Consider the following 57,671-nt stretch of genomic DNA (forward strand, 5'->3'; position numbering starts at 1 on the left):
CCTGGATAAAACCGGAAGTAGTTGCTTCATCATAGTCGGTAGTGAAGGATGTTGTCAGCCACAGGCCGAAGGACCATGCAGGAGGCAGTGCCGGTTTTCCGGTCAGCTCCGTATATTTCCGGATTGCTGCTTTTGGACTTCCTCCCCCTATAAAGTAGTAATCCAGACGTTCGCCCTCTACCGAAAACTGAACCCGTTCCACTTTCTCACTGCCTATTTCATAGGAAACATCTCCTTCATTATCTACCAGCACACCATATCCTTTATTGGTAATATAAAAGGGTATATTTTTATATGCAATCTCGCTGGCTGTTCCACCGTCTTCATTCCACATCTCAACTATCTGCCCATTTTTTACAAAAGGCGTAAAACGTTCTCCCAAACCGTAGATATATTCATCCACATCGATAGCCAGCTGCTCCAACATATAACATTTTCCCGTCTTTCTATTTGTCATATGTGCAAGATTTCGAAAACTGCTCTCTGTCAGGAAACACTCTCCTTCGTAAAATGCCATTTTCCATCCATTTGGAGATTTGTCAATCACGGCTTTCAGGGTTCCGCTCTGATACACCAGAACATTTTCCTGATCCTGAATGGTTACATCAGGATTTGTCTCTGTAACTTCTGCAAAAGGCCCGCTGCAGCCCGCTCCCATATGATGCACTGCAGAGACTTTAATAATGCCCTCCATCGGGCTGGTTAATGTAATGGTAAGCATGGGCAGGTTCAGACAATCGCCTCTGCCTAAGATGTGACTCCCCGGTACATAGATCTGAAGAGTATTTCCATCAATTATATGTCTTGCATATTCTGTCGCATATGCCGGAGTCATTTCTTCTCTCAGCATCCAATAACCATTTGTAAATTTCATACCTACACCTTTTATCCACCGCAGGCAGAGCAGAATTTCCGCCTTTTAGTGGCTTCCCTTCTTCTATTTTTATTCAAACACTTGTACCGTAACCGGCATATGTTTTTCTAAAACACGCTCCATAAAATCAGAAATGATAAATACTGCAGCTCCGGGTGTAAAAAATATACTCATCGGCAGTGCCCAAAATAAAACCAGCACACAGGCTATTACTAAAAATACAGCCAGGGTAGTCAGAAAATACCTTACCGACATATACATTCCAAGTTTTATTATCCACCCCGCGCTCATATCAAACCGTGACAGTGCAGGAAATACATAGCATGCAGCTGCAAATACAAAGACCGATGCCAGGAAATAAAAGCAGATAAAGAATAGACCGGTATAGCTGCTGGTTTTCTGCATTAGAATTCCCATATTTAATTGGACAACAAAGGTTACTGCCGCTGTTACTGTCCATATCACGGTTGCAGGGACAAAATTCAGACGGAAAGCATGAAAGAATTCACGCAAGGCATAGCCTTTATCTTTCTTTACTGATTTTACCACACTGTAGTAAAGAGCGGTTGTAGATGCTCCTATTGTAATTAACGGAATGCAGCAGATAATCCAAAGTACTCCTAACAGCAGTAAATCAAAAATCTTTCCCATGATCCCTGTATAGCCGCCTCCAAAATCAAATAGCCGTTTCTTACCCACGTCTTTTTTCATACTTTACCTCCTCTTCAAATTCTGATTATGCCTGCTGCACCGTATGACTGCATGTAAGAAAATATTTATTACACTTAAATACTAACAGATTTCTTCCAGTGATCCCTCCCGGACAAATACAGGTATCTCATCAATCGGTGCATTTACATTGATTTCCTGCCCACCCTGATACTCTTTATTGTCATGAATATTCCGCCACTTACCATCAGGCAGATATACCTTGCGCTGCCTTTCATTTTCATATAGTACCGGTGCTACCAGAAGATCCGGGCCAAACATATACTCGTCCTCTGTGTCCCAGCATTTATTGTCCTGTGGGAAATCGTAAAATAATGGGCGCATCACCGGTGTTCCTTTTTCATGAGCTTCCTTCATGATCCTTGTAATATAGGGCTTCATCTTTTCTCTCAGCTCCATATACTTTGTACAGACTGACAGGACCTCTTCCCCATAAGACCAGACTTCATTTTCTGCTCCGCTGATGTGTTTACCACCTCCGGTTGTTCCAAGCGCCTCCTTAAAGGGTTCACGGAAACCATGCAGACGAAATACAGGACAAAATGCTCCAAATTCAAACCATCGGATCAGACACTCTTTGAATTTATCATCCTGAATGTTTCCTCCATGGAATCCTCCGATATCTGTCGTCCACCAGGGAATTCCTGATAATCCCATATTCAGCCCGGCTGCCAGCTGGTTACGCATAGAGCGAAAAGACGAATCAATATCCCCGGACCACACCAGGGCTCCGTATTTCTGAGACCCTGCCCAGGCACAGCGCAGCAGGTTTACGATATTTTCCTGTCCCTCTGCTTCCATTCCCTCATATGCCATTTTGGCATATTCTCTGGGATAGATGTTTCCCACTTCCATATCTGCCCCTTTAAAATAGCGGTAGTGGCTGTACTCATATCCGGTAAATTCAGGTTCTGCCTCATCCAGCCAGAAAATTTTAATTCCCAGATCATAATAGTTCTGACGGATTTTATTCCACACATAGGCTCTGGCTTCCGGATTTGTCGGATCAATGACACATGCATCTCCCAGCTGGCCAATCCGCTTCCCATATTCCGAGCGTGTCAGATATCCCAACTCTTCCATCTCTTTATAATTTTCACTCTGTGCATCAACCGTAGGCCAGATAGAGACCATCAGCTCGATACCCATTTCTTTTAACTCGTCCACCATTTTCTTGGGATCCGGCCAATAATCCAGATCAAACTTCCAGTCCCCCTGATTGGGCCAATGGAAGAAATCTACTACAATGACCGATATTGGCAGCCCCCGCCTTTTATACTCCCTGGCTACCTCCATAATTTCATCCTGGGTCTGATACCGCAGTTTGCACTGCCAGAATCCCATTCCATATTCCGGCATCATCGGAACTTTGCCCGTGGCATTAGCATAAGCTTCTTCTATTTCTGACGGGGAATCTCCGGCAGTGATCCAGTAATCCATCTGCCTGGTTGAATGAGCGGTCCACTCCGTCACATTTTTACCAAACGTAACATAGCCGATTGCCGGATTATTCCAAAGCATTCCATATCCTTTATTAGAAAGTACGAAGGGGATGCTTGCCTGGGAATTGCGGTGAGCCAGTTCCAGCGTACAGCCCTTCACATCCAGATATGGCTGCTGATATTGCCCACATCCATATAGCTTCTCCCCTTCATTTGGCTCAAACCGTACCATCAGACGATAGTTATCGGTATTGGGATGGGGTTCAAAGGTTCTCGGTACAATTTCAAGGGCACTGTTGAACTCCTTCCGCCCCTGGACTTCTTCCCGTATCCGCTCATATTCTTCCAGTAAAAGTTCCCCCTTATTATTTTTAAAGCGCAGTTTGCCGGTGGGTGTAATTTCACAGCGGAGTTTGCCATTTACCAGAACAGTATCTCCATTCTCCTTATATACCTTACTCTCACATACTGCCGGATCCAGTAATGCCCCGTTATCCTCTCTAAGAAACTCATGACGCTGTGTGGCACGGACACGAAAACTGTTTTCCCCCCAAGGTTCAATACATAGTAACTCCTTATCAAAACGTCTCAGTATTTTATTTCCCAAACATTTAATCATATTTATACCCATTGCATATTGCAGGCTTGCCTGCAATACTGCCACATTAAAACAGGCTGAAAGAATCACACCGTGGCATCCTTTCTATCTCATAATTTTCTTTCAACCGTATACCTCTCGTATATCGCAGTCCCGCATTCTTTCACCTATTCTTTTACTGCCCCGGCAGTCAGACCGCCAACAATATATTTCTGTAAAAAAACAAATATAATGACAACCGGAAGAACAAGGATGGCACCATATGCCATAATACAATTCCATTTTGTTCCATACTTACTCTGGAATTTATAAATATTTGCAGTCAACGGCCTCATTTCAGGTTTTACATTAAAGGTCATTGAGTACGCCAGATCATTCCATCCATTTAAGAAAGAAATAACTACAACCGTTATGATACCGGTCTTGATAGCCGGCAGCATGATCTTGAAAAAAGATTTATACACACCGCATCCGTCAATACGTGCAGCATCATCCAGTGAGGTGGGAATGGATTTAAAATATGGCCTTAGAGTAACAATAATAAAAGGTACGGTACCCGATGCAATCGCAAGTGCCGGTCCAATATAAGTCCCCAGTAATCCAATCTTATTAAAGATAAGGTACATTGGTGTCAGCATCAGGGATGCCGGAAGCATCTGGGTAACTAAAAAGGTCAGCAGGAATCCTTTCTGACCCGGAACCTTATACCGGCCCATTCCATAAGCTGCAGGTACACCGAATACCAGGGAAATACACATGGCACAGACCGCAATGCAGGCACTGTTTTTCAGCGATACCAGAAAATCCTTATCCTGCAAATTCTGAAGCCATGGATCAAAAGTAAACTGATGGGGATAATAGGTCACCAGTTTTCCAAAAGACTCCATGTCTGTCTTAAAGGACATACTGATCAGCCAGTAAATGGGAAACAGAAAAACAATTGCTATCAGCACAGAGATGATGCAGTATATTGCATTAACCCTTACTGATTTATAACGAAAAATTTGAAATCCCCTTGCCTTCATCTTTTCATTCATACTAATCGTCCTCCTTTGCAGTGAGTCTCAGGTAGAACAATCCAATGATAAATAAACAGCAGAACAGTATCATAGCCGATGCGGCCCCTTTGGAGAATTCATACTGCGTAAACGACAGCGTATAGGAATAGGTTCCCAGTACATCAGTGGAATTTAATGGACCTCCCGCCGTCATAACAAACATTAAGTCAAATGCCTTAAAAGTATAGATGAAGCCCAGCATCAGTACAGACAAGATAGCCGGTTTCATAAGCGGCAGCGTTATATGCAGAAAACGCTGGAGTTTGTTTGCACCATCCATGGAAGCACTTTCATAAATATCGTCCGATATCCCTGTAAGTCCGGAGGTTAAAAGAAGCATGTTAAATGGAATTCCAACCCAGCAGTTAACGGCTATAACCGCGATCAAAGCGGTACTGGTGCTTACCAGCCACTCTACCGGAGTATGTATCACTCCCAGTTTCATTAATAAATTATTGATTACACCCTCTGTTACGCCAAACATATTTTTACCAAGCAGTGCGGTAACGGACATTGGCATCATATAGCCAATTAAAACAAGTCCACGAATCGGTCCTGCAAAGGTAAACTTTTTAGAAAAGAACATTGCAAACAGAAAACCTATGGTAAACTGTACCACCAGACACGCGATGGTAAAAATAAAGGTATTCCGAATTACCAGCTGGAAAGTCGAATCCTGAAATAACTGCATATAATTCTGTAATCCTACAAATACGGATGCCCCTGACTTAAAGTTTTTAATATTCGTATTTTTAAAGCTGAGTATAAAGTTATAAATCAGGGGATATCCCAAAATCAGAATCATATAGAGAAATCCAGGAAGTATAAAAGTATATCCTTCAAATCGTTTCTTCTTTGCCATACTCATTTTCATAAATAATCCACATCCTTTCTATATCAGGACGGGCGCTTTCACGCCCGTCCTGTATCATTGCCCTCCCGAATTTCTTATTCCTGTACTGCAATGGGAGTCTCCTGTAGGATCGGATTAATTACTGCTGCTGCTTCTTTCATAGCTTCTTCGCCGGTTTTATTACCAAGCAGTGCTGACTGTTCTGCCGTATACAAAGCTTCAGATATTGTAGGCCATGACTCGTGAGGTCCTCTTGCTACCGCATAGTTCATTTCATCACTGAAAACTGCAAATCTTTCGTCATCTGACCATGTGGTATTCAGTGAGACGGAATCTTCACGAACCGGGAATTTGCCTGCACCTTCGCACCAGGCTGCATTGTTCTTTGCGCTGGTCATCCATTTTAAGAATGTAACGCAGGCTTCTTTTGCTTCACTTCCGGCGCAAACGCCAAAGTTCTCACCCCCGATGACAGATGCAAACTTCTTATCTTTTGGAAGCAGTGCGATCTTGTACTCAAATGCACCTTTGATCCCTTCATCAAACTGTGCCAGCTGCCATGTACCGGATTCCAGCATCGCTGCTTTTCCTGCACAAAACGCATTATAAGAATCAGACTGAGACCAGTTTACAACTTCCTTACTCATATAGCCTTTGTTTACTAACCCCGCCAGGTAGTCTAAAGCCCGGGCAGCTTCCGGTGAATCTGTGGATGCTACGTCAGCTCCTGCAGAGTACAGCCATGGAATAAACTGGAACGTTCCCTCCTCGGTACCAATTGCTGACATAGCAAAACCATATACACCGTCTGCTGCATTCGTAGTTTTGGCACATACCTCTTCAAACTCATCCCAGGTCTCCGGTGCTTTATCAAAACCGGCTGCTTTCAGCATGTCCGCATTATAAGCGATTGCCAGACAGTTGGAGTTATTGGGTATCCCATAAATATTACCGTCCGCATCCTTACAGCTGCTGAGGGGTCCGGGATAAAACTGTTCTAAATCCTTCCAGTCCTTCATTTGATCTGTAATATCTTCAAATACGCCCAAAGAAATGTAAGAAGCCATATCCGGTGAATCTACCATTCCGATATCCGGAAGTTCTCCTGATACAGCACCTATGGTGTACTGTTTCATCAGCTCTTCGCGGGAAATATACGTACATACAATATTAATATCACTCTGCATGGAGTTGTATTCTTCCACCATTTTTTCCAGTATCGGTGCTTCATGTTCAAAATAGTGCCATAAAGTAACTTCTTTTCCTCCGTTCGATGCCGGTTTACTATCCCCTGCTGCTGTATCCGGTGCCGTTGTCTCTCCTCCGGCTTCTGTGGTCTGGGCAGCCGCAGCCGGATCTGTGCCTTTTTCCGTAGCGGAACTTCCGGATGAAGAACTGCCGCACCCGCTTACAAGGCCTGTTATCATCATTCCCGCCAAAGCTGCCGCAGCCAATCTCTGATACCTCTTTTTCATAGTTTGTTTCCTCCTTTTTCGTATTTAAGATGTATTCATTATAATAATATTAGTTTAAATGATAAACTTAATATTTTAAGATAACGGATACAATTTTAAGATACAATTTTAAGATTGGAGGAAAATTTTAAGAATTAGTTCTATTTTTATTTCGCATTTACTTTCAAAAACTCAGCAGCACTGATGCCCTCAACCTCACGAAATACTTTGCTGAAATACTTCGGATCAGAAAAACCCACATGGTAAGGCACTTCTTCTTTTGGTATTCCCTTATTTACCAAAAGTCCCTTTGCCACTTCAATCCGGTAGTGCTTTAGAAATTTCGAAAATGTTACTCCGATTTCTTTATTAAAGAGATAGCAAAAATATTCCTGGGTCATACCCAGGTCTTCCGCCAGATCTTTTTGGCTGATTTTCGCAGAGTAACTCTTTTCAATTATATTTAACGCTTTTATAACCAGGGGATGGGCTCCCGGATATTTTTTCTGCAGATCTTTAATCCCGTCTTCCAGATACAGCTTCTCCTTTTTGGAAAGGCGTACCAGTAGTTCTTCTACATCCTCATAAGTTACCGGTTTAATCAGATAATCCTGTACTTCAAGTGAAATTGCCTGCCTGGCTACGTCAAATTCTTCATAGGCACTTATAATTACAAACTGTGTGGAAATTTCCATCGCATGAACAGCCCTTATCAGGGATAATCCATCCATATAGGGCATTTTGAGATCGGTAAATACGATTTCAGGCTTCAAAATATGTATCAGCTCCAGTGCCTGTTTTCCATCAGAGGCTTCCGCCACAATCTCATATTCATCCGATATGGTGGTAATGAGATTCCGTAATCCTCTTCTTGCCCTTTGCTCATCTTCTACAATCATAATCTTCATAAGCTACCTCCTGTATACTGTATGGTCTTGGAATTAAAAATGTAAATCTGCATCCTTTCCCGTAAGATGTCTCAAGGGAAACCTGAAGCTTGCTTCCATAGTACATTTTCATCCGGGTCACTACATTGGATATTCCAATCCCCACCTCTTTTTCTTTTGAGATCACCGGATTAGACAGCACTTCCTGAATGATTTGTTCCCTTTCCCGGGTCATCCCCATACCATTATCTTCTATTGACAAACAAAGGTATTCTCCCATTCCGGTGCCTGTGATATGGATCATCCCCCCTTCCTCTCTGCCTTCAAACCCATGCAGTATGGAATTTTCCACAAAAGGCTGAAGCATCAGCTTCCTGCAGGGCCACTGATCATACTCATGATTAAATTCAATGCTATAATCAAATACATTTTCAAGCCGTTCCTTCTGCAGATACAGATATTGCTCAATCCATGTAATTTCCTGATACATATAGACATTCTGGTGCTTTTGGTCAAAAGTATAGCGTAAAATATTAGACAGTTTTTTCAGCAGGGTGGAGACCTTATAATTTCCACTTTCGATTGCCTCATAGTTAATAGCATTCAAGGTATTACAGATAAAATGTGCGTTGATCTGGGACTCCAGGGCTTCCCGCTCCGCCCTCTGCTTCATTTTCAGGGATTCCACAACTTCCAGATGCTGTCCTTCTACCTGACGGTTCATTTTCCGGATGGCATGCATCATCTCATTATATTCATTTGCCAGCTGCCAGATTTCATGTGTCCCCTTAATTTCAATACGCTCCTGCATATTTCCCTTCTTTACATTTTTAATGGAGCGGTTAATAGTATCCACCGGCTTTAGAATTCTTTGTGTCACCCAGAACAGAATCAATAAAATACCTATAATAACAAGGGCGTAAAGGGCAATCGCTCTGGTATACATTTCGTTTACCTTTGCCTGAAGCGCATTCTTATTAATTGCAATGTTCAAATTCCAGTCAAAGACACCGATCGGCTTGCTTAAGTCTGTCAAATGTTCCTCTTTTATATAATCGTCCATTTTCTTCCCATTGTTCTGACTGTTGGTATGATAGAATATTTCCCCTGACTTATCAGAAATAAATCCCTGTGCCACATCATCCTTGCTCCCGCTCAACTGCCCAATCAGGTTGTCCAATACATCCCTTTTAAAAGTTACAATCATTATGTATTCGATGTCCTGATAAAAGTGCTTTCCCCGTACCGGATATGCAATATGCATAAACTGCTTAGACGCATCACCCGGATGTTCGCTGGGCTTGGTAATTACCTGATACCTGGGCAATGCCATACTTTTTGAAATCTCATTTACCTCTATGAAAGTATCAACCAGAATATTGTTATTCTTGTCATTCCAGATATTCACTACATTAATGGTATTTTCATTACGTTCATACTGGTAAACCAGTCCATCTTTTGACGCAATTGCAATTGCCGCAATATACTGGGAATATCGCGCATAATTAGCCAGTAGATTCTTCAGGTCTTTGGTATTGCGGGCGATATTCTCGGGATTGGTGCTATATTCATTGATCAGATCTGCATTTGTATCATCCACTGCTATTTCAGAACCTATCTTAATAAAATCATCCATTTGATTTTTAATATTCTGATTTACGGATGACAATAACATTTTTTCAGTGTCATACGTGCTGTCAATCAGATATTTTAAATATTCATTTTTCAGATAATACTGCATAACAACTACTACCAGCAAAACGGCAAAACAGATTGCGGCGGCAAAAGAGCACCACATATGAGAACGGCAGTATATCCGGACCCGCTTACAGACTTTACGTATATTCATGGTGAACATCTCCTCCTGTCATTTCCATTCAAAGTTTAAAGCTTGGGAAATATGGCTGTATGGTAGTATTATATCATCATAAAAATTGGGATACAATAATATAGTTTTTTAATTAAACAAATACTTAATTAAACTATTTACGGCTCACTGGGGATTATTTTTAGAAATAGCCAGAAATGGTATAGATATTACTGAATTTAGAATTTTAGATTTTATATATAAATTTTTCCAAAAGTAAATATGATTGCAGGAACAAATTCGTATGATAGCGTATGCTTCTATGATATGCCGGAAAACGGGCAATACCCGCTTCCATTCATACCATAATTTTTGCCGCTTCTTAAAGCCAGCACTGCCCTTCCTCTATCTTCTTTGTAAAGATTCGTTCATAATCTTCCTCATCCTTTGCCTGGTGATATTTAAACAGCATTTCCCCTGCATTCAGGCTTCCCAGAATCTCAATTTTTCCTGTTTCATGGGATAAAATATAACGAATACATTTTCCCAGACCATTTTGCATATTTTTTGCCTGATCTACAATATCGCAGCCCCGTTTTAAAGGTACCTGAAACTGAGACTTCACTCCGGTCACGGGACGGCATTGGAATACGTAATAGGGCACTATGCCAATACGTGTTAAATTTTTCAAAAGAGTTCCCAGGGTCTGGGGATGATCATTCACCCCTTTTATTAAAACAGTCTGATTTCTGACGATGATTCCCGCAGCGATTAAATTTCTTACTGCTGCTTTTGATTTTTCTGTAATTTCATTGGGATGATTGAAATGTGTCACCACATAGATTTGTTTCTTTTCACTATAAGTGCGTAAGATATTTATTAAATCAGGATCTTCTAAGATTCTGTCCGGAAATGTTACTGGTGTTCTGGTTCCAAAGCGGATGCAGTCGATATGTTCGATACGGCTCAGACTGTATAGATACTGCTCGATTACTTCATCATCATTTAAAAAGGCGTCTCCACCGGATATTAAAACATTGCTGATCTGTGAATGATTTTTTATATATTGTATCATCTCATCAAAATGACTGGCAATTTCTTCATCCGACAGTCCCACCAGCCGTTTCCGGAAACAATGCCTGCAATACATGGCACATTGGTTTGTAGAAAGAATCAGTACGGTTTCCCTGTATTTGTGCTGCATTCCCACGATTACGGTATTGCTTGCTTCCCCACTGGTATCAAAACTTCCTCCCAGGTCCGTCTCTCGGATATTGGGGATGCACATCTTTCGAACTGGGTCATCCGGATCATCTGCATGGATAAGTGAAAAGTAATACAATGGTACGGACATCGGATAATGCTCCAATATTTCCTCCATTTTGATTACTTCTTCATTAGACAATTTAAGGACTTCTTTTAATTCCTTTGCAGTGGTGATGTTGTTCTCTAACAGTTTCTTCCAATTGTTCATTTTGTGCACCCCCATGTTAAGATTTTTATGTAAACTATTATAACAGACTTTTTGGGATTTTCCTACAAAAAATCCCATTTTTTATCCATTTTTTTGCATAAAAAGTCTTAACGCAATTTTAATGCGCCAGAATATGCATGAAAATGAGCCATTACAGAAGTTTTTTAATCTCTTTTGCCTTCTCCATCAGTTCCTTTTCATTTACATATTTTGTCAGGCAGCCCACTCCTTCCACACAGGTTCCTCCTGTTACGTTTCCATATATAATGCTGTCTGTTACACTGCAGTCATGATAAAGCCCATAGATAAATCCAGCCATAAATGCGTCTCCGGCACCTGTGGAATCAATTTTATTTACGTTTTGAAGCGGTGGAATGACAATGCTTTCTCCATTTTTCCAGTACAGACAGCCTGCACTGTCCAGTTTTATTATTACCTCCGGAAAAAACCTGCCCAGTTCCACAGCTGCTTCTTCTACATTGTCTTTTCCGGTGATTTTTAATGCCTCTTTCTGGTTTGGTGTAAAAAAATCTGCAAGCTCCAGATACTCTTTGTATTTCTGAGTGGACAGTCCTTCATCCCAGCCTACATCAAAAACCAGAATGGCGCCCTCTGCCTTCAGCCGTTTATAAGCATCCAGAAATCCCGCGTGCATATCGATGACTTTTGCCCCCTGCAGCTGCCGGTAAGTTTCTTCCTGGATTTTCTGTGTAATGTCCACGCGGTCCAGCGCTGACATAAAAGTCCGGTCCCTTTCCGTAATCATAACGGATGTTACTGCTACCGGAATTCCGTTTCCACGATATAAATTTGCATAGGAGACTCCGCAGGCATCCAGCAGTTTGGCTGCATACCCGGAAAATACATCTTCCCCCAGAAAAGTTGCAATCTTAGAATCAACTCCCAGCCTGGACAATGTTATCATGGTCGCCGGTACACCGCCGCCCAGCTGAATATCCAGACTTTTTGCATAAACCTCTTCTCCCTCTTCTGGAAGGTGCCCCACTCCCAGATACAGTAGATCCAGATTTAAATATCCCACACCTGCTGCAAATCCCATATCAGCTCCATCCTTTCATATATGCTTCATTTATTTTCATATACTCATATGCTAACTTTTTGGCAAAGGTATAAGAGTTAACCAGCGGGTGGACCATCAGGCAGTCAATTGCTTTTTCTATACTCTTTTCCCTGATTGCTTCGGAAGCCAGGCGTTCATACATTTTGACTCTGCGTATCATTTCCATGGGTATGCGGTCCGGTTCGATCTCGTGGGGGTAGTAATTACCGTTTTTAATCGTACAGCTGATTTCTACCACATCGGTATCCTCCAGTCCTTTGACTGCTCCGTTATTCGGCACACAGAGTATCATTTCTTTTTCTTCCTCTCCCAATTCCGATTCAATGAATTTCAGCGCAACACCTGCATATCCGCCGCTGTCTTTTGCATAAATATCAAAATGATAAGGAGGTTTTTTACTGTCTATTCCGGTCTCATTTGCCATATATGCTGCTTCCCTTAAACCATACCACTTTTCAAATACCTTCAGGCATTCGTCAAAATTATGTTCAATATCCATCTTTGATAATTCTTCGGTCATATGGATGTTCACATCCCGGATTACTTCTCCTCTGGTGACTTTTGCATTTAAGATGTTCTGTACTGCCTCTTCTCTGTAGTAGAAGTAGTAGAGATATTCATTTAAAATGCATCCCACATGCTCAACCAGGCCTTTATCAAAAAACCGCATTTCTGTGTTTTCATAAATTTCATCTTTTTGAAGCAGTTCCGGCATAATTTCTTTTCCATCCAGTTTTATACTCTTAAAAAATGAGAGATGGTTTAATCCGTAACATTCTCCTGTGATGGAATCCTGGCTTACACCGTACATCTGTGCAAAGGAATGGAGCAGACTGCTGGGTGCATCGCAGATTCCATAAGTAAAATCAAACCCCATATCCCGCAAGGTCTGTGACACTACCCCCGCCGGATTCGTAAAGTTGAAGATTTTTACACGGGGATTTGCGTATTTCTTCGCCAGCTCACAATATTCAACCAATGCCGGAATAGAACGCATTGCAAAAGAAAATCCTGCTGCTCCGGTTGTCTCCTGGCCCAGGATTCCCAGCGCCAGTGCTGTCCGCTCATCCTGTATACGCATTTCATCTTCCCCAACACGTATGGTAGTAATAATATAATCTGCATCTTTAATAGCTTCCACCGGGTCCGATGTCAGGGAAAAATTCACCGTATCGTCAATCCGCTTTGCAACCTGAGCCGCCATTTTTCCGTAGATGTTTAATTTTGTTTCATTGTTGTCCATAAATACAATTTCCGTAAATCCCAGTTTTTTGGCATGCTGTACCAGGCTTTTCGCCAGAAACATAGAACGTACACCGCCTCCGCCTATTACTGTAATTTTTTTTGCTCCTGCTTTGCTCATCTTCGTTTCCTCCATTTTTTAGTTACTGTCTCTTTTGACAGGTATTTCTCTGCACGATGTCAAAAGGCAGTGTGATATCCATATTTTCTTCTTCCCCATAGAGATTCAAGAACATATTCAGTGACTTTGTTACGAACTGCCGGATAGGCTGGTGAATAGTGGTAAGGGGCGGAACTGCCCTTCCCGCCGCAGTAATATCATCAAATCCCAGTACCGATACGTCTTCGGGAACCTGCACTTTGCATTCCTTTAGTGCAGCCATCGCACCAATTGCCATTTCATCGCTGAATGCAAAAATTGCTGTAAATTCCCTTTCATTTTCTACTGCCTGTTTCGCAAGCCGGTATCCCATATCATAGGTAACCCCGCCAAACAACACCATACTTTTTTCATCAAAAGGGACATTCTTCTCTTCCATTGCCCGCTTAGCCCCGGTAAGGCGCTGAAAAACGGAACTGATGGATCTGTTGCGATCCGACAGGAACAGTATCCTTTCATGTCCAAGTTCCATCAAATAACGGGTTCCTTCATATCCTGCCGCAAGATCATTGATATGTACCATTCCCAGACGCCTGTCCAGTGTTGCCCCGCCGCACATAACAGTTCTGATTTTTTTTGAAGCAATATAATTCAGAATATCCCCGCTGATATTTTCATCCAGATAGATAACGCCTTCTATATTCATTTCGTTAAAATACTGTTTGTAATCATCTTTGCCCTCTAAAATCGGGATAAAAACGATGCGGTAATCGTATCTTGGCATCTGATCCACAATCTCCCGCATAACCTCTGAAAAAAACTCAAGGGGAAACTCAGGGATTAAAACTGCGATAACACCACAATTACGATGCCGTCTTCCTTTATGTTCATATCCAAGCTTGTCAGCAGCATCTTCAATCTTCCTTGCCAGTTCTGTGCTTACCACTTTTCCCCCGCTGAAATACCTGGATACCGTAGCCAGGGAAACACCTGCCTTTTTTGCCACATCTCTTGCTGTGAATGTCATTTATATCCTCCTTTTGTTTCCTGCTGTTACTTCTTTTTTTATTGAAGTCCACATCAATCAGTTAAGCTGTTGTATGTTTAATGTTCTTATAAATACTGCATTTTTGATGTTAATCTTATTATATTCCAGTTCATTTAAAAGTCAATCTTGTTTCATTTGTTTCCTTTTTGTTTCCTAATTTTCAAGTAAACAAATTAAGCCTGGGGCGAAGCCGTCAAAAATCCTTTCTTTTCTGATCCCTATCCTATATAATAACGTATTAGATATCCCAATTATCTTCATAATATAGGAAGTCCTATTGCTATGAAAGGAGTCACTCATGACCAGAATAAGTATTACGAATACCCGTTCTTACGAGCAGCCTATTGTAAACAAAGCGGTATATGAACATATGGAACGTTTTAACCTTGGTAAAAAACTGTCCCCGGATACAAAGGTACTGATAAAGCCAAATCTTCTGATGAAGAGAACACCGGAGGAATTTACAACCACACATCCATCCATTGTTGAAGCCGTTATCATATGGCTGAAAGAGAATGGTATAAGTAAAATAACCATAGCTGACAGCCCTGGCGGTCCCTACACTGCTACTGCATTAAAAGGTATCTATCACGCATCGGGCATGACGGATATCTGTGAACGGCACAGCATCACTCTGAATCTGGATACGTCTTCCCGGAATATAGAGAACAAAAAAGGGAAACTCGTAAAACAGTTTCCCATAATCACACCAGTCTGTGATGCAGACTTTATCATTGACATTTGCAAACTAAAAACCCATGCGATGACTGGCTTAAGCGGAGCCGTGAAAAATTTATTTGGAACAATTCCCGGACTTACAAAACCCGCTTATCATGCCAGGTTCCCCGAAAAAACACCCTTTTGTTCTATGCTGGTCGATCTTTGTGAAACGGTTTCACCGGACTTTATTCTGGTGGATGCCATACAGGCAATGGAAGGCAACGGACCTTCCGGGGGCACCATGAGAGAGACGGGACTTATTCTGGCATCTGACAATCCCTATGACATGGATTACTGCCTGTGTAAGATCATTGGTGTAAACCCCAAGAGCATACTTACCGTAAAAGAATCCATTACCCGTGGATTATGCTGCGGTGATTTTGATCAGCTTGAACTGATAGGGGAAATCCCCAAGCAGGAACCTTTCCGGGTTCCCCGGGAATCCTCCCTTGATTTTACAACGTTTTTGCCTCCATTAATACGGCGTCCCGTCCGTGCCTTTGTTTTTCATTACCTCTCTGCGAAACCGGTAATCATAAATGAAAAATGCATCGGGTGCGGTAAGTGCGCGGAAAGCTGTCCCCAGAAAACAATTCACATTGAATCGAAAAAAGCTAAGATTTATTATCGTAATTGTATCCGCTGTTACTGCTGCCACGAAATGTGCCCGGTAAAGGCAATTGATATACGCAGAGGGTTAGTGTCAATCAAATAATGAAATATATTTAGGGCTGATATCCAATTTTCTGGATTTCAACCCTCTTTTTGCTTAAATTCTCCCTATGATCTTCTGTGCAGCAGCCTCATCCAAAAGAATCTCACAATTGGGGTGCAGTTGTACAACAGAAGCCGGAATGTCTGTAGTCACCGGTCCAAGTACTGCTTTCTCAATAATGTCCGCTTTGCTCTCTCCTTTTGCAATTAAGCAGATATTACGCGTCTGCATAATGTTTATAATTCCTCTGGTCAAACCGCCCAGTGGATAATCCGGCGCCACATTCGTTTCCCTCCGTACCCGTTCTTCAAATACCGGGTCCATAGGCGATACCCAGGTCTGGCGTTCAAAAGGCGTTCCGGGCTGATTGATGCCTATATGTCCATTCCAGCCAATTCCAAGCATCTGGAGATCGGCTCCACCCCGCTGTTTGATCCTCTGTTCAAAAATCCGGCATTCCTGATCAAAATTTTCTGAAAAAGTAGGCGGCATAATGAAATTCTCATCAGGAATGTTCAAATTCTTTACTAGCTGTTCATAAATCATCGTATAACAACTTCCTGGATAAGAGCGGTCCAGATTCGTCAGTTCATCTACATTGAATACGGTTACACCGGATGTATCAAAAGTATAACTTTTATAGATATCGCTCACAATCTGATGCATATTTTTTGTCGTTTCTCCTGTTGATAAACCAATCACTGCATCTGGCTTTGACACCATCTGCCCAATAATTCTCCAGGCTGCTGCCACATCAAAATCATGTTCTGTCTTCATTATTGTTATTTTCATTTTAATTATTATTTCCTTTCTCTAATCACAGTTATTACCACCTGCATAATCTGCAGCAAGCCAGAGCCAGCGGCATGCAGATGAGGTCCATACTTCACGATATGTAGCATTATTGCCCTGGGGCCAGTATGGAATATCTTCATTGTCTAAGGTTTCAATTCCCACCGGAAGTTCTCCTACACATTCCCCCGGAAAAATCGCATACTGTGCCGGATACCGGCTGCCTGCGCCATACATCAGGGAGTGTCCAAAAGGATTTTTTCCAAAAATCCAATACAGCTGCTCTCTGCCTATCTGCAGCAGTTCCTCATCCTGCAGATAGTGCCCAAGAAGAGACGCTGCCTTACCCTCAGACAGCATAACAACTGTATTTCCCCGGAAGGAAAACCAGATTGGGAAATTCCGGATTACATGGTCTTTTCCAATTAGCGTCCCGTTTTCTAACTGCTTTTTATAGTTTTCTCTTTCTTCCTCATAATTACAGGTAACATGCAGATATTGGAATACCTCACTATTCTTATACTCATCCATTTTATGTACTCCGGCTGGAAGCATCCCATATGGTGCTGTATTTCCGGCAATTGCCTTCAGGTATCCGGCATAACGCTTCATAGCATCTTCCCAGAGACTTTTCTTCGGTGCATCCGGCTGAGTCTCGCAAATACTGACCAGTGCCTGCATAAATTGCTGTTCCCTGGATTGATGATTAAAATGTACTATCATCTTATGGCTTTCATCACGATAAAAAAATCCACTGATCCGGATGCCGGCCCTGCCTGTTTCCTGGCACTCCATCAGTTTATCGCACCAGTACTCCGCCTTTTTAGCATAACCTTCGTCACCGGTAGCTGCGTACAACGTGGAAGCTGCCCATACAATAACCGCATAGTGTTGCGATAAACCTGAATTGTATGTATGCTCAAACATCTGAACCATTTCCATACCATAATCCCGAAACCTTTTTTCTGCAAATGAAAAATCTTCTTTTGCGGCTTCCAGACTGCCCCATGCCAATGGTTCGTCCTCCTCTTTTAATTGCAGATATGCATATGCTTCTATTCCCGAGAACAGGAAATTTTCATAGGCATGATTATAAACACGGGTCTTAACATCATCCATATCTCCAATCAATCCATTTGTCCATCTGGTAGATCCTGCACTTGTAGCACGGTATCCGTCACCAAAACGGGTTCTTAAGATGAAATCCAGTCCCCAGCGTGCTTCTTCCAGAATTCGCTGATATAATCTGGGACTTTTATTTTTATATTTAGAGGCCACTTCTAGAAGTGCATGGACAATCTCGCCAGTCTGCGCACTCTGCTGTGAAGCATCACCTGCATCATGCCATCCGCCTGCAAACGGCATTATTAAGCCGTTATGCTCCGCTGCAATATCAAAATGACATGCACCGTGCTTTCCGGTAATCGGCATGCCGCATCTTTCACCGTACAGAAAATTTATTACACGCCATACATTCTCTTCCACAATATCTTTACTGATCTCAAATACAGGACTCTTTATACCGCCTGCCTGAAGATAGTAGCTTCCCTCCTCATAGACGGAGCTGAAATCCAGTACCTGAAAATCACCTCTTTCATTTGATACTGTTTCCACGGTTCCCGTATAGACTGCTTTTCCTGTCATCTCATCACAAACTGTAAATTCCGGCTCCATGATGTTAGCTACAGCTGTTTTCCTGCCTTCTATGAAATATCCGGCACTCGATAACACAATCTGGCTGCTGCCGCACTCCCATCCCCATTCTTTCTCCGGATTCTCCACTTTTTCAACACCAATATCTTTATAACTATAAGTAAGTTCCGGTCCCATGGCTGTATCCTGGCCGTTCAGAAAAGTGTAAAAATACAGTTCTGTTACCCTGTCTCTTGGCAACATGGAAAATTCCCAGAAGCACTCATTCCACTCATTGTTATTCAGATCAAATACCGTAAAGCCTTCCCTGCAGAAGCGATCCGGTATCTTTACTGTACCATTACTTTTAATACCCACATTCAGATGCACTACTTCTGACCCCGGCACCTGGGGTTTTACCCAGAAATGAAGCCGGTTATATTCACTCCAGTCGTCCTCTGACAGTTCGAAATGCACTTCTGCTGTACCAAAATTACTGTAATCCCCGTCTGCCGAAGCCCCTTTAGGCCAGGCATCGCTTCGGACCGGTGCAGTGATACTTACATATTCCTCATTCTCCTCCATACCGATACGCAGCTTTCCTTTTTCGCCTGCCAGGGGAGCACTTGTCTGTCCACCACAACTCCACAACTCTTTTCTCATCACAACCTTTTTTTCGGGAAAAGAGGCTTCCAGTGATCTTTCCCTGTGAAGAGGCAGCATGGAATGAATAAATAAAGATTCCTCTATTTCTCTCTTAAACGCATCTTTCATATTGATTTCTCCTATCCGTTAACTGCATTCCAAGTGAAGCGGCACCTATGAGGCCTGCATTGGCAGGGCTGAAACTTGAGAAGACAATTCCATTTGTCACTCCCCGCATTGTATCAGGCTCCAGACGCATCTTTACTTTTTCCAAAAGCCATCCGTCACCAATCACGCCTCCTCCAAGAATGACGGTATCGGGATCACTGTATCGAACCAGATTCATAATTACACATGCCAGAGTGTCTGCTGCATAATCGGTTATTTTTGAGCAGATAGCATCCCCCGCATCTGCTCTTTCAAAAAGCCGCACCACGTCTGCCCGGTCCTGCTCATTCAGCAGTTCAGTTAAACCATAGTGTTTTAACTGACTTGTAAATCCAATACCAGACACCACATTTTCGGCACACCCCTTTCTGCCGCAGACACAAGTTCTCTGACTTTGAAGATCAACTACCATATGTCCAATTTCACCGGCATTGTGGTTTGCTCCCCGTATAATATGACCGCCTGTGACAACGCCTGCCGCCAGGCCTGTCCCTACGTTCAGATAAATAAAATCCAAGGTGCTTTTACCCTGTCCCAGCATTAATTCCGCAGTAGTTGCACTTCTTACATCATTATCCACTGCACATGGCACATGGAGATTTGCTTCCATAAGCGCCGCCATAGGTACCGGCGGTGCTGTTATTTCATGGCTCATTGCTACCCATTCACCTTTTTTATTATCTACAATTCCAACAATTCCAAGACCGGCTGCTTTTATTTCTCCCTGAAACCCTATTGTTTTCTTATAATCTTCCAGATTTCCCAGAATGGCTTTTGTTGCTTTTTCCTGATCGTCAAACCCGGTTACGTATCGTTTACTGCTTAGGATTCTTCCGTCTTTATCCAGTTCTCCAATCAACATTTTGGTGCCGCCAAAGTCCAAGCCTAAATATGTTTCCACACGCTGTCCCTCCTCATGTTCTTATTTTCTGCCATTGTTATATCAATCCTTTCCGGTATATTTTCAGCACACCATTTACAAATCAGCACCTGTCATTCTTTCTGCGCGGCAGCCTTATAAAACCATACATTACGGTTCCTATTCCGCACAGACTCTGGATAAGAAATAAAAATGCAATACTTCTGCCAGTTCCTGTATACACCTGCAGCTGCTCCTGAACCCAGGCTGCCGTCATTGCTCCCAGATATCCCACCAGGCTTGCTGCCGCTGCTGTTACCCCCAGGTAAGTAGTCATACCCTTTGCAGGAGCATTGGCATACTGAAGATTCAGGCCTGCCATACCGGAAGAAGCATTTCCCAAAGCAGCGGCGCATATCAAAATCATTGCCGTCATCCGGGCATCCGGCTTTACTAAAAACCATCCCATACTGCAAAAGCTTGTTACCGTCTGAGTTCCCAGAATAACAACAGCCCAGTTTGTGTGGTCCGCAACCTTCCCCCAGATCCAGATGCCGCCAATCCCGGCCACAGAGCTGATTACCCCCATTCCTAATATGGATGTATGATTCAAATGCAGCTCCTGAAGCTGGTAAGTTGCCAAAAAACCCATGGCAAATAGATTTGAAAAATAAGAAAGCATATTATAAGTTAAAACCGGTCGGTATTTTTTATCCTGGAAGGGTCTGAATATGTCTTTTCGATTGTATTCTTTCATAACCAGGTTCTCCGGCTCTTTCATCCTGCACATCAAAAAAGCATCAACCAATGAGAATACGATGCAGAATACATATACCACCATGTATCCCGTCCACGCCAGATCCTGCCCTATAAAATAATCCAGCTGCATTCCCATCAAAAATGATATACCGGAGTTCAAAATCATTGTCAGAATATCTTTAATGGCAAAATAGCGTCCGCGCCTCTTTTGTGGTGCAATCTGCATTGTCCATTGATTTAATGCAGGCGTCACAAATCCGGCTGCCAGGAATGCCATAAAATAAAGCAAAAATACAAAGTTCTGTCTTGCGTCCCGGGTTGCAAACAATACTGGGGCAAATACCGCAAAGCCTACCGAAAACCGAAACCCGAAACATATTGCCACAATTGAAAGCTTCCTATATTTTAATCTTTCGAAAAAAATTGGTGAAATCATTTGAAGCACACAGCCCAATTGTGGAATAATTGCAATTCGTGCTACCATTGCGGGACTTGCCCCAAGAAATGCCAGATAACCAGCCATGAAGTTTCCGGTACTCAATGCCAGCATGACGCTTGCCATAGCCCCCTGCACCCAAAGAATATTCCGGCTGCTTCGCATCTGTTCTTCTTTCGGGGGAACCGCCGGAAAAAACTGCTCTCTTAACCTTGACGCTGTGAGCAAACTCATTACGGCTCCTCAATTTCCTGTATAAACTCAATCTCTTCTCCATCATAGCCAACTACATAGGCAAACCACATATATACAGGCTTGGGAGCTGCCTCCAGAATATCAGCAAATGCAGGTTCCAGTTTTGGCTTGCCGCCTGCTGCTATCGCACGTTTGTAGCTCTCATGGATATTATCCGTATGCAGGGCTACATGAATCCAGTTCCCCCCAGGTATTGTCTCTTCCTCTGAACCGCCGTCGAAGACTTCGATACAGCTTCCGCCGCCGGTATCCATCATATAAACTCGTTCCTTTTTTCCCCAGGTATGCTTTATCGTAAAGCCCAAACCTTCCTGGTAAAAACGGATAGTATCATCAAAATGATGGGAAATCATGCCAACATGATGAATTCCCTTTTCCCTATTTTCCATCTTAGAAATTCCTCCAATCCAGCATCATACTCGTAGGATACATCTTGGGCAGTGTAATATCGTGGTAAACCTGGTTACACTCCTTCGGATCCCGCAGCTCGAACATCTCTTCCACAACCTTAATTCTTCCCTCCGCCAAAAATTCCATAGCTGAACGGATATGTTCATAGGAGCTGTGAACGTGCAGTTCATCTGATTTTCTGGGAATAGACCATTCCCAGCCGCCATGAATACTGATAAAACTGTAAAATAACTCATACAGAAGTGTATGGGCATCCCAATCAGAACCTTTTTTCCAGGGCACACCAATCTGGAAAATCTCGCCCCGCTTGCGCATATAAGGAATTGCACAATGCAGTGCATTCTCATTGCCTGAACACTCAAAAACAGTTGCCACCTGCTTTTCCAGCCAGGGCCACTCTTCAAGAGATGCCCCTACATGAACTATGCCTGTTTTTCTCGCTATACTTCTCCGTTCTTCTGACGGATCTATTGCATACACCTGATATCCAAAGCTATTTGCCATCTGAGCACACATCAGACCAACCATCCCCAGACCGGTAACCACCACTTTTTCCACCGGTTTCGCTGTAGAATGATAAATAGATGTCATAGACACCGCGGCATACCTGCCGAATAATGCATGTTCCGGCTTTATTTCTTCGGGTACGGAAATAGCGTCCTCTGCTTTAATCTTCACATAAAGGGTATGATGTTCATTGTGATAAAACAGATCTCCTTCCTTCATCCCCTGTACATCTTCTCCCACTTTCACAACCTGTGCTATGGAAGATGATCCTGTAAACATAGGATAGCTTTCAGCCGAAAACTCCTGTGTAAATCCTCCCCGTTCAGAACCGCTGGAAATCAGGGACAGCACATTTTTTCCTAATATTTCATCCGGTTTCAGGTTGTCATCCAATTCTACCTCTATAAGTGCTGCTTCTTCCTTCTTTGTAAATGCCACTCTTACGTCTTTTAACATTTTTTCCTCCCATATAAACGGATCTCTATTTCAGTTTCGCTTCTCCACTAAATGTAAGCGTTTTCTCTACCTTACCTGTCGCTGCCCATTCACATGCACGCACAAACATCTGCCGGAACTCCCGCGGACAGAAACTGAGCATTGTATTCTCACCCAGGCCATGTCCTGTATAACAGGGCCATACATGTCCTAACAGCTGATTAAATGTACGGCCTTTTCCATAACTGCCGACAGTTGCAATGGGTTCCATATTTCCGGTACCCGGTACACCGTGGCGCGAAATCACTTCCGGATCGGAATAGGCACTTGCCAGTACTTCAAATGGTACATGCTGCACATTTTCACAATTACAGAAGATCTCATCCTTTGTATTAAAATCTTTAATCCCCTGCATTATTGGATGTTCCGGCTTTTCTACGGTAATATGAGCTTTAGCAAAATCTCCATGGGACGTTTTTTCCCGCCATAAAAGCCCTGCCATCTTTTCTACTTCTTCCCATCTTACATTTCCTACCGCTGGCCAGTAACAGGGATGGTCTCCATGCAGGAATACAAATCCGGCACCGCTATATACTGCTTTTTCCAGGCATTCCTGTTCCTCTTTTATATTAAACCGGTAATTCCCACAGTTAAAAACAAATACATCACTGTTTTCCATGAGATTACACTCAAAATACTTATCGAAGCCCATATCCCCGATTCCCGGATCATCACATACCATGAGAATATCAAAAGCCTCTGTTTGATCCAGCATAATTTTATTATTTATAGCTACACGATGTACATCATGTCCGCCCATATGTACGTCTCCAATTAAATAGTGTAACTTTATTTTCTGCATAAGTATCTCCTTTTTCCAGACTTCTGTCCGCTTTCTAACCGGTCAACTCTCTGTCATCGGCATTTTCACCCAGAGATCCGGACTCTGTCTGGCAGCCTTTGCTGCATCTATAAGCGCTAAAACTTCCAGGGTTTCTTCCATTTGCACTGGCACTTTCTTTGTCTCGAAGAAATCCAGAATTGCTTTCATTGTATTAACATAATAATCAGAGCTGTCCAGACGTTCTCCCTTTTCACCGTCTGACACCATAAAATTAAATTCTGCCCATGGATTTGGTGTCTGTGTAAAACTTGCAATTCTTCCATCTCCATAATCCAGGATCAACTGAGTGACCTTACTTCCCACAGCAAAACTTTTCACACGTTTTACACCGGTTCCCATAACCGTTACAATGGGCTCAAACTGGTGTACTGCATAATTTGACAAGTCATGCGGTCCCACAGTAGACATAAATTTCGTATTTCCCTTTTCCCGTTCCAGATAATCCATAATACTCTTGCAATAACGCTGTGCTGATGTAGAAAAGACAGGCGTCCTATGTGCCTTTGCATAGGCGAACATCTCTTTTCCGGTTTTAAGATCCGGAGCAAAGGTCTTATCTACAAATACCGGTTTACCGCTTGCCAGAGGCAGTTTACATACTTCCTCATGCCAGGCGGAATTATCTGCGGCAATTACCATAATTGCATCTACGGAATCAATCATTTCTTCCATACTGTGAGCCTGGTGTACGTGGTTTTTTCTGCACCACTGCTCTGTAGTCATTCCATGATCACAGTCATGAAGTGCATACGCACAAGTGAGGGATGCGTCATATCCATATTGATGAATTGCCTCCCGCAGAAATCCCGGATAATAATTTGCATGCCAGTTGTCCAGATAATAATCTGCAAATCCGATTTTCAACATAATTCCTATTCTCCATCTTTCTGTAGTTTCTCATCTTTTTCCCGTATTTCAAACTCCAGTTTCGTAAGGTTGGAATAGTATCTGTCTGCGGCAACCAGCGCAACCGCAGCAATATAACGGATTTCTTCCAGATCCTTTTCTGTCTTGGATCCAAATATACTCTGAAATGTACCTTTTGGAGCAGAAATTTCATCACTGATCTCTTTCAGCAGCTCTGTATAATCTAAACGGTTCATCCTGTAATTCCCTCACTTTCTTTTATTGAAACAAATCCGGTAACCGGTCAGGGATTCGGTCGAATACATCCGCTGCTCTTCCATCCGTATACATCTGGAAAAACTCAATCACTTCACCTGCAATTCCCTGGCAAAAGCAAATCCTCAGATTCGACCAGTCATAAGGCTCATGGGTGATTCTTCCCCCAAGCTCCACCACTTTCCGGGCAGCCGCATCCACATCTTCTGTCAGCAGGCTGTAGTGGGTATACGCATTGGGTTGAACCGCATATTCTCCGCCTGTAAATAGCTCTAATTCCCGCATATCATTTAACTGTATGGAACATCCCCACTCCCAGTCTTCTTTTAGCTTTGCACCCAATCCTTCATAGAAGCGGATACATGCCTTCATATCTGGTACCGTCAATGCTACATGCACAAAATTTTTGATGTAATTACCATTGATCACCGGCTCACGCATAACTCCGTTTTTCTGAATGTACCAGAATTCAATTTCCTCACCCGAGGGTGTCCTTACAAATGCCATTCTAAGATCCTGATAAGTATATGGTTCAGGATCTTCCGGTCTGGAAATCACTGCCCCATACTCCAATGCCCGCCGGAATGTCAGGTCTACATCAAAGGTGTTTAAGCAAATATGGGTAATGCCAGAATTATCCCACTCTTTCGTTCCTTCCGGGCAGATTTCCATAATCACTCCATCCGGTGTTGCAACAATGGCATTATAATCATCTCTGCGTTTCAATAGAAGTCCCAGACCATCACAGTAAAAATGTACTGCCTGATCTACATCGGGAACAATCATTGATATATGATCGATACCTTGAATCATACTCATTTTTTACTCCTTTCGTCACCCCTTAACAGCTCCTGCTGTAGTATTTACATAATACTTCTGGCAGAACAGAAATACAATAATGATGGGTATTACGGATACCACTGTTCCTGCTGCTACACTGCCAAATTTATAGTTAAACTGCCCGTTCAGATATTTCAATCCTGCAGCCACAGGATATTTGTCTACATTCAGTACAATCAGCGGCCATAAAAAGTTGTTCCACTTATTGATAAAATCCATAATGATCACTGTTGCAATCATTGGTACTATCTGGGGAAGCATAATTTTCCACCATATTTTCAATTCCGAAGCGCCGTCAATTCTGGCTGCTGCAAGCAGTTCCGATGAAATATCTGCATATGCCGTTTTCAGCAGTATGATATTGAACACGGTCACCGAGTTTGGAAGAATAACGCCCCAGAAGTTATCATTCAATCCCATCTTGGAAATCGTTATATAATTGACAACAAGTCCTGCCGCTGCCGGAATTATCATCGTGGCAAGCAGTAATGTATTAATTAGTTTTCTGCCATAGAAATCAAGCTTAGCCAGTGGATAGGCACACAGGGAGCCAAAGATAACATCCAGGGTAATGCCTCCAACCGTAATAATGAGAGAGTTTAACAGCATCTTCCCTATATTCAGCAGAGAAAATACCGATTCATAATTGCCAAAGGACGGCTCCCTGGGAAACAGGTTTAACGTGTATATATTCTCTGTTACTTTAAAAGATGAACTGGTCATCCATAAAAAAGGTCCCGCACATATTAATGCTATAATAAGAAGTATCAGGTAACGTCCGACAGCTGTCCTGATTTTTTTTACTTTACTTTTTCTTCTTCTGTCTGTTCCTGTCATGCCTCTTTTTCCCCTTTCTTACTTAATGCAAACTGCATGCATGTAAATACGCAGATCATAACGGCGCTAACCAATCCAATAGCGGCCGAATATCCAAAATCATAGCTGTTAAATGCCATCTTATAGGAATAATAGTTAATAACATAGGTTGCTTTATTCGGACCGCCATTTGTCATCGTAAATACCACATCAAATACTCCCACAGCCGCAATAATGGAAATCATGGAACAAAATCCAATCTGATTTTTTAAAAGCGGCAGCCTTACTTTCCAGAATGTCTGCCATGCATTGGCTCCGTCAATTTTAGTTGCATCAATAATTTCTTCAGGAAATGACTGCAGCGCCGATAAATACATCATCATGTAGTATCCAATTCCCTGCCAGATTGTCACCGCCATCAGGACAATCAGCGCAATCTTTGAATCCGAAAGAAATAAAATAGGCTTTGCTATTATATCCCATTTTAAAAGCAGTGCGTTTATGATTCCATCAGGATCAAATATGAATTTCCAGATGATGGACACTGCTACCATAGAAGTAACTACCGGCATATAGATCAATACACGAAAGGCAGAATTTCCACGGAATTTATTATTCATCAGCAGAGCCAGCAGTATGGCGAGTATTTGAAGAACAGGCACTACGATTACAAACAGACAGGAATTTTTTAACGACAGCCAGAAATCCGGATCCCCAGCCAGCCTTTTAAAATTTTCTAATCCGATAAAATTTGTTGTGCCTCCTACTGCCGAATAGTCTGTAAATGCCAGCGGTATACTGAAAACAATGGGATAAAACACGAAGATCCCCAGGATAAGCAGAGCCGGAGCCATAAATATGTAGGAAATTATGGTCGTTCTCATTTTCTGTGCTTTAAATAATTTTTTCATACACTTTTCTCCAATAGAAACGCTGCCGCAAAAACTTACTGTCTCTTGCAGCAGCATATGATTTATTTGTCATCGTTTCCGTAACTATTTCTGATTTTCTGCCAGCAGTTTATTGACACGGTCTTCACACTGTTTCAGCGCATCCTCCGGACTCATATTATCTGCAAAAATTGCTGCCATCATCTCATCAATTTCCAGCTTTACTGCATTATCATTTGGAATTCCCATAGTCATATCCGTACTCTTCATTGCAGCCAGTGCGGCATAATAATTCGTTCTTCCTTCAACTGTCTCCATATCAGACTTAAAGTAGTCATCATTAGCAGCTGCCTTTGTAGTTGGGAATACGGATGCTGCTTCACAGAATGCCAGCTGATTCTCATCATTTGAGATATAATTCGCAAACTTGATCGCTTCTTCCTGTTTCTTGCTGTTGGCAGGTACTACCAGGTTCATTACAGCCGCTCCGGTGAAACCGCTTGGTCCGTATAAAGATTCTGCAACATCTGTCAATTCATATTTTTCCGGGGACTCATCTCTGATTCGAGCAATCGTTTGCGGTCCTCCGCAAAGCATTCCCAGATTCCCATTGGCATACATCTGGCGGTCGTTGTCCCAGTTATCCCAACCATCCGTTCGATCTACCATGATTGCTCCATCATCCGCATATTTTATAAAACGGTTTATCAGTTCCACTGCCTCCGGGCTGTTAAATGCCGCCTTTGTTTTGTCCTCAGAAAGGATCGGAATATCATAATAACAAAGCATATGGTACATAGAACTTGGCGTAATCAGCCATGCTCCTGTTTTTTCTTTAAAGTCTGCCGCCAGATCAAATGCTTCATCCCAGGTGGTGGGGACTTTTTCAATTCCTGCCTCTTTGAACAGTTCTGTATTATATGTAACTACGTTTGGTGTGGAATACCAGGGAAACGCATATACACCATCGTACAATTTTGCTGATTCATACATAGAATCAATGTAAATTGATTTTTGCTCCTCTGTTGCCGCTTCGTCCAAATTCAGCAGAGCCTCTTTTCCAGCCAGTGTCAGTGCCAGCTGTGACCAGATATTTACTACATCCGGTGGATTACTTCCTGCTGTGGCAGCCAGAAGCTTCTGCTCTATGGCATCGTAGGGAAGATCCTGCCATTTCACTTCTATCGTCGGATTCTCTTCCTCATATTTATCAATCAGTCCCTGTATAAAATCCGTATAAGTAGGTGCTAATGCGAGTGTCCAGAATTCAATACTGGTCTTTCCTTCATTGGATTCAGCCCCTCCCTTTGAGTCCCCTGAACCCCCACATGCCGCCATGGACATCGTCATCGCTGCTGCTAAAATTATTGCGGTCACCTTTTTTACCTTTCTCATTTTCTACCTCCTTAGTTTTGAAAAGGTTTTCTGAAAACCTTTACATTTGATGAGCTTAATATACTCTTTTCTTATTAGCTTGTCAACAAAAAATCTCATTTATTTTTTAACTCAGACCATTTTATACATTCTCGTAGAATTTACGATACTATTTTTGTATATAATGTATATGATTCTATTATATTTATTTGTCGCCTTATCTTTCTTTGTTTAAATTAGTCATTCAATTATCTTTTCTACCATATCCCTTTATTTGAAAATAAGCTTTATTGCTCTTTGCTCCATCTCCAAAACATTACCCGGTATTGAAATACCAATATCTGTATGCTAAACTATATACCAATGATATAATTTCAGTAATAGATGGAGGTTTTTATGGATAAAAATGTAACAATTGTTGAGATAGCAGAAGAGAGTGGGGTCTCTATCGCTACCGTCTCCAGAGTTTTAAACGGCACTGTTCCCGTCTCGCCAAAAACCAAAGCCAGGGTGGAAGCGGTCATAAAGAAATACCACTATTCTCCCAATACATTGGCACAGGGACTCATTCTCCGTCAGACAAAGACTCTGGGCGTTATCGTTCCTGATATTACTAATCCGTATTTCTCCACGTTGTTCAGCGAAATTGAACGTTCTGCACATCAGTCAAACTATTCTGTTATACTCTGCAATACTTCCTTTTCCGCTGCCTCCTATGCGGATGGGGAACGGGAAAAAGAAGATAAATATTTTCAGATGATTCTGGATAAGAAGGTAGATGGGGTTATTATTGCCGGCGGGCAGATCGATTTATGTGAAATCAGTGAAGATTACAGAGACGCACTGAGACGTCTGGCGTCTTCCATACCGGTAATCGTAATTGGAAGATCCCTCCCCGGGATTCCCTGTACCTTTATAAATAAGGAAAATGATAAAGGCTTATCTATTGCAATTCGCTATCTTGCTTCACTTGGACACCGGCGTATTGGATTTGTTGGCGGAGAACGCGGTGTACATATCACGGAATCCAGACTCAACGTATATCACGAGACAGTCCGGACACTGGGTCTGGATGATGACCCATCCCTTATATCCACTTCTAACTACTATATGTCTGATGGATATAATGCAGCCAGGCAGCTACTTGATAAGGCTCCCACAGTAACCGCTATACTTGCAATGAATGATAATGTATCCATAGGGGCACTGCGGGCTGCTGCCGATTGCAGTATTACCATCCCAAATGATATGGCCCTGATCAGCTGTGACCAGTTTTATGACGGCAATTTTCTGACACCGCGCCTGACAAGCCTGAACCGGCACAATGAACGGCTGGGAAGATATGTAATTTCTTTATTGCTCAGTCTTATACAGAACACTGCACCTCCCAAAGAGCCTGACTTTTCTCCTGAACTGGTGATTCGGGAAAGCAGCGGCAAGCGAATTAAATAAAAACAGCCATACTCAGAAAGTTAAAATCCTTCTTAGTATGGCTGCTTTTTAAGCCTCTTTTTGTAAATATCCAGTTTATTATTTCCGCTTTATATTCCTTTATTATTATTTCCGTTTACCATATTATACATACCTACGCTCTGTATCGCCTTTTCATACTTACGCAGATCTGCATTCCATCCTGAATAGGCAGAGTCATCCCGCCTGTCCGGCAAAAAATAGTTTTCCTTCAGATATTTACCCAGATAAGCCGTCACCTTCCTGGCGCCGTTATAGTTCATGTGATCTCCTTTGTCTCTGGTATCGGATACCCAGTCAACCTTATACTCTTTCCCCGGCTTATTCAGATCCAGAAATGGAATCTCATTTTGTTCTGCATATTCCGCTACTGAATTATGCCTCTTATAATTCCATGAATTTGCAGAAGGGATTTCCACAAACAGAAGTTTAATCCCCTTTTCTTTGCACATAGAAACAATCTTATCCAGATAAAATCGAGGTATCCCGTCTATTTTTGTCTTTTTCTTTCTCTTACGCATGTAGCGTTTGCCAAGATAAGGATCTACACGGTCTGTATACCGGAAACCTTTCCAGAAATTATCAAACGTATACTTCACTTTTCCCGTGAAATCTTCCGGTTTTAAAATTTTCCATCGGTTATGATATTGAAACACCGGAAATTGATCTGCCAGCCCTGCAAAAATCACTTTTTCCCGTTCTTTTGCCGGCGTTCCATTCTGAAAAATTTCATCCGTTTCAAATATAACCACCTTGGGGGACTGGTACTTCAGTATTGATTTCAGCAGATAATACGCCTCATACACACGCTGTCCTGGTTCTCCGCAGACATAAGATGCAAGCCCATAGTCCTTCCACAGCTGCATAGGTGTATACGCTGCATAAATATCACTGTTGCCTATTGCTATTACATCCAGGGAATTTTCCCGTTCCGTATATACTGCGCGTGTCTCCGGTTCTTTAATTCCGCTGGCAGGGGTATTATCCTTTGGCTTCAAAACCTGGGATGCGCCGGTGAGAAGTACCAGGGCGATTCCCAGAAATACAGCCAATTTCAACAGGAAAAGAAATCCACTTTTCAGTATCGTCCGTTTATTGAAGTTCATTTTGTTTCCTCCTGCTGCTATTTCTCTTTAGATTTATGGCATGGTTTTTAAGCAGACTCAAAACTGAGCATAGATAAAGTCAACCGGCGAATAGCCCATTCCGTAAGCCCCCAAGAGCAGGACCGAAAAGGCGGCTGCATAGTAAATGGCAAACCGGACTGCAATATGCCTGTTGGAAATCCACTCTCTTAGATTTAGTCCCATTTCCTGGGCAAAGCTTACAGCAAATACCACTATAATCCCAAAACCCACTGCCGCATAGTCCATCTTATCCATTCCCAGATTCAATAAAACACCTTCTCTGAGAGGTGCCAGGGAAAATCCCCCAAACATGGAGAACAGCATTTTGATTCCCACTTTCAGACTCACCGCCCGAAAAAACAGCATACCGATATTGACTAAAAAAAAGGTTCTTAAAATCTGCCAAAATTGAAATCCCCAGCTTTTACGGTTTAGATGAAGACTTTTGCAAATCTTCTCAAACAGAGGCTCAGCCAGCATCCCCAGCATAATAATCATAAAATAATACATGCCGTAAAAAACGTATTTCCAACTGGCACCATGCCATAATCCATTGCAGAGCCACACCGGAAACAGGGCACAGGCAGAAGGCAGCAGCTTAGCCAGATGCGTGGAAAGATGATTCCTGCCCCATTTGCCCAGATGCATTACCCGTTTGGATAAGGATACCGAATAAAATATATAATCCCGGAACCAGGCTCCAAGTGTAATATGCCAGCGCCTCCAGAACTCGGATACATTTCTGGAAAAAAACGGTCTTTCAAAATTCTCGGGCAGACTAACGCCAAAGAGCTGCGCGCTTCCGGTTACCATATCCATACAACCGGAGAATTCACAATAGATTTGAATCGTATAGCACAAAACTGCCGTCGCAACTGTAATTCCGGTATAATCCGGGTATGCGGTAAAGACGGTGTTTACCAGCAGATTTAAGCGGTCCGCAATCACAATTTTCTTAAATAGCCCCCATACAATGCGCTGTGCACCAAATGATATGTTTTTCGGTTGAAAGGAATGCCCCTTTAAAAGTTCATCCGACATTTGATCGTAGCGCACAATAGGCCCTTCCACAATTTGTCCAAAAAAGCTTAGAAACAGTGCCAGATGACCCAGGTTTTTATCCGCTCTGTATTTGCCACGGTATACATCAATGATATATCCGATTGCCGACAGGGTATAAAAGGAAATCCCAAGGGGAAGCAAAAGTCTCAGCTCCTTCATTTGGCTGCTTATATGTAAACCCTGTAAAAGATGATTGACATTTAATGCAAAGAAGTTATAGTATTTTAAAAATGCCAGAATCCCCAGGTTGAACAAAATTGCACACGCTGCTGCCAGGCGTTTCCTTTTCTTTAACTGCAGGCGCAAAACCGCCTGTTCTGCCAAAGGAGCATCCGCCATACGGTCCCGGTACTCGTCCTGCATAGTGGTCAGAATCATGCCTGTACCATATACAACAATCGTAGACAGCATTAAAAATCCCATTAGTTTTGCACTGGACAGAAAGTAAAACAAGTAACTGGCTGCCAGCAAAGCAATCCATCTGACTTTTTTGGGAAGGATATAATAAATGATGCCGGTGCCTGTCAGAAACAGCAGTACATATGTATAGGTATTATAAGCCATACAATCCCCTCGCTATATCCGGGCTGGCTGATGGTCTAAAATAAACGCATAAATGGAGGTAGCAGAGCGGAAATTATCAGGGGTGATATCTACCGGGGTAATATCGATCTGGTAGATGTCACTGATTTCCGACACCAGCTGAATCATTTCAAATGAGTCCAAAATATGGTCCTCAATCAGATTATTCTCTTTGCTGAAATCTACTCCGGGTTTTATCTTTTCCAGTATTTTTAATATTTCATCCATTGCATATGCCTCCTAATTTTTTATAATTTCTCTGCAGCCACTTCCGGTCTATTTTTCCATTTGTGTTTACCGGCATCTTCTCTGTCATAATATAAAGCCCGGGGCACATATAGGCTGGCACTTTGTTTTTGATTTTTTTTATAATAGTTTTCTGATCCACATTTTTTCCTTTATAGACCAATACTATCTTTTTCTCATTTTCATCATAAACACATACACAATAATCTATATCTTCCAGAGAACCTGCAGCCGCCTCTATCTCACCCAGTTCAATCCGGCAGCCCATATGTTTAATCTGAAAATCTTTGCGGGATACATACATCAGTTCTCCCAGTTCATTATACTTAACAATATCACCGGTTTTATAAATCAGTTCCGGATACCTGTCATTACATGGGTTCTGGACAAACACTCTGTTTGTTTTTTCCGGGCTGCGGTAATATCCCTTAGCCAGAAACGGTCCCCTGACACAAAGTTCTCCTTCTTCACCGTAAGGAACCCTTTCTCCTTCTTCATTCAGGATCAGTATATCGCAGTTATTGCATGCCTTTCCAATCGGAAGTACTTCCTCGTCATCAAAATCCCGGTCCACAATATAATAGGTGCAGATATCGGTTATTTCCGTTGGTCCATACAAGTTTGCATAAAATATATCCGGCATGTGTGATCTCCAGATATTCAATTGCTTCATAGGCATAACTTCTCCCGCAAAGAGCACCTTTTTCAAGTCCGGCAGCTGCATATAGTCCAATGCCTTCCAGTTAGCCACCAGGCAGAGCGCAGAGGGAACCCAGTAAATGGTATTTACCTTTCTGTCTCTTAAATACTCCAGCAGCTGCATCGGAAATGAAAAGAGCTTCCGGGGAATAATCTGCATGGAAGCCCCGCTTCTTATGGTACTGAAAATATCCAGCACCGACATACTAAAATAAAAAGGCGTCTGGCTGCCAAAAACAGTGTCGCAGTTTATCCTGAAAGTTTCAGTTACCCAATCTGTATAGGCAATCACGCTGGCATGATTTACAACCACACCTTTTGGTTCACCGGTAGACCCTGAGGTATAGAGCACATACAGCGGATCCGTCTCGATCATAGCCCTTCTGATATCTTTTAACAGCCAGCTGCTTATTTCCTGCTCCACTGCTGTCTCATAGATTAGAACCGCTCCCTCAGGAAAAAGTTCTCTGGCAGCTTCCTCATGCTCTTTGTCCGTTAATATGGCAAAAGGCTCCAGGTTCTCCAATATGGACTTTAGTCTGTCTTTTGGCATCTGAATATCAATCATGGTATAAAAATTCCCGCTATACACAACTCCCAGAAGTGCCTCCATACTCTTAACGCTTCTGTCCAGATAAATTGCGACAGGTGCATTTCGAAGGTGGGAGTTGCCAAGGCAGCTCCCTATTCTCCTTGCATGATCTTTTAATTCGCAATAAGAGATACTCACATCTTCATCTGCAAAAACTTCTTTCGCGGAAAATTTCTCCACAGACTCTTCAAAAAGCTGTAATATGTTTTTTTCTCTCACAAGTAATTCTCCTACTTCGCCAATTCATTGTTTTGCGTATTTTCGGTTCCGCCCTCTGTCTGCGTCTCCGCTTGTCCGGACTCTTTGCTCTCCGACATTCCGCTCTCTTCGGACCCGCTTTGCATTTTATTTGTCTGCCTTTTATTAGACTTTATTTTATTCCGCTGATTCCCGCTGGTCTGCTTTTTCTCTGACTGATTGCCGCTGGTCTGCTTTTTCTCCGACTGGTTGCCGCCTGTCTTATTTTCAATTGCCTGCGTCTCCTTTTGCCTGGACCCACTTTCTCTGATCACCGCTGAAGATTCCGTTTTGGGGGTATTTTCTGTTGACTGGGGATTAGAGCCACAAGCCGTCATGGTAATGGATAATGCTCCCAACACTGCAATTGTTGTTCCTTTTATAAGTATTTTTTTCATATAGTTGTCCTCACTTTCCTGCGCATATCCAGAGCATGCCTGGATTAATTGTTTGTATCTACAGTATTTATCATATCACCTAAATCTTAACCAATCCTTAAAGGAACATGATGAAATCTAAACGACAATTTTAAATTCTAATTTGATCCGGTACAATTCCTGAGTTTCCTCCACCTGACAGCTCCCTTCCATCTTGTCCATCATCCCCTTAATATTTCGGATGCCGATCCCGGTGCTCTCTACTTTTTCCGACTTTTTTAATTTGTGGTTTACAAATAAAATAGATACCTGTTCTTCCCCATAAATTGTAGAGATCACAATATCTTCATTGGAATCCGCATATTTGATTATGTTAGATACAATATTATTCATCACCCTGAGAACGTAATCCACGGAGACCTCAACTTTAACTTCACGAAATTCGATGTTCTGGTTCACCTGGAATCCACGTTTCTGCAATGATAATACAAGTTCCGACATAATATCGTAAAATATATCCTTAAAAGACTGGGGATCCATAAGTTCGATTTCTTCTTCCCTCAGAATCAGGAAAAATTCAAACATATTATCTGAAAGACTCTTGATCTGGTTTGCCTTTTGATCAATCTTATCTATGTAATCTTCCATCTGATCCGCACCATGATACTTCTTACTTTTTAATATCTGTGTGTAGAGCAGGAGGGTTGTAAGCGGTGTCCGAAGGTCATGGGACATCTCCGTAACCAGATCTTTATTTGCTTTTGTCAATTTTTCATCCCGGTCCACGCGAAGCTTAAAGGATTTTCTCATTTCATCCAGCCCTCTGGCTAAAGCAGAGAGCTCGTCATTTCCTTTTAATGTAATCGGACAATCCAGCTGCCCTCCTTCCAGGATCTCCACCTCCTGCTCCAGAATGCCAATATAATCAATTGTCCTTTTAATCCCAGCCATCACAATACCGATAAAAACCAGGCAGGAAAGAAGAATTTCTGCTATCATCGCATAGTTAAAAACCCGGTAATCATAAAAACCGTCCAGAAAAACATCCGCCTGCGCATCTGCAAATTTCATAGGATAATATGCCTGCCACCCAAAGTATTCCGTTTCCACATCATTTTCGGCTATGATATCATTATTCGGATAATACGAGTCGTAGATCAGCACAGAATCCTTATAAATGCTGATATGTACAATATCCTGATCCCTGACCCATTTTGTTATCTTATCCGTATCTGTTGTAGAAATATGATTCTTCTGCACGTAATCCTGAAATTTCTGGGCATACTTTGACTCGGTCTTTTCCACATAATCTGAAGTTTCAAAATAATTGTTCAGTTTTGCTTCCACTCCCTTATGCAGAAAATAATACAGACCACCGCTTATTAAAAATGCAATCACCATAATCCGCACAAGCTTTCTTCTCAGACCGCTTTTTTGAAGTTTTCTCTTTTTATCCAAACCGATACCCCCTGCCCCAAACTGTACGAATGCACTTCGGCTCCTGCGGATTGTCTTCAATCTTCAGCCGCAGCTTACGGATATGAACCATGACCGTTCCATTTGAAACATAAAAATATGGTTCATTCCAGACGCTTTCGTAAATGTTCTGTATTGTAAAGATTCTCTTTGGATGTTTCATCAGCAGAAGTAATATTTTATATTCAATATCGGTTAAAGCCAGCTCTTTATCCCCTTTACAAACCTCATTATAAGATTCATTAATCCGGATCCCCATTCCATTAACATAGCGGTCTTCCGTTCCCTCCTCTTCTTTTCCCTTATAAACGCAGTATCTTCTCACCAGTGCCTTCACCCTTGCCAAAAGCTCGGAATAAGAAAACGGCTTGGATAAATAGTCATCTCCCCCAGCCATCAGTCCCATTAACTTATCTGAATCCTGGGACTTGGCAGTCAGAAAAAGAACCGGCACATTAGACACTTTCCGGATCTCCTCACAGGTTCGAAAGCCTGAGATCCCGGGCATCATAACATCCAGAATAACCAGGTCCGTATCGCTGTCCAGGAGTTTAAGCCCTTCACTTCCATTCTCAGCCTCTGTCACCGCGTATTCTTCACCTTCCAAAAGAATCCTGACACCTTCTCTTATCTCTGCATTGTCTTCAATCATTAATATATTCATTGCTGTACCTCCCGGAATTTTTATTTAGAAAACCCATAATTTCTTCAATTGATGATAGAAATTATGGGTCTCATTATAATTTATGATATATCTATAATATTAGTTTTTTTATTCTGTTCTCACTGACACACATTTATATCACAATTAGACATATTCTCAGTATAACAGCTTTTGAGAAATAAACATTTAGCCGGGATGAATTTCTTTTTAATATTCTCTTAATTAAAGCTTGTGCTCAGGTATGGTTTTAGCACTAATTCGTTATTCGCATATAGGCTCACAGAATTCAGGCTCATTCATCAGACCGAACGGCGGAAGTACCGTAAGCGCCGACCAGTCATCTCCTGCGGCAAATACGGGAGTAGATGCAATTTCAATACAAATGCGGTTTCTGCCCTCCTTAAACGGAATTTCCAGATAATAGGGCGGTCCTATTCTTCTGCCCGACACTACTCCATTTACAAAAATCTCCACGCCGTTTAGAGTATCCGTTATCCTCAGGCACTCCCTCTTGTCCTTAACAAAATACACCTCTGTCTCGTATCGCAGATATCCGTTGAACTTATTCTTTGCTGCCCAGTCTGTCAAATCCTGAAAAACCTGATCCCCATAATACAATTCTTTGAAATTAGCATCATTATCTATATTTGCATACGATAGTTTCCATGGGCCCCCTAATTTTCTGCCTGACTGCTCATATGGAACATAATAAGGCAGAATATCTTTTTCTTTTTTTAATATGTAAACCGCCGCTTCACCCGGTTCCAGCTGCAGTCTCGCCTTAATAATGCCATTTCGCTGTTTAGATGGAATTCTATACAGCTGATTTTCAAATGCATGGTAACGGTAACAATACTGCAATTGATTGGTTTCTAAATTTATTTCTACTTCAGTATCTATTGTATCCCCTGTGCTCTCATTAAAACAATACAGTGCCGTTCCCCCATCATATTGATACCGGTACGTTCTTAAATCAGGTAAGCTTGCAGCCGTGCGGACGGAAAAACCTATCTTATTTTCTATTGCAGATGCCAGATTGGACAACGATACAACCTCCGATCCCAATAGCGGGGTTCTAATCTCCCGCTCCTGTCCTTCGCAAATCCCTTCAGGCAGACCATCTATAAAGTAAACAGGAATCTCCGATTTCAATAGGGAAATGACCATATCCACTGCCTGTGCAGGCAAATACTGGCTAAAAGGGATTACCAAAGCTTTATAACTCTGAGGTCCGATCTGAAAAGCCCGGTCTTTTGCCATTATACTTGTCTTTAACAGCGCATCTGCACTGATAATATCACAATCAATCTGATTTTCCAGCAATACCCGGACCGGCTTCTGAAACAGCATTGCTTCTCCCGCCCATTCCGCATCCGCATGATATAAAACCGCAGCCTGGGATATGTATCTGCCTTCTGAAAACAAGTGGGACAAACGATTCATATAATTCATCAAATCTCCAAAATAACGGTATTGGGGTTGTCTTCCACCCGCATAAAAATGAGGCGGGCAGTCTGAATCCGGAAAACTTTTGGGTGAAAATGCATGTGGCACAAAGTGATTAATTCCCCTGCTCAGCATATGGTCAGCCAGCCATTTCATCAAAGTAATTCCCTCCTGCCAGCCAAAAGCGCCAAAGATTTCACACATAGCATTCCCGTTTTTATTCTCATCAATATGTGCCAGGGAACTCCCCATTTTTCCAAGGCCGTAATGAAAAAACTCCCCATCACGGTCTGATGCAACCCACTGGTGAACCGTCTGATTCATTCCAGGCATCACCTGAAGCAGTACCACATCAATTCCAGACATACCCATCTGGGACAGACTTCGAAAATAATGTCCGGTACTGCAGCCAAGCCTTCCATGGGAATTATCGTCCTCAATGATATGCCCCACATGCATGACCCCATGCGCTTTACACCACTGCCCTATCTGATCAGAAAACGATATCTTTAGCTGAGTGGTAACTTCATCCATATATTCATACCTGACGTGTCCGGTAATTTCTCCGCAGCTGTACCAGAGAACAGGCAGATTACGTGTGAAATTATCTCCCCATCTGTCTTCCAGGCGTTTTTCCAGTTCCTCACTCCATGGTATAAATTTCATATCCTTACCAAGCCGAGCCTGGAAATCGTATCCGGGCAGGTTTGCAAATTCCGGCTCATCGGAAAAGAATCCGGTAAACGTCTTTCCGAAATCATCTCCATAGCGATCAAAATGAGGCTGATAAACACGGTCTATCAGAAGTTTCACTGACTGAGAATTAATAATGTTAAAATAGTCCAATTTCCCATCCCCCTGATGGGTGGTATAAAATACAAAAATCCTCCACAATCCATCCGGTACATCAAACCGCAGCCATCCGTTTTTAACCTGTCCGGTAAGATCTATCCACGATTCCGGCTCTATGTCGGTACTGTCGCTGCTGATTCGTTTACATGCCGTTACCCGTACCAGTCTGCTGTCGGGTCTTAGCACCGGCTGAATTAACATGGAACCATTTGCAAGGGGTCCTGATGTGTCGGTACACCATACCGTCAGAAATTCATTTGCCAGTTCATGGTTTCCTTTTGTAAAGATTCCATTGGCATGGCCGGTGGGGAACCGGTCATCATCCAAAAGCCAGACCTTCATGCCATGGGCTCTGGTATAGTCCATAACCACATCCATGTCTTCCCACCACTGTTCTCCTCCAAAGTCCGGATGCGGCCTGGCTTCTATACATACCGCTCCTATATTCGCTTCTCTGATTCTGTCCAGCTCCCGGATAAGAATTTTATGCGGCTCTCCATGCATCCAGAGAAATGGATAAATGTAATTTCCTTCTTTGTGATTCCGGATTTGATCTAATCTGTCCATAATTCCACCTCCACTATTGTCCAAAGCTTTTTCTAATGCCCTATATCAGGCTGCATTCCTAACTTAGTCCATGCAGCATTTTTCATAAATTGCGGTTCCATAAGGCGGCAGTTTTCCGGACTGGGATTCGCCGCACCAAACAAAAGGTATCCATTTTGCTGATACCTGTATGGTCTGATATAGATCCGTATGGTTCAAGACAAATAAATAATCTTTTTTTCTGCCGTTCCGCACCGTCATTTCTACTCCATCCGGTGAGCATCCGGCTGATTCCAGACCACACTCTTTTATGATTCTGTCCACAACTTTACTCATAATTATGTCATCTGGCTCCGTTGCAGTATAATATGCTTTTCCTTTACCAAAGGAATTTACCGTAATCGCCGGAGTATCCCGGTAAAACTCACTCCGGTAAAATGCCAGAGGCTCTGCCCCTTTTGTTTCCAGCACGTCGCACCACTTTTTTGCATGCCCCCATGTCTTGTCCAAAATCCATTCTATATCCACCGACATACCGAGCAGGCAATCATACTCCAATACCGTAATTCCCAGAACATCCGCCAGTCTGCCCGGGAGTGCCTGTGTCCCCTCGCATACACTGTTCCGGTTTTTCACCCCGGTACGCATTGTTAAAACCAGATGCCCTCCATTTTTTACATAAGCTCTGAACTTTTCTTCCAGCATTGAATCCATCAGCAGCTGCAAGGGAGCAATTACAACCTTATAATCTTCCAGCTTCTCTTTCTCGCTGATAAAGTCCAGAGGTACGTTTTTTCGGTAAAAGGCATTATAATATTTCTTAATCTGGTCTATATAATTAAGTTCTGGATGATGGGGCTGAATCTGAAAAGCCCAATCCTGTTCATAAGAAAATAAAATTGCTGCTTTCGGTTTTACGGTAACAGCACTGATATCTTTCATCACCGGAATCAGGCCCCGGATCGTCTCCTGAATCTCAAAATATCTTCTTTCCGGAACTCCGTTGTGGGGCAGTATCCCATGCCAGTACTGCTCGGCACCAAACAAGCAGGTGCGCCATCTGAAATATACAATCGTATCGGCCCCATGTGCTACACAATGGCTGGTCCAAAGCTTCAGCTGCCCGGGTCTAGGCATCCTTCCAACCAATTGTCCCCCGGTAGGACCGGATTCCAGTTCCATCATCCAGAAGTTTTTCTTTTTAACGCTTCTTATAAAGTCCAGACACGCAGAAATCTCAAAGTCAGGCTGGCCTGGCGGATCAAAATAATAACCCGTGGGATATTGGTCATTTGAGGCAAAATCCAGTTCTTCTGCCAGTTCAAAATAATCCGTCTTATCATAAAACCCCATAAGATTATGTGTAACCTGGTGATGTGGGCAAATTTTTTTTATGATGTTTACCTGAAAGTTTTGAAAATCAACTACCAGATGTGAACAAAAACGCTTCCAATCCAGCAGAAGCGACGGGCTGTGCACCGTAGGCGTTGCCCTGGGCACCGGAATCTGTCCAAAATTGCTGTAATCCTGACTCCAGAATGCAGTGCCCCATTCCTGGTTCAACCGCTGTACAGATCCGTACTTATCCTCAAGAAATCTGTGAAAGGCCTCCTTACAGGAATCACACATACAAAGCTTCTCATGACTATTACCCAGTTCATTATCAATCTGCCAGCCAATTATATTAGTGTTATTCTTATAGTGCTCTGCCATTGCCGTTACCAGCCGTCTGATGTGTTCCCGGTATACCGGGCTGCTCTGACAGTCATGATGCCGTCCTCCGAATCCTTTCACTTCACCTGCTTCATCTACCGGCAATATCTGCGGGTCATCCTCTATAATCCAGGCAGGCGGTGCCGCGGTAGGTGTCCCGATTACGCTTTTTATTCCATACTCTGCCAACAGGTTTACCGCATCATCCAGCCATTCAAAATGGAATTCTCCCTTTTCAGGCTCAAACTTTGCCCAGGAAAATTCCCCCATACGCACTGCCTGTATCCCCAGCTTCTTCATCAGTACTGCATCCGTCTCCAAGCGTTCCTTAGGCCAGTGCTCAGGGTAATAATCAACACCAAAATAAACAGACATCCTATATCTCCTCTCTTTTGTACAGCATTATATATATAATCACACAGCTCTTTAAGCGCTTTTTTGAATTGCTTTTAAACAGCCGAAGGTCTACACTTTGTGAAGAACCTGCTGCTTATCCACATGATCTCTGTATTGTCGGGGACTTATCCCCACTGACTCCTTAAATATCCTGCTAAAATAGGATACATCATGATACCCGATCATCTCTGCAATATCCTTTAAACGGTAATCAGAGCTTTGGAGCAATTCTTTCGCTTTGTTCATGCGAAGATTTGTAACAAGCCTGTTCGGGGATATCTTCTTGATTGCCGTAAACTGATTTGCTACATAGGTAGCATTATAACCATATTTAGAAGCAAATTCTTCCACGGTCAGACCCTGGGCATACTGTGTACAAATATATTCATACAACAGCTCCACAACATCCTCAAGTGTCTTATTCTGCATTGACTTTCTTGCCTTCTCGCCAATTTTTTCTATTAATGACTTCATACTATCCTGCAATCCCTCATAGGATAATGTTCCCCCTATAATAGCTTCCACTTCATATAGGAGCTGTTCCATTGTATAGTCCTGCTGCAGCCCCGGATAATTCCGGTAAATTTCCGACATAAAATATTTCATGCTGAATTCACAGTTAATCTGGGTAATTTTATTTTTCTTCCACTGCCTGCAAAGCTGCTCAAAACATTGTATAATGCCTTTAAAATCATCTTTTTCCAGCAGTGATGACAAACGGTTTTTTTCCTGATTTCCAATGGCAATATATGCTTCCGGCAATACCTCTTCACCCATAATGGTCATATGGCTTCTTCCAATCAGCGCCTGGTTGCTCATGCAGAAACGAATATCACGATACTTCTTTCCAAGCTCTTTTGTATCAGTAAATGCTTCACTCAGTACAATATTTACAGGCATCTCAAGGAGCTTTTCATACCCCGACAACTGGTTGACAAGATGTTTTACCGGTACGATACTATCATCTTTTGATGCCAGAAAGACCAGCTTCTCATTTCCTGCCTTAGAATCAAAGATGTAGTATCTCCAGTCCTTATCCGCCTTTCCTTTCAGCTTTTCCCGAATGAACCCGGAATTCCATATTTCACTCGGTGGCCGGATAAAGGTTTCTGAACGCATGGAAAATGCCCCAACACATACCAGCAGGAGATAGCAGCAGTTATAATCTTTAAAACCTTTTTCTAAAACGGTCCTATCATACATACCGTTAAAGATAGCATTTTGCAATTCCTCACAAAGTTCTTTTTGTTTTCTCTTTTCAATTTTTTCAGATAGTCTTTTCAAGGTTTCCTGCAGTTCACACTGCACCGGGGGTTTGAGAATATAGCTGTCCACTCCGAATCGGATCGCCTCTTTGGCATAAGCAAATTCACTGAATCCGCTTAACACCACATACTCTATACCCTCGTATCTTTTTTGCGCTTCTTCTATCAGCTCCAACCCATTCATAACCGGCATCCGGATATCGGTGACCAAAATATCCGGCTGATCTATTTCCATTCCTGCCAGTGCCTGCTCTCCGTTTCGGTAACATCCTCTGACCTCCATATCCAGTTCCAGGTTCTCTATCATGCGTACAATTCCCGCAAGAATTGCCGGTTCATCTTCTACCACTATAACTTTCATCATCTGTGTAATTCTCTCCATCATCCTTTGGATTATATAAACTACTATCCGTAACATTTCTTCCTGCAGGCAGCGATCCAAACCGAGGGGCTTTCACTGACTTTGCAATTACCACACAGGAACCTCCCATGAAACCACTTCCTACCCTTAATGTTATTTCTCCGCCGGAGTAAATAAAAAGTCTGGCATAAGTATTATTCAGCGCCAATCCTCCTATCTGCATATCAGGAATCTTATTTCCGCTTTTAATTCTCTCCTCGATCTCCTGAAACTGCCTATTCAGTTCCTGTACTGACTCCGCCGTAAACCCTGCCCCATTATCATCAACGGAGATTTCCCATCCGTTCATTGTTATAGCGCCTTTTACCCGAATACGATATACCGGTTTATCTAAATTCACAAAACTATGCTGAAAACAATTTTCCACCACCGGCTGCAATACAAACTTGGGAATCTCAACCTGTTCCATTTCCTCATCCAGTTCAATCTGATATTCCAGAATGTCCAGATAGCGGTATTTCATTAATTGCAGATATGTTTTTGCATGTTCAAACTCTAAGCACACCGCAACGGTATCCTGTCCGGTCTGAGTAGTATATTGAAGCATTCTGGTCAGCGCAGCACACATATCCATTATCTCAGGTGCGTTTTTCTCATAGCCTATCATTCCGATTACCGACAGTATATTATGAATAAAATGAGGATTAATCTGTGCCTGAAGGACATCGTAATTTGCCTTTATTTCCCGGGTATGTGCTTCTATTAACTCATCCCTTGAACGTTTAATCCCTTCAAACATTTTTTCAAAAGCATTTGCTAGCAGCTTAATTTCATCATTCGAACTGTCAGCTTTAAAATCCAATGAAAGACTTAAGTAATCCATATGATCTATATAATTACGCAGTTCCCGAATTGGTTTATTAAGATTATAAGAAATAATATAAACAATAAATATAATAAAACATAATACAATCATTCCTAACACAACGATTGTTCTAACTGTATCATAGACAGGTTTCATATATTCTGAAGTTCTTGCCAGCATGAAAATTTTCATTTCATAGTTATTCAGGAACTGGCTGCTCATGGTGTATGCTGTATTGTCAAATGAAATATCACCGGGCTGTCCCTCACCTGCCCTTTTTTCCCGGGATAAATTTTCCAGTCCTTGTAAGGGCGCATCCTCTGTTGCATAAAATAATTCATTATTATGAAGGACAATTACCTGCATCTCATTTTCCTGCAGTTTTACCTTAAAAATGTCATCCAGCAGTTTCTTTTCATACTGTACATCTACCAGTCCATACCGTTCAAATTCATCCTGAATTACTCTGACAAATGAAAACACTTCATTCTGTGTACGTCCATACTCATCCCTGCCCACAGGAACAATTAATTTGCTCTGACGATTCTCCATCATATATTTTATCCAGTGTATTTCCCGGATACGACTTTTTTCCGGCATCTGTTCCGGATAAATATTAAGGCTTAGAAGATCAAAATTTGCAGACAGAACGTCAAAGCTTTTATGTTCAAACCGCATTCCGCTCACACCGGCTATTTCCCGCTGTATCTTCCTTTTTTCCTCAGGGCGTTTCTGAAAATAGTTGGCCTTATCACTCTCCCGGTTTACCATTTCCAGTATTTCATGGACCGTTTCATTGGCAGCTATTCCCAGCGTAATATCACTCATATCATTTAAAATACTTTCAAACTGGGAAGCGGCTTTTACCGACAGCTGTTCAATGGTGCTGTCGGTAATTCCTTTCATATTTTTTGTTTGCGCAAAACCATATATGACAATGAATACCACAAAAATTGTAATGACCAGTGCAGTGTAAATAAACAACGTTTTTTTCCGGTAACTTATTTTCTGAAACAAACGGCTTCCTCCATCCTGATAAATTATCCTTTAACAGCTCCAGCAACCATGCCGTCTACAATATATTTCTGTCCAAACAGATATACAAACACAACCGGCAGGCTGGAAATTAAAATATGGGCACAAACCAGATTCCACTGGGAAGAAAATTTTCCCAAAAAGCCGTAAACGCCTAAAACCAGTGTCCATTTATTAGAGTCTGTGATTAAGTAAAGCGGAAACTGAAAATCATTCCAGATGAACATAAACTGAGTAACGCATACCGTAGTCACTACCGGCTTTAACAGCGGTATGATAACAGAGAAAAACAACCTTAACGGTCCACATCCGTCAGTCACTGCTGCTTCATCCATCTCTTTCGGCAGGGCTTTCGCCGCCCCATAGGAAAGCATAATGGTCATTGGTAGAAATATGGCTGTATAAACCAGGATCAGACCCAAATAATTGTTATATAGATGATATATTTTTAGTACCTCTATCAAAGAAATTAGCTGCATAGGAATAATCAGACCCAGAAGAAAATACTTTCGCACTGCCCTGTTCAGCCTGCTTTGGTTTCTAGCCAGAACAAACGCTGCCATAACACCCAGGACTGCAGATAATCCTACGCTTAATACCGTAATGATAACACTATTTAAAAAAGATGAGAATACCCTACCCTCACTCAGTACCATGGTAAAATTTTCAAATATGAGGCTTTCGGGCAGAGTCAGCCTCATTATATCGGACTCGGCAGCTGTTTTTACAGAATTTATTACCACAAGAAGCAGTGGAAATATAATGGACAGGCTGCAAATCCACAATAAAGCGGTTAGAATCATCCTGTTAATCTTCATACGTCTCATTACTGATCAACCTCCATTCTTCCCAGTCCATAATTAACCACAGCAAATACAATAACTACAAACACGGTCAGACACATATTTGCGGCACTTCCTGTTCCCATCGCACCATTCCCCAGATATTTATAAACTGTGGTACTTAAAACCTCAGTGGACAGCCCCGGTCCGCCTTTTGTTAACGCAATGACAATATCAAAAACCTTTAACCCTCCGATAATACTCAGGGATATAACCGTATTTAAGGTTGGCATCATAAGCGGCGCCGTAATAGACTTAAATTTCTGCCAGCCGCCTGCCCCGTCAATTGTAGCTGCTTCGTAATATTCACTGGAGATTCCCTGCAGACCGGCCAGAAAAAGTACCATGCAATAGCCTGCTCCTCTCCAGATCTCTACAAATATAACCGCAGCCATTGCCGTAGAGGGTTGTCCCAGCCAGTCATTGGCTGCCAGCCCAGGGCTTAGCACCCCTAAGAACGTATTTAAGAGACCTGTTTTTGGCATTAATATGGAACGGAATACTACACCCACAATCAAACTGCTGAAAATAGCAGGCAGATAATAAATAGTCCTCAGTGCATTTTTAGTCGGTATTTTAGCATTCAGTGCCAGGGCTAATGCAAATCCGATGACTGCTTTGGCTGCAGTAGTAAAAATAGTGAATATAATGGTATTTCGAAATCCCATGCGGAACAAGCTGTCTCCCAGCAGATTTTTATAGTTGTCAAGTCCGCAAAAGGTTTTTGAAGATGAATAAATCGTCCAGTTTGTAAAAGAATATAAAAGCCCCAGAATACTGGGAATAATAAATATCATTGTATAGATCAGCAATGGAACAAACCAAAAATAATTCGGATACACTTTCTTGGCATTCATATGTAACCCCTTTCTGTCTGAAAGAAAACTGAGGGCAAAAGCAATGCGCCTCTTCCCCCAGCTTTCCGATTCTTAACCTTCATGCCCAGTCTGTCAGAATCCTGACAATCCAAGGGCTTTTGCTATCTGGGATCTCATCTGATCATACTCCTTTACTCCCTCTTGCGCAGTCTTGTTACCTATAAGCACCTCCTGAGCGAGTTTACAGAGTCCGTCAAAGTCCTGTCCCTGAACGAGTGAATTATGTCCAAAATGATAACTGTATTCACCACTGTTTAATTTCTCTATTAATTGTCTGGTAGGTGCCAGGCAGTCTACCTCTACATCTTTCCACGGAGTTGACGCTTCGCCCATGGCCCCGTAAAACGCATTCAGATTTTCCTGCTCTGCGGCAAAATTGAAGAAATCCTTTACGATATCTACGTGTTTCCCGGATTTGGGAATATACCACTGCGCTGTGGTACCTGCAAAGTAAGTGTCTGAGTCACCGATATAAAATGGGATCAGCTCCATATTTTCTGCAGAACCCGGATATTTCTCTTCCATGGTTACATCCCATGTTGTCAGTCCAATCGTAACACCGCATTTATTTTCTCCAAATGCCTGATATTCTCCATCCCAGGAATCTGCCATGGTATTGTCACCAAGATATCCGGCTTCATTCCATCTCCTTAAATCTTCAAACACCTCTATCATTCCTGGTATATCCTGATATTTGACCTCATTTTTATTTAATTTATCAATGAGCTGGGAATCTTTATCCAATGCTTTCTGAATACCTCCGCTGGTCATATTACCCACTACCCAGGGATCTTTTGAAGCCAGATACATTGGCTGTACCCCATTTTTCTTTAACGTTTCAAAACATTGTTCCAGCTCTTCTTTGGATGTTGGAATGTCCAGTCCATTATCGGCAAACACTTTTTTATTCACTGCAAAAGCAAAAAAGCCCTGCCCGCCGAGAGGAATTCCCCAGATTTTCCCATCTACCATAAAGGAATCCTTACTGATCAGCTGTTCTGTCCACGCTTCTCCTGTAAGGTCTGCCAGGCGTTCCTCAGGAAGCATATAAGTATGTTCTATTACAGATCCGGAGTTTAATATAATATCCGGAAGTTCCTCTGTAGCAAATTTAGTTTTTATTAACTCGGATGCCATATCATCCGGAAGCATCTGAACATCAAACTGTACCCCCGTCTTATCCGTGTATTTCTGGAACAATGCCTCTCTTCCCGGCGTATCCCAGCCCTGTGCCAGTACAACACTGAGCGTAACACCTTCATAATCCAGAGCCTCAGCTTCCTGACCGGAATTCTGAGATACTTCCTCTGTTCCATCCGGGGTTTTTGTTTCTCCTGATCCCTCCTGACCTTTATCGGATGCTTTAGTTGCTGCCTGCTCTGTTGTTTTTCCGGTTTCTTTCTCACTGCCTCCGCAGCCTGCAAGTGTACCGATGGTTAACGATACCCCTAATAAAAGAGCCATAAGCTTTCTGCTTTTCATACCTTTTCCTCCTATTATTCTTCCTTCTTCTGTTTGCTGTTCCGTTGATGTTTACCAGTATAGCGGATCTGCTGATATATTCCCATGCAGAATCTACAGATTATTCATGTACTTTTCATTCATATTGCAAACTACCGAATTATTAATTTGTAAAGAAAAATCTCCAGGTTCCGCTTCCTGCATATATCTTACAATTTTGCCCATAATCCTCTAACTTTACTTCGTTTACCAGACTTTTTCTGTTAATAAGATCCTTAGATAAAACAGGCAGATTAATTTCACCTGTGGTATTGGGCGGTAATGTAATAGACAACTCTATTTCTGTATTTATCCGTTTCCAGGATACTTCGATTTTTCCATAAGGATGCTCATGCCATACCTGCATCCACTCCATATCTTTCGGAAAATAAGGTTGGATTTTAATCCTGAAGATCTGAGTTTCCTCCCGCACAAGCCCGATTCCGCCAAGTCCCGTATAGAACCATTCATCCGCACTTCCCAGCATAAAGTGATTCTGGGATCCATGGGGATGCTGCGGATCCGGACCATCCCATTCTTCCGCCAGGGCTGTTGCCCCGCATTGAACCTGATACCCATACCCCGGGCGGTCTGTCACCCTCATCATATCATATACCACATCAGACCTCCCATATCTGGTTAATGCTGCCAGTACATAGGGATGTCCCACATCTCCGGCTGTGGTTCCATTCTGATTAGCACGTATATTTAATACCAGCTCTTCCAGGACTTTTTCTTCATAGTATTCCTCCGCAAATCCAGCCATTAATGCCATAGCCTGTGCAGTCTGGCTTCCCGTTGCATAATGGCCTGTCTGATTATCAAAAAACTGCAGATTAAACTCTTTTTTCACTTGTTTATATAAGTTTTCATAATACTTTTCCTGCTGCTGTTTACCCAGTATTTTAGAAATCTGTTCCATAATCCGCAGATCTATCCCATACATACAGGTAGCTGTCACCGGAACAGGTGTATTTTGAGTAAAGGGAGCCCGGACGCCCAAGTCACACCAGTCCCCAAGCCCATGATGCAGCACATCATGATGTGTCTTGCCAGTTAAATATGCGATATACCGGGCAGCGGTATCATAGCTCTCTTCTAATATGCGCTTTTCACCATATTTATGATACAGATACCAGGGTACCAGGATTGCCGCGCTTCCCCACTCCGGCGAATCCACATAGCCCTCATGATACCCAAATGTTATATATTCGGGGGCAATGTCAGGCACAAGCCCATTCTCATGCTGTGCATCCCGAATATCCCCCAGAATTTTGTTATATAAATTTTTCAGGTCATAATTAAACAGCAGTGCAGGGCCTATAAGATGTGATTCTTCCAGCCAGCCGAATTTTTCTCTGTGTGGACAGTCTGTCAGCACACTTTTCATATTACTCAGCATCGCTTGCCGAATAATATGATGGATTTGATTAAATAACTGGATTGAACACGAAAAATTACCGGTTTGTTTTACATCAGGGTAAATAAATTCTCCTTCAAGATCTAATAGACAAGCCCCATTACTCCCATCCTGTATTTTCATATCATTTATAGGCACAGCCCCTTTTACCAGTACATACCGAAACCCATAATAGGTAAAACGAGGTTCCCAAACCGCCTCCCGCTTATTTCCAAAGGTATATTTCCAATAATAATCTTTTCCTGTCACACTTTGGTCCGGTTCTCCATATTCATTTAGTATTTCCCCGGGGATCATTATAATCTCCTGTCCCGGATCACCCGAAGCCGTCATTCTGACAAAGCCTGAAAAATTTTGTCCGAAATCATAGAGATATCCTGAATCTGTTTTTTTTACATCCACAGCCTTTAGACGCTCCATCACCTTTAGCGGAGGATTTTTTTGAGCCGTTAATTTCCCTTGAGGCGCCGCCGAAACTTCTGCCGGGAAGCTTTTTATTTCCCCTCCGTTTTCCCCCTCTAATCCGGCATCGTAATCCTCTCCTCCATAAATACTGGAAAATGTAATTGGTCCAGGTCTTTGTATCCAGCTCTCATCACTGATTATCTGCTCTTTTCCACCATCCTGATACAAAATATCCATCTGAAGCAGAAACTTCATTCTGCCAAAAGAACGTTCAAAATACACATATCTGCCCTTTTGTCCAGCCGTCGTGTGGTACATGCCATCTCCCAGGCATATCTTAATTATATGGTCTGACTGGATTGACAATTCTTTTGTAACATTGTATGTATTGTAGAAGCAAGTCTGTCTATAATCCGTCCAACCGGGTTGAAGAACGGCATCTCCAAGCTTCTTACAATCAATACTCCACTCGTAATGACCTAAACCGCAAACATATACAATTGCACTTTTCACTGGCTTTTTGATACTTATCTTCTTATCATATACCGGATTCGAAACCACATCGCCGGATACTCCCAGCCATTTTGCTTTCCACTCTTCCTGCCGTAATATTCCCATCCGCCAAAATGACGGTTTACTATATGGTACCTCTGTTTCTCCCAGCCCCTTCCCGAAGCTTCGGACGCGAAAGCAATATTCCATACCTGATAGCAATTCTGTTCCCTGATAGGGAGCGCTCATTTGGCTGCCGCAGCAATTTCCGCTGTCCCAGATTAGAACCTGTTCCTCCTCTTTTCCATTTCCGCAAAAATATACTTCTATCTGATATGCTTCCTGAATCCAGTTTTTTTCTTTCGTAATTACTTTCCAGCTCAACATCGGCTTTGGAACATCCAGTCCTAATGGCGATGTTTGATTCTCAATACTCAATTGATATTCCAGCATGTTTCTTCCTCCTGTTTTTTCCTCCTGTTTTTCCTATTGTAAATGAATATTTATAGAAAGAGTATTCAGCATTTACATATAATACATGGAGTATTTACAGAAGTAATTCATAAAAACCCACCCTGCACAAAAACGGCCTGCAAATCAGTTCTCACTGATCTGCAAACCGTCTAAAGTCCACATCTGTTCTTCTATATCCACTCTTTTATTTTTTCAAATAAAACCTGTCACATTTCTCCACACTGCTATCCACACCTATATACACTTCAAATTCCCCTGCCTCACTCTCAAAGACCTTATTCTCCGAATAAAAACGAAGCATTTCTTCTCTGATCTCAAAAGTCACTGTTTTTTCTTCCCCAGGTTGTAAATGAACCTTTTGGAAACCTTTTAATTCTTTCACCGGTCTTACCACACTGGCTTTCACATCCCTGATATACAGCTGCAGTACCTGTGTTCCTGCTATATTTCCTGTATTCCTGATGCTGACTGAAGCCCTTACAGTATCCTCCGGCTGCATTTCCCTATGGTCCAGTTCTGTCTTAGAGACTTCAAAATCAGTATAGCTCAATCCATATCCAAATGGATAGAGGGGTGCATTTGGAATATCCAGATATTTTGAGCGAAACCTGTCTTTGTCTTTGCCCGGTACATGCGGCCTGCCTGTAGAATATTCATTATAGTGTACCGGTACCTGTCCAACGCTGTAAGGGAAGCTCATAGTCAGCTTGCCGGAGGGGTTGTATTCCCCGGTCAGTACATCCATAATGGCATGCCCGCCTTCCGTTCCCGGCATCCAGACTTCCAAAACAGCCTTAGCCTTTTGGGAAATCTCCCTGATATCCAATGGTCGTCCATTAAAGAGAACTACTACTACATTTGGCTGTACCTGGCAGATCTTCTGGAACAAATCCATCTGCACTTCCGGTATTACAATCTCTGCCCTGCTGCATGCCTCTCCCGATTGCAGCCGGTGTTCTCCCAGCGGCATGATTACAACGTCAGCCTCTTTTGCCGCCTTTATTGCGGTATTCAGCATTTCCGCCTGCTTCTGTTCTTCATCCTCCGGGTTTGCGGTATTGTTTGATTTCCCTTCCGCTTCATTGCCGGCCGCAAATCCTTCTAATTTCACCGTATCATCTAATACCGGGCAGCCCTGGCAATATGTTGTTCTGCTTTGATCCAACACCTCCATGGCTGCATCCTTAATAGAAACTGCATCTTCACTTTTCCCAATAAACGACCACGCTCCCAGTATTTCCCTGTTGTCTGTGTATGGACCTATAAATGCAATTTTTTGTTCTTTTTGTACCGGAAGCGCCCCCTCATTTTTCAGCAAAACAAACGACTTACGCGCGCATTCCCTTGCCAGCTCCCGGTGTTCTCTGCAGAGTATAATCTCCCGGCTTTTTTCCTCATCCGCATCCTTGTATGGGTTTTCAAAAAGCCCCAGCTTGTTTTTCAGTTCCAGAATACGCATGGCTGCTTCATCTATCAGCCGTTCCTCTACCTTACCATTTTCTATGAGTTCCTGCAGACGCTCGGAATATATACCGGTCATCATATCGATATCCACACCGGCTTCAATTGATCTCTTCGCAGCATCAAGGCGGTCTTCACAATAGCCGTGATAAATAATCTCTTCCATGGCAGCCCAATCAGAAATCAAGACACCGTCAAATCCCATTTCCTTGCGAAGAATATCACGCATCAGCCATTTATTACCCGTTGCCGGGACGCCGTCAATCGTATTAAAAGATGTCATCACCAGGGCACTTCCTGCCTCTATACCTGCCTGATAAGCCGGAAGATAAAATTCCCGCAGAGTATGTTCGGACAACTCCACCGTATTATAATCCCGCCCGGCATCCGGTGCACCATAACCTGCAAAATGTTTGATGCAGGCAGCTACCCGGTACGGCTCCTTTAAGTCACTGCCCTGAAATCCTTCCACCATTGCTTTTGAAAAACAACAGTTTAAATAGGTATCCTCTCCTGTGGATTCCATGACTCTTCCCCACCTGGCATCCCTTACAAGGTCCACCATTGGTGCAAAAGTTATGTGAAGCCCTGATACCGCAGCCTCTTTTGCTGCTGCCTTTGCACAGCTTTTGGACATTTCCGGTTCAAAAGCAGCTCCCTGTCCCAGAGGAATAGGGAATACGGTTTTATATCCATTGATAACGTCCAGCATAAACAGCAGCGGAATATGATGCGGCTGCTTCTCCATATATTCTTTTTGTACCTTCTTAACCACATCCGCTCCTGCAAGCCCTATTACAGAGCCTGCCTGCGCCACACTTTCTTCCGTAAAACCGTTTTCCCTCATGGGACCGGTGATTACGGTCTTTCCAAGGTAAAAATCTCCTGTCACCTGCAGCATCTGGTTAATCTTCTCTTCTAAAGACATGCTTTTCAATAATTGTTCTAATTCTGCCTGTTTCATTATGGTACCCATTTTATATTGCAGGCGCTCCTGCAACACTGCCATCGTATTGTGGCAACCTTTCTATTGTTATTCTATTATTGAATTACCTGAAGTTCTATTATTGTTTGGTCACAGTCATTGCTGTGTGCCATCATTCACTATAGTTTCTTCTATATTCCAGCGGTGAACATCCGGTATTCTCCCGAAACATCTTCGTAAAATATGAAAAGTTACTGTATCCTACGTGAATAGAAACAGTATTTATAGGAAGCTTACTCTGAGTCAAAAGCCTTTTTGCCACCTCCACGCGCTTCTGAATCAGATAATTGCTGATAGACAATCCTGTTTCCTTCTTAAAAATTCTGGAAATATAATCTGTATTAAGATACACCAGATCCGCCAGATCACTCCTTCGTATATCTTCCTGGTAATGCATATCGATATACCTTCGCAGCTCATCCACTACAGAGGTTGACTCCTGGATAAAACCAATATGATTTACTGCTTTTGCCACATAATGGCTGACAAATTCCTTTGCTCCCCATATGCCGTCTACCGCCATCAGATAAGCCTGTTCACTCTCCTTTGCACCGAAAAGCAGATGGGCGGTGACCTCCTGAGCCGCCAGATAAGAATAGATCAGCTGTACAACGTCCATACGGAACTTTTTCAGACTCTCCAGGGTAATCATCACATCCCGTTCCATTTGCTCCAGATACGCATACATACTGGAAATCAAATCTTCTGTTTTGTATTCTTCCAAAAGTGTTTTCCACATCTGCAAGTGGGGATTCTGATAAACAATCTCTTTTCGCTCATAATTTTCGACGCACATCACACAGTTCCAGACTGCCAGGTTTTCTTCCCTCATTTTCTTAAGACCTGTAAAACTGTCAGAGAGCTCTTTAAAGGAAGCCTGATTTCCTGCACCGAACCAGATATTTTTCTTCAGTTTTCCTTTTGCCCAGGACAGAAACATTTCCATAACTGCCGGCAGCCTGTCTGAGATCTCTCTTTTTTTACCACCGTTTCCACGCTTCTTTAATATGGCAGCATAGCGGTAACGCTGTTCAGGATATACGGTTTCAACTTCCAAATCCATTTCGTTTACAAGCTCACCCAAAACATTTCTGATAATAAACTCCAATATGCTTTCATCCCAATTTTCTGAAGTTCTGCCGCTGTCATAAATATGCAGATACAGCGGTATAAATATATCCTCCATTGTATAATCCAGATGTTCGAATACTGGAAGATCGAAAACCGTATACTTATTTTCCATGACATCTTTTAGAAAATTTTCATGCACAAGCCTTTTATTCCGATCCCACTTTTCACATCCGGTCCGGTACTCCTTGAATTTCTGCTGCATCTCACATTTTTCCACTGCCTTTACAAGCACATCCGACAGCTTTATAAAATCAATGGGTTTGAGCAGGTAATCAACGGATTCCAGTGCGATTGCTTTCTTTACAAACTCAAATTCCGCATAGCTGGTTAGAAAGATAACCTGTATCGGATATGCCTGTTCCCTCACCCAGTTTACAAAATCCAGTCCGGTACCCTGGGGCATAATAATATCACTGATGATGATCCGGATGGGAATCATCTCTACGATGGTCTGTGCCTGCTGCATACTGTTTGCCGTATAAATATTGGTAACGGGAAACCTGTCCCAACAAATATTTTTCTTAATGCTGTCAATCACATAATTTTCATCATCTACGATTAGAATGTTCATTGCATTACTCCATTATTTATTTCCCCATTCTCTCCAGCAGCGTCTTCCACCGGGATATGAATATCCACAATTGCCCCTCCAAGTGGACTATTTTCAAAATGAATCTCTCCCTGAGCCCCATAAAAATACCGAAACCGCTTCAGACAGTTTTCTATTCCAAATCCATGCCCATTGGCATTTGGTAACGGGAGCCCCTGATTTAATCTGTCCAGGACATCTTCCGGAAATCCCTTTCCGGTATCTGATATATATATGTTTACGAATTCTCCCTCTTCCCGTTCCTCCGGATATACCGTAACCGAAATCAGAATCTTCCGTTCCATGGTCAGTGCATGTTTTGCCGCATTCTCTACGAATACCTGAATCAGGAATGGGAAAATCTCCGCATTTATGACCTCATCGTTTTGCTCTATATAATATTCAAATCCACCCTGGTAACGAAGCAGTAGAATGTCCAGGTAATTTCTGCAATGATTCAGCTCTGCTTCAATTTTTACTTTTTCCAGATTATTTTTGAAAACATACTGCAGATAATCTGCGGTAATGGCTGACATCTTTCTCGCGCTTTGATATTCTTTAAAATCAATCATACTGTAAATAAAATTAAGGCAGTTTAAATAAAAGTGTGGTCTGATCTGCAGCTTCAGAAAATCCATTTCTATTTTTTGCTTTTCCAGTTCCTGCTCGTACAGGGTGATTTTTAACTTCCGGATCTGATGCATCATTTTGCGGAACTGTCCGTCCATCTGCTCCAGCTCCAGCAGATTGCTGTCCGTTATATTATAAGTATAGTCCCCTGCATCATACTGAAGCAGATTATCGGTAAATTTCTGAATGGGGCTGAGCACGTACTTTCTCAGATAAAATACCATTCCATACCCTGCTGACAGAAGCACCAGCACCAGAACCAGCAGTGCAGCCAGTACCACCGACAGAATACCAATGATCTTTTCCCCGGATATATGCAGCTCTAAGAAAAACGGCGCACGTTTCATTTCTTTTACAATTATCGTCCACTCTTTTTTCCCGGCACCATATGCTCCGGCTGCCAATTCCCCGGTATTTTTATTTTCATTGTCTTCCTTCTTCCTGCTGTTGTCTTCAATTCCCTTATCCGTAATTCTTCCTATTACCTGTCCATCATGGCTGACCATCTGCACATAGCCGTCACCGCCGGAGGTAATCTTCTGAAAGGGCTCCAGTATATCTTTTACATTTACATAGCATCCCAGGTAAATACCCTTTATCTGAGCCGCTTTATAAACATAGTTGCCTTCTTTAAGGAACAGACTGTCCCATTTTTGCTTAATAGAATAAGTTGTATTTTTCTTAGACTGGATTTTCTCAATCAGACAGCGCTTAATCTTGTCGCTAAGCAGATCCGTATCCGCATCCAGATCCAGATTGATAAATTTGCCGGTCTCCTCCAGGTATAAGAAAAAGTGATACTCTTCCCCGTATTCCCAGGAAAACTGCAGAAAATCCTCCCGGATCTTCCCGATGGCATAATTGATCTGAATATCATTCTGGCTGTCTTCACAGATTAGCTCAACATTTTTCCGGAATACAGATTC

45 protein-coding genes (2 of these 45 only partly in view) are annotated in these 57,671 nt (G+C 42.4%); 2 read left to right on the top strand and 43 right to left on the bottom strand.

All coding sequences use genetic code 11. From position 1 onward, the window contains the following. The 12 genes from yicI to QR40_RS19220 all read right to left on the bottom strand — a co-directional run. A protein-coding gene (yicI, locus tag QR40_RS19165; protein WP_044296405.1) for an alpha-xylosidase crosses the window boundary here: on the bottom strand, positions 1-874 show its beginning. Its footprint begins 1,400 nt before the window's first position; 874 of the gene's 2,274 nt are visible here — the first part of the coding sequence; the start codon lies at positions 872-874; the stop codon falls past the left edge of the window. Between the two features lie 69 nt (positions 875-943). Further along, on the bottom strand, positions 944-1,585 hold the full coding sequence (locus tag QR40_RS19170) for a YesL family protein (protein ID WP_044296406.1): 642 nt from the start codon (positions 1,583-1,585) through the stop codon (positions 944-946). An 81-nt stretch (positions 1,586-1,666) separates the two neighbouring features. Continuing rightward, positions 1,667-3,664, bottom strand: coding sequence for a glycoside hydrolase family 31 protein (locus QR40_RS19175; RefSeq protein WP_044296450.1), 1,998 nt, complete (start codon positions 3,662-3,664; stop codon positions 1,667-1,669). Between the two features lie 146 nt (positions 3,665-3,810). Beyond that, on the bottom strand, positions 3,811-4,680 hold the full coding sequence (locus QR40_RS19180) for a carbohydrate ABC transporter permease (protein WP_242858563.1): 870 nt from the start codon (positions 4,678-4,680) through the stop codon (positions 3,811-3,813). Position 4,681: 1 nt separating this feature from the next. Beyond that, on the bottom strand, positions 4,682-5,575 hold the full coding sequence (locus QR40_RS19185; RefSeq protein ID WP_044289541.1) for a carbohydrate ABC transporter permease: 894 nt from the start codon (positions 5,573-5,575) through the stop codon (positions 4,682-4,684). Between the two features lie 74 nt (positions 5,576-5,649). Continuing rightward, the gene (locus QR40_RS19190; protein ID WP_044296407.1) at positions 5,650-7,029 is read right to left on the bottom strand and encodes an ABC transporter substrate-binding protein; all 1,380 of its coding nucleotides are present in this window, start codon (positions 7,027-7,029) and stop codon (positions 5,650-5,652) included. 146 nt (positions 7,030-7,175) lie between these two features. Further along, positions 7,176-7,916 carry a response regulator transcription factor gene (locus QR40_RS19195; RefSeq protein ID WP_027295208.1) on the bottom strand — a complete coding sequence of 247 codons (741 nt, stop codon included), beginning with the start codon at positions 7,914-7,916 and terminating at the stop codon, positions 7,176-7,178. Beyond that, the gene (locus QR40_RS19200) at positions 7,891-9,744 is read right to left on the bottom strand and encodes a cache domain-containing sensor histidine kinase (RefSeq protein WP_044296408.1); all 1,854 of its coding nucleotides are present in this window, start codon (positions 9,742-9,744) and stop codon (positions 7,891-7,893) included. Before QR40_RS19200 ends, QR40_RS19195 begins: the two co-directional genes overlap by 26 nt. A gap of 340 nt (positions 9,745-10,084) precedes the next feature. After that, positions 10,085-11,176 carry a KamA family radical SAM protein gene (locus QR40_RS19205; RefSeq protein WP_027295210.1) on the bottom strand — a complete coding sequence of 364 codons (1,092 nt, stop codon included), beginning with the start codon at positions 11,174-11,176 and terminating at the stop codon, positions 10,085-10,087. A gap of 151 nt (positions 11,177-11,327) precedes the next feature. Next, positions 11,328-12,236 (bottom strand): carbohydrate kinase family protein, encoded by a 909-nt coding sequence (locus QR40_RS19210; protein WP_027295211.1) that lies wholly within the window; start codon positions 12,234-12,236, stop codon positions 11,328-11,330. A gap of 1 nt (position 12,237) precedes the next feature. Next, entirely contained in the window at positions 12,238-13,620 is a 1,383-nt protein-coding gene (locus QR40_RS19215) for a family 4 glycosyl hydrolase (RefSeq protein ID WP_044296409.1), read from the bottom strand. Between the two features lie 22 nt (positions 13,621-13,642). After that, positions 13,643-14,626, bottom strand: a complete 984-nt coding sequence (locus QR40_RS19220) for a LacI family DNA-binding transcriptional regulator (RefSeq protein ID WP_044296410.1) — start codon at positions 14,624-14,626, stop codon at positions 13,643-13,645. Between the two features lie 319 nt (positions 14,627-14,945). Between QR40_RS19220 and QR40_RS19225 the strand changes: the two genes are divergently transcribed. Next, the gene (locus tag QR40_RS19225; protein ID WP_044296411.1) at positions 14,946-16,082 is read left to right on the top strand and encodes a DUF362 domain-containing protein; all 1,137 of its coding nucleotides are present in this window, start codon (positions 14,946-14,948) and stop codon (positions 16,080-16,082) included. 54 nt (positions 16,083-16,136) lie between these two features. Here the strand turns inward: QR40_RS19225 and QR40_RS19230 are convergent, their stop codons facing one another. The 13 genes from QR40_RS19230 to QR40_RS19290 form a co-directional block, all read right to left on the bottom strand. After that, positions 16,137-16,874, bottom strand: a complete 738-nt coding sequence (locus QR40_RS19230) for a 6-phosphogluconolactonase (protein WP_044296412.1) — start codon at positions 16,872-16,874, stop codon at positions 16,137-16,139. 21 nt (positions 16,875-16,895) lie between these two features. Beyond that, complete coding sequence (locus QR40_RS19235; protein WP_044296413.1) at positions 16,896-19,280, bottom strand: glycoside hydrolase family 9 protein; 2,385 nt, start codon at positions 19,278-19,280, stop codon at positions 16,896-16,898. Further along, positions 19,264-20,220 carry an ROK family protein gene (locus QR40_RS19240; protein WP_044296414.1) on the bottom strand — a complete coding sequence of 319 codons (957 nt, stop codon included), beginning with the start codon at positions 20,218-20,220 and terminating at the stop codon, positions 19,264-19,266. The genes QR40_RS19235 and QR40_RS19240 overlap by 17 nt, the downstream gene beginning before the upstream one ends. A gap of 82 nt (positions 20,221-20,302) precedes the next feature. Further along, complete coding sequence (locus QR40_RS19245) at positions 20,303-21,607, bottom strand: MFS transporter (RefSeq protein ID WP_044296415.1); 1,305 nt, start codon at positions 21,605-21,607, stop codon at positions 20,303-20,305. Then, positions 21,607-22,017 carry a VOC family protein gene (locus QR40_RS19250; protein WP_052377890.1) on the bottom strand — a complete coding sequence of 137 codons (411 nt, stop codon included), beginning with the start codon at positions 22,015-22,017 and terminating at the stop codon, positions 21,607-21,609. Before QR40_RS19250 ends, QR40_RS19245 begins: the two co-directional genes overlap by 1 nt. 1 nt (position 22,018) lies before the next feature. Beyond that, positions 22,019-23,002 carry a zinc-binding dehydrogenase gene (locus QR40_RS19255; RefSeq protein WP_027295219.1) on the bottom strand — a complete coding sequence of 328 codons (984 nt, stop codon included), beginning with the start codon at positions 23,000-23,002 and terminating at the stop codon, positions 22,019-22,021. 25 nt (positions 23,003-23,027) lie between these two features. Beyond that, positions 23,028-23,843 (bottom strand): ThuA domain-containing protein, encoded by an 816-nt coding sequence (locus tag QR40_RS19260; RefSeq protein ID WP_027295220.1) that lies wholly within the window; start codon positions 23,841-23,843, stop codon positions 23,028-23,030. A 42-nt stretch (positions 23,844-23,885) separates the two neighbouring features. Next, positions 23,886-24,752: a Gfo/Idh/MocA family oxidoreductase gene (locus QR40_RS19265; RefSeq protein ID WP_044296416.1), complete on the bottom strand. Its 867-nt coding sequence runs from the start codon at positions 24,750-24,752 to the stop codon at positions 23,886-23,888. 5 nt (positions 24,753-24,757) lie between these two features. Next, a complete protein-coding gene (locus QR40_RS19270) occupies positions 24,758-24,988 on the bottom strand; it encodes a hypothetical protein (protein WP_027295222.1) in 231 nt (76 codons plus the stop codon). 22 nt (positions 24,989-25,010) lie between these two features. After that, the gene (locus tag QR40_RS19275) at positions 25,011-25,826 is read right to left on the bottom strand and encodes a VOC family protein (RefSeq protein ID WP_027295223.1); all 816 of its coding nucleotides are present in this window, start codon (positions 25,824-25,826) and stop codon (positions 25,011-25,013) included. Between the two features lie 15 nt (positions 25,827-25,841). After that, a complete protein-coding gene (locus QR40_RS19280; RefSeq protein ID WP_027295224.1) occupies positions 25,842-26,684 on the bottom strand; it encodes a carbohydrate ABC transporter permease in 843 nt (280 codons plus the stop codon). After that, positions 26,681-27,574: a carbohydrate ABC transporter permease gene (locus QR40_RS19285; RefSeq protein WP_027295225.1), complete on the bottom strand. Its 894-nt coding sequence runs from the start codon at positions 27,572-27,574 to the stop codon at positions 26,681-26,683. Before QR40_RS19285 ends, QR40_RS19280 begins: the two co-directional genes overlap by 4 nt. An 84-nt stretch (positions 27,575-27,658) precedes the next feature. Then, positions 27,659-28,948, bottom strand: a complete 1,290-nt coding sequence (locus QR40_RS19290; RefSeq protein WP_052377891.1) for an ABC transporter substrate-binding protein — start codon at positions 28,946-28,948, stop codon at positions 27,659-27,661. 375 nt (positions 28,949-29,323) lie between these two features. On the opposite strand from QR40_RS19290, the gene QR40_RS19295 reads away from it, so the two are divergent. Then, complete coding sequence (locus tag QR40_RS19295) at positions 29,324-30,379, top strand: LacI family DNA-binding transcriptional regulator (RefSeq protein ID WP_044296417.1); 1,056 nt, start codon at positions 29,324-29,326, stop codon at positions 30,377-30,379. 89 nt (positions 30,380-30,468) lie between these two features. On the opposite strand, the gene QR40_RS19300 is transcribed toward QR40_RS19295, so the two are convergent. The 18 genes from QR40_RS19300 to QR40_RS19385 form a co-directional block, all read right to left on the bottom strand. Beyond that, a complete protein-coding gene (locus QR40_RS19300) occupies positions 30,469-31,503 on the bottom strand; it encodes a hypothetical protein (protein WP_044296418.1) in 1,035 nt (344 codons plus the stop codon). Positions 31,504-31,560: 57 nt separating this feature from the next. After that, positions 31,561-33,150 (bottom strand): MBOAT family O-acyltransferase, encoded by a 1,590-nt coding sequence (locus QR40_RS19305; protein WP_044296419.1) that lies wholly within the window; start codon positions 33,148-33,150, stop codon positions 31,561-31,563. A 12-nt stretch (positions 33,151-33,162) separates the two neighbouring features. Further along, positions 33,163-33,396, bottom strand: coding sequence for an acyl carrier protein (locus tag QR40_RS19310; protein WP_027295228.1), 234 nt, complete (start codon positions 33,394-33,396; stop codon positions 33,163-33,165). Beyond that, positions 33,389-34,924, bottom strand: a complete 1,536-nt coding sequence (locus QR40_RS19315) for an amino acid adenylation domain-containing protein (protein WP_044296420.1) — start codon at positions 34,922-34,924, stop codon at positions 33,389-33,391. The genes QR40_RS19310 and QR40_RS19315 overlap by 8 nt, the downstream gene beginning before the upstream one ends. A gap of 11 nt (positions 34,925-34,935) precedes the next feature. After that, positions 34,936-35,340 (bottom strand): hypothetical protein, encoded by a 405-nt coding sequence (locus QR40_RS19320; RefSeq protein WP_044296421.1) that lies wholly within the window; start codon positions 35,338-35,340, stop codon positions 34,936-34,938. Positions 35,341-35,457: 117 nt separating this feature from the next. Next, positions 35,458-36,777, bottom strand: coding sequence for a histidine kinase dimerization/phospho-acceptor domain-containing protein (locus QR40_RS19325; protein ID WP_052430947.1), 1,320 nt, complete (start codon positions 36,775-36,777; stop codon positions 35,458-35,460). Beyond that, complete coding sequence (locus QR40_RS19330; protein WP_027295232.1) at positions 36,770-37,459, bottom strand: response regulator transcription factor; 690 nt, start codon at positions 37,457-37,459, stop codon at positions 36,770-36,772. The genes QR40_RS19325 and QR40_RS19330 overlap by 8 nt, the downstream gene beginning before the upstream one ends. A 261-nt stretch (positions 37,460-37,720) precedes the next feature. Further along, on the bottom strand, positions 37,721-40,324 hold the full coding sequence (locus QR40_RS19335) for a glycosyl hydrolase (RefSeq protein WP_044296422.1): 2,604 nt from the start codon (positions 40,322-40,324) through the stop codon (positions 37,721-37,723). A 63-nt stretch (positions 40,325-40,387) separates the two neighbouring features. Continuing rightward, positions 40,388-42,391, bottom strand: a complete 2,004-nt coding sequence (locus QR40_RS19340; protein ID WP_044296423.1) for a beta-galactosidase — start codon at positions 42,389-42,391, stop codon at positions 40,388-40,390. Positions 42,392-42,481: 90 nt separating this feature from the next. Further along, positions 42,482-44,062 carry a response regulator gene (locus tag QR40_RS19345; protein WP_160295848.1) on the bottom strand — a complete coding sequence of 527 codons (1,581 nt, stop codon included), beginning with the start codon at positions 44,060-44,062 and terminating at the stop codon, positions 42,482-42,484. Beyond that, positions 44,013-45,920 carry a sensor histidine kinase gene (locus QR40_RS19350; protein ID WP_044296425.1) on the bottom strand — a complete coding sequence of 636 codons (1,908 nt, stop codon included), beginning with the start codon at positions 45,918-45,920 and terminating at the stop codon, positions 44,013-44,015. Before QR40_RS19350 ends, QR40_RS19345 begins: the two co-directional genes overlap by 50 nt. A 23-nt stretch (positions 45,921-45,943) precedes the next feature. Continuing rightward, the gene (locus QR40_RS19355; RefSeq protein WP_044296426.1) at positions 45,944-46,765 is read right to left on the bottom strand and encodes a carbohydrate ABC transporter permease; all 822 of its coding nucleotides are present in this window, start codon (positions 46,763-46,765) and stop codon (positions 45,944-45,946) included. Further along, positions 46,765-47,637 (bottom strand): carbohydrate ABC transporter permease, encoded by an 873-nt coding sequence (locus QR40_RS19360; protein WP_044296427.1) that lies wholly within the window; start codon positions 47,635-47,637, stop codon positions 46,765-46,767. Before QR40_RS19360 ends, QR40_RS19355 begins: the two co-directional genes overlap by 1 nt. 93 nt (positions 47,638-47,730) lie before the next feature. Next, on the bottom strand, positions 47,731-49,140 hold the full coding sequence (locus QR40_RS19365; protein ID WP_027295239.1) for an ABC transporter substrate-binding protein: 1,410 nt from the start codon (positions 49,138-49,140) through the stop codon (positions 47,731-47,733). A 142-nt stretch (positions 49,141-49,282) separates the two neighbouring features. Beyond that, positions 49,283-51,928 carry an alpha-L-rhamnosidase gene (locus QR40_RS19370; RefSeq protein ID WP_044296428.1) on the bottom strand — a complete coding sequence of 882 codons (2,646 nt, stop codon included), beginning with the start codon at positions 51,926-51,928 and terminating at the stop codon, positions 49,283-49,285. Positions 51,929-52,133: 205 nt separating this feature from the next. After that, the gene (gene bglX / locus QR40_RS19375) at positions 52,134-54,386 is read right to left on the bottom strand and encodes a beta-glucosidase BglX (protein ID WP_330373813.1); all 2,253 of its coding nucleotides are present in this window, start codon (positions 54,384-54,386) and stop codon (positions 52,134-52,136) included. A gap of 121 nt (positions 54,387-54,507) precedes the next feature. After that, positions 54,508-56,097 (bottom strand): response regulator transcription factor, encoded by a 1,590-nt coding sequence (locus QR40_RS19380; RefSeq protein ID WP_044296429.1) that lies wholly within the window; start codon positions 56,095-56,097, stop codon positions 54,508-54,510. Beyond that, positions 56,094-57,671: the 3' portion of a sensor histidine kinase gene (locus tag QR40_RS19385; RefSeq protein ID WP_044296430.1), read on the bottom strand. The gene runs 243 nt beyond the window's last position; the window shows 1,578 of its 1,821 coding nt (coding positions 244-1,821); the start codon falls outside the window, past its right edge; the stop codon is at positions 56,094-56,096. The genes QR40_RS19380 and QR40_RS19385 overlap by 4 nt, the downstream gene beginning before the upstream one ends.

Source organism: Robinsoniella peoriensis (assembly GCF_000797495.1).
In the GTDB taxonomy this organism is placed as follows: domain Bacteria; phylum Bacillota; class Clostridia; order Lachnospirales; family Lachnospiraceae; genus Robinsoniella; species Robinsoniella peoriensis.

Excerpts from the sequence above, each read along its gene's own strand:
- QR40_RS19275 (WP_027295223.1), bottom strand. The coding sequence starts at position 25,826 with ATGAGTATGATTCAAGGTATCGATCATATATCAATGATTGTTCCCGAT.
- QR40_RS19250 (WP_052377890.1), bottom strand. The coding sequence starts at position 22,017 with ATGGAAAATAGGGAAAAGGGAATTCATCATGTTGGCATGATTTCCCAT.
- QR40_RS19235 (WP_044296413.1), bottom strand. The coding sequence starts at position 19,280 with ATGAAAGATGCGTTTAAGAGAGAAATAGAGGAATCTTTATTTATTCAT.
- QR40_RS19340 (WP_044296423.1), bottom strand. The coding sequence starts at position 42,391 with ATGTCTGTTTATTTTGGTGTTGATTATTACCCTGAGCACTGGCCTAAG.
- QR40_RS19380 (WP_044296429.1), bottom strand. The coding sequence starts at position 56,097 with ATGAACATTCTAATCGTAGATGATGAAAATTATGTGATTGACAGCATT.
- QR40_RS19290 (WP_052377891.1), bottom strand. The coding sequence starts at position 28,948 with ATGAGAAAGGTAAAAAAGGTGACCGCAATAATTTTAGCAGCAGCGATG.
- QR40_RS19205 (WP_027295210.1), bottom strand. The coding sequence starts at position 11,176 with ATGAACAATTGGAAGAAACTGTTAGAGAACAACATCACCACTGCAAAG.
- QR40_RS19225 (WP_044296411.1), top strand. The coding sequence starts at position 14,946 with ATGACCAGAATAAGTATTACGAATACCCGTTCTTACGAGCAGCCTATT.
- bglX (WP_330373813.1), bottom strand. The coding sequence starts at position 54,386 with ATGGGTACCATAATGAAACAGGCAGAATTAGAACAATTATTGAAAAGC.
- QR40_RS19270 (WP_027295222.1), bottom strand. The coding sequence starts at position 24,988 with ATGAACCGTTTAGATTATACAGAGCTGCTGAAAGAGATCAGTGATGAA.
- QR40_RS19295 (WP_044296417.1), top strand. The coding sequence starts at position 29,324 with ATGGATAAAAATGTAACAATTGTTGAGATAGCAGAAGAGAGTGGGGTC.
- QR40_RS19190 (WP_044296407.1), bottom strand. The coding sequence starts at position 7,029 with ATGAAAAAGAGGTATCAGAGATTGGCTGCGGCAGCTTTGGCGGGAATG.
- QR40_RS19285 (WP_027295225.1), bottom strand. The coding sequence starts at position 27,574 with ATGAAAAAATTATTTAAAGCACAGAAAATGAGAACGACCATAATTTCC.
- QR40_RS19345 (WP_160295848.1), bottom strand. The coding sequence starts at position 44,062 with ATGATGGAGAGAATTACACAGATGATGAAAGTTATAGTGGTAGAAGAT.
- QR40_RS19230 (WP_044296412.1), bottom strand. The coding sequence starts at position 16,874 with ATGAAAATAACAATAATGAAGACAGAACATGATTTTGATGTGGCAGCA.
- QR40_RS19195 (WP_027295208.1), bottom strand. The coding sequence starts at position 7,916 with ATGAAGATTATGATTGTAGAAGATGAGCAAAGGGCAAGAAGAGGATTA.
- QR40_RS19220 (WP_044296410.1), bottom strand. The coding sequence starts at position 14,626 with ATGACATTCACAGCAAGAGATGTGGCAAAAAAGGCAGGTGTTTCCCTG.
- QR40_RS19305 (WP_044296419.1), bottom strand. The coding sequence starts at position 33,150 with ATGGCTTATAATACCTATACATATGTACTGCTGTTTCTGACAGGCACC.
- QR40_RS19280 (WP_027295224.1), bottom strand. The coding sequence starts at position 26,684 with ATGACAGGAACAGACAGAAGAAGAAAAAGTAAAGTAAAAAAAATCAGG.
- QR40_RS19175 (WP_044296450.1), bottom strand. The coding sequence starts at position 3,664 with ATGATTAAATGTTTGGGAAATAAAATACTGAGACGTTTTGATAAGGAG.
- QR40_RS19255 (WP_027295219.1), bottom strand. The coding sequence starts at position 23,002 with ATGTTAAAAGACGTAAGAGTGGCATTTACAAAGAAGGAAGAAGCAGCA.
- QR40_RS19185 (WP_044289541.1), bottom strand. The coding sequence starts at position 5,575 with ATGAAAATGAGTATGGCAAAGAAGAAACGATTTGAAGGATATACTTTT.
- QR40_RS19330 (WP_027295232.1), bottom strand. The coding sequence starts at position 37,459 with ATGAATATATTAATGATTGAAGACAATGCAGAGATAAGAGAAGGTGTC.
- QR40_RS19180 (WP_242858563.1), bottom strand. The coding sequence starts at position 4,680 with ATGAATGAAAAGATGAAGGCAAGGGGATTTCAAATTTTTCGTTATAAA.
- QR40_RS19215 (WP_044296409.1), bottom strand. The coding sequence starts at position 13,620 with ATGAGCAAAGCAGGAGCAAAAAAAATTACAGTAATAGGCGGAGGCGGT.
- QR40_RS19265 (WP_044296416.1), bottom strand. The coding sequence starts at position 24,752 with ATGTTGAAAATCGGATTTGCAGATTATTATCTGGACAACTGGCATGCA.
- QR40_RS19370 (WP_044296428.1), bottom strand. The coding sequence starts at position 51,928 with ATGCTGGAATATCAATTGAGTATTGAGAATCAAACATCGCCATTAGGA.
- QR40_RS19300 (WP_044296418.1), bottom strand. The coding sequence starts at position 31,503 with ATGAACTTCAATAAACGGACGATACTGAAAAGTGGATTTCTTTTCCTG.
- QR40_RS19360 (WP_044296427.1), bottom strand. The coding sequence starts at position 47,637 with ATGAATGCCAAGAAAGTGTATCCGAATTATTTTTGGTTTGTTCCATTG.
- QR40_RS19355 (WP_044296426.1), bottom strand. The coding sequence starts at position 46,765 with ATGAGACGTATGAAGATTAACAGGATGATTCTAACCGCTTTATTGTGG.
- QR40_RS19310 (WP_027295228.1), bottom strand. The coding sequence starts at position 33,396 with ATGGATGAAATATTAAAAATACTGGAAAAGATAAAACCCGGAGTAGAT.
- QR40_RS19245 (WP_044296415.1), bottom strand. The coding sequence starts at position 21,607 with ATGAGTTTGCTCACAGCGTCAAGGTTAAGAGAGCAGTTTTTTCCGGCG.
- QR40_RS19200 (WP_044296408.1), bottom strand. The coding sequence starts at position 9,744 with ATGAATATACGTAAAGTCTGTAAGCGGGTCCGGATATACTGCCGTTCT.
- QR40_RS19170 (WP_044296406.1), bottom strand. The coding sequence starts at position 1,585 with ATGAAAAAAGACGTGGGTAAGAAACGGCTATTTGATTTTGGAGGCGGC.
- QR40_RS19210 (WP_027295211.1), bottom strand. The coding sequence starts at position 12,236 with ATGGGATTTGCAGCAGGTGTGGGATATTTAAATCTGGATCTACTGTAT.
- QR40_RS19335 (WP_044296422.1), bottom strand. The coding sequence starts at position 40,324 with ATGGACAGATTAGATCAAATCCGGAATCACAAAGAAGGAAATTACATT.
- QR40_RS19260 (WP_027295220.1), bottom strand. The coding sequence starts at position 23,843 with ATGCAGAAAATAAAGTTACACTATTTAATTGGAGACGTACATATGGGC.
- QR40_RS19365 (WP_027295239.1), bottom strand. The coding sequence starts at position 49,140 with ATGAAAAGCAGAAAGCTTATGGCTCTTTTATTAGGGGTATCGTTAACC.
- QR40_RS19320 (WP_044296421.1), bottom strand. The coding sequence starts at position 35,340 with ATGAAAAAAATACTTATAAAAGGAACAACAATTGCAGTGTTGGGAGCA.